This window comes from Streptomyces inhibens (genome assembly GCF_003389455.1).
Lineage (GTDB): Bacteria > Actinomycetota > Actinomycetes > Streptomycetales > Streptomycetaceae > Streptomyces > Streptomyces inhibens.
Genome location: NZ_QUAC01000479.1, coordinates 1 through 42,611, shown reverse-complemented (window position 1 = coordinate 42,611; position 42,611 = coordinate 1). Strand labels below are relative to the sequence as shown.

The following is a 42,611-nucleotide window of genomic DNA, read 5'->3' as shown; positions in this document are numbered from 1 at the left end:
CTCCATGATCACTCAAGGCTCGTGCCTGCCTTGCGTTCGGGCCGTCTGGGCAGCCCTGCCCACCCATTTGCCGGTCGGTCTAAACCTGAAAGAGCGGCGTTTTTGATGGGGGCCATGACGATCCCGTTCCTGCCCCCGCCCTCCGCGCTCGGCGCGATCCAGCGCGTTTTGCTGGTCGCCCTCCTCACCCCGGCCGTCCTGCTGGCCTTGGCCGCCGCGGTTCCGGCGCTGATCGTGCTGCCGTTCCTGCCGGGCGGAACCGACCGCGCCATCGCACTGCTCACCGCGCACACCGCCTACCTCAAGGCGCTGCTCAGAGGCAGCCGCACCCTGTCCCCGGACACGGCACGCCGACCGCGCGGATCGTGATGGCCAGACCGAGCACGGCTTCCCGCATTTGCCGAAGTGCCCGGTCCTCTGGGCGCAGGCTCTCGAGTGAATGCCGCCGCCCTGGAGTGGCGGTGCAGTGGCATCCCCAGCAGGCGACTTCACGGGTGAGCGGCCGCAGGGCGGCCGCAATCCTGCGGGGAAGCGGTCCGAGCCGCGCGGAGGAACTGGTGGCCCAAGACGACTCCCGCATCCGGCGCTGGTGGGTGCACTGGCCGGTGATCGGCGTGCGGGTGCGCCGGGAGGAGCGGTACGCGCGGGCGGCGTCGCGGCGGCCGGCTCTGCGGGCCGTGCTGGAGGACGTCCTGCTGCCGTACTCCTGGCCCGAGTTGGGCTCGTGCGGCTGCTGAGGGGCCTGGTGGAGTTCGGTGCCGGGGAGCGGTGGTTGTCCGGCGGCCTCGCGCCGGTCGACCGTGGTGTTGTGGACGCGAGCCGCGGCAGCGGCGGGGTCGGCGTCGTCGGCCACGCGGCGGGCGCACGCCGGGCAGGGGCGCCCGCACAAGGGACGTTCGAGGTCTTTGGTGCGCACGGGCAGTTGGCCGCAGGCCATCTCCCACCAGCCCGCGCGGCGGGGGCGGACGGTGTGGTCCCGGCTGTCGCCGTGAACGCTTGCCCGGCGCGGCCAGGCATGCTGCCCACCGTCCATCTGTCGCCCGCTCCCTACCTCTGGCGGCAGTAGCCCGGCGGCGGGACCTTCTCGGCGATCTCGTCGGCCATGTTGGTGCCGGTGGATCCCGGCATGAGGCCGGCGAACATGCTGCGGGCTGCCGCCCGCGCCCGCTCGACCGCATCCTGCTGCCACGCCTGGATCGCTTCGCCTGTCCGCTGCGTGGCCAGCAGTGCGTAGGAGGCGGGCACCTCGGCGCAGCTTACCTACCGAGTCCACGCCCGGCTCTGGCCGTGCCCTATGTCCACCTCATGCCGACAGCGGACAGTTGCTCGATGCGTTCGGGGGTGAGGGTTGCGGCTCTGCTTCGTTGGTTGTTGATCCATGCGCCGAGCTTCAGCGGTACGTCCCGCCGCTCTTCCCGCCGCTCTTGGTCTTCGCTGCTGCCGTTGTTCTCCTCGCCGCCGGTGGTGAGTGTCTCGATGTGTTTGCGGGGGACGTTCAGGTGTCCTTCGCGTTCGTAGAATTGTTGGGCGGCGGCGAGGTTGGTGGCCCATTTGTCGGCTTGGCTGGTCCGCGGCTTTGGTTTCTCGTCCCCCGTCGCGGGCTCGATCCCGAGGACCTGCTCACACATCCACTGCTGCACGCCTGTGAGCTTGTCCCAGCCGTGCCGGACCGATGTCACCCACCGCCCCAGATCCTCGCCCTGGCGTACGACATCGCCCGCGGCGGTGGGCAGCGTCCCGCCCTCATCCAGGTGCAGCCGCACTAGGTGGAAGCGCCGTTGCCAGGTCACGGGCCATGCCGGGCACCAGGAGGGGTCGATGTCCTCCAGCTGCTCGCGCCGTTGCTGTGTCATGGCCCCGGCCGAGGACTCCACCGGTAGGCCTTCGGCGCGCCGCTGCTCGATCTCCTGCGCCTTCCGGGCGGCGGCCCGTGCGTTCTTCAGCCAGATGCCCACCCGGTAGCCCTGGTGGGTGGCGTCCAGCGGGGCCAGGAGGTGCCCGTGTGCGGTGGTCCATCCCCGCGCGGCGGCGAGGCCTTCCTCCCACGCGAGGTCGAAGTGGGACCAGACCATGCCGAGCTTCTCGAGCTGTTCGATGCGGTCGGTGTTCATCTCGCCGCGGGCGTAGAGCCGCCGGGCGTCGGCAACCCACTGTCCCAGCGGGAAGCTCCTGAGTGAGGCCGGCCACCCCTCAGCCTCAGTCTCTGCCTCCCGGTCCCCGGCGGGCACGCGGTAGGTGAACGGCACCCGCAAGTTGCCGTGCAGCCGGTTGTAGAGGGCGGCGGCCTCCACGCCGCGGCGCCAGTGTTCGTGCTCGGGGTTGACGACGCGCAGATTGATGAATGCGGCCAGCAGGGCAGGGTCACGGGGGGTGGAGAACTTCAGCAGCGCCCGCGCCGGCGCCGAGAGTCCGCAGCTGCCCCTCCCGCCCCCGACTCCCTCACCGTCTTGGCCCCCCGAGCGGCTCTGTACGCCCTTGGTACGGCTTTGCGCCTGCGGCTCGGCCAATGCCTCCACGATCCTGGCATCGTGCGCCCTGAGCGCCTCCAGCAGCTTCGCGAGCCCGCCGTACGCCTTGGAGGTCAGCATGGTCTCTGCCGTCTCTCCGGGCCCGAGCAGGACCGGCACCACCAGACTGGCGACCTTGCCCTGGCCGGGCTGCATCCGCAGGGCACGCCCCACCGCCTGGACCAGGTCCGGCATCGAACCGCGCACGTCCGCGAAGTACACGGAGTCGCAGTTCTTGGTGTCGACGCCCTCACCCAAGACCTTCGCCGAACTCACATAGCTCTTCTCCACCACCGTGCCGTCCGCGGCGATGCCCTCAGCGAACTCAGCGAGCACGCGACGGCGATGGAGCGGCTTGTGCTCGCCGCACAACCAGTCGGCCCGGATGGCACCCGGATACAGCTCAGGGTCGGCAGCGTGCAGCTGCGCGGCGACATCCGGCAGGCCGGCCGCGAACGCCTCGGCCTCCTTGACGACGTGGTGGAACACCAGCGTGCGCCGGAAATTCCCCTCCGCGGATGCTTTCACCAAAGCCGTCTGCAAAGCGGCGAGCCGGACCCCACGCACCTCATCCGACCGGCCTTCACCCCCCAACACCAGCGCAGCCTGAAACTGCGTATCAGTGATGTCCGCACCCAGTGATCATGTGTGTGTTGTAGCTGTCTGAGCTGGAGTGTTCAGATAGCTGGTTGTCGTGATGGGGCTCCGTGCTGATGGCTGGTTGTGGCAGTGGATGGCAGTGTGTGGGTTTGACGTGGTGTTTTTGATCGCTCGTGATGAATGTTCAGGTCTTTTGGTTGCTGCTCACTTTGGATGGGTCGCTGGTGAGTGCTCGTTCGTGGGGTTGAGGCTGATAGCGGTCAGGAGTGTGCGTTGGTCGGTGTGGAGTGTGTGCCAGTTCGTGTGCTGAGTGGTGAGCCAGCGGCGTTGGCTTGCTGACGGGCGCTGTTCTTCGGTGAGGGTGGAGCGGAGACCGGTGTAGGTGTGTTGCCAGCTGATTCTCCAGGGCGGGTTCCACCAGGGGTCGAGTGCTGCGAGTGCGTGTTCGTGGGGCCAGGGTTGGCCGGTGCGGCGTACGTGGGCGTTGGCGCGTTTGCGTTGCTCGTACAAGTGCCCAGTCGGCGGCGCGAGCGCGATCTCTGAGTCCGGGTGCCTGGGTAAGGATGGTGGCATCGAGGAGTTGTGCCGCGACTCCGGAACGTCCCGAGGGGGGTGCAGTCGGCAGACGGCACAGCCACCGGGCCTGTTCCAGCTCCTGCCATGGTGCTGATCCGGGCCCCATGCGCAGCCCCTTGAGCAGGCCCGTGGGCATCCAGAGTCTCCCCGGACTGTTGGAGCGCAGGGCGCATTGCACAGCCAGCAACCGGGCGGACGCGGTAGTGGGTGGCGGGAGAGCAGCTGCGAGGTAGCTGAGCATCTCCCGGACCCGCACTGCGGACCCAGGTTCCCGAGGTTCTCTCCTTGTCCGGCACCGCCTTGGCAGACGAGGCAGGGGAGGGGACGTCGTCAGCGTCGACTCCGGGACGATGGCGCTGTGTGCGGTGGCGTGTGCGCAGGCGGTGCAGGCGTCGGTCAGGCGCCACAGGCGTCCGCCGTGCTCGCAGGTCAGCACCAGCGAGATGGGGCCTGAGCAGCCGCGGTGGCGTGGATGCCACGGGCAGCCACGCTCGCGGCACCGGCAGGTGCGCAAGTGCGCCGGCAGAGCGTCGCGCCGGGCATGGCCGGCCAGGTGAGTAACCACGGCGGGCCGCAGCGCTGCCGCCGTTGCCAGAGGTAGGGGCCTGATGCCCGCGGGGCATTGCGGGCAGGTCATCAGGGTGCCGCCGTGCTGCGGTCGCAGCTCGACCGTCCAGGTGCGGCGCACGGTCGGTCCGGTCGCGCACAGCCTCATGACTGCAGACCTTTCTGTCTCATCCGCGTCAGAGGAGTTGGTCCTCGATGCGGTGGCGGGGGAGGGGTGGGCGGAACGGTAGTGCAGACCTCTGCCCTCCCTCTCGCTGCCGCCACCTGCAGAAATAGGGCAGAGGTCTGCACTGACAGGGCAGGGGTCTGCACCTTCGGATAAGAAGGTGACGATCTTCCCGCCCGACCCCAACCTCACCGCCCTGCGCCTGGAGCTGGGACGGCTGCGGGGCGAGCGCGGATGGACCTACGACGAACTCGCACACCGCAGTGGCCTGGCCAGACGCACCCTCATCGAGATCGAACAAGGCCGCACCATCGGCACCCTCAAGACCTGGCACGCCCTCGCACACGCCCTCGACGTCTCCATCGAGCACCTCTTCGGCGCCCTCTGCGACGGCCACACACCGCCGGCCGACCCCGCCGAATAGCTTCCTTGCCCCACCCCTGGGCAGATCACCCGATCCGGGCCTTGACCACGAACGTATAGACGTGAATCGAATGAACTCACGCCACGAGTGAGCCATCCGTGGGATGCGGACGGCATGGGCACCGCGATTCCGGCGCGCCGACTGTCACTTTCACGGCCATGCGCTCCACCACCGCCTTGCCAGCCCGCCGATGGGACGGCAGCCCCGTCCGCCCCCGTTACCTTCCGCGCGCCCTGCGCGTCGCTACGGACAGCCCCAGCCGTCTGCCGTGCGCGGCTCAGTCAGCCCGTTGCCGCGACTGCGGCAACCGGATCGACTGGTACACCCGCACCAACCAGCACCCCATCGGCCTCCATCCGCACGAGATGACCGCGGCCGCCGTTCCCGCCCGATGCCGCTGGCATGTCAGCTCCGGCATCGCCCACCCCGCACACGACGGCACACCCTGGTGCCGCGTCCCCCACACCACCCTCTGCCCCGCACTCCCCGCCACCGCGCCACTCATCCCACAGCTCGCCGAACTACGCCGCCACCTCGCCCTGCGCACCCGACGCCTGCTCGACGCCGGCGCCTTCACCCCACACCCCACCGAACCCGCACCAGACCCACTCACCACGCCGTGCCAGCCCGCCCGACCCGTGGTGCAGCTTCTGTACTGCCGCTACCTCGCCCCGCGCCCCCTCGGTGACATCCAGTGCGTCGCACAGACTCGCCTACGCCACCGCTGCACCCACCCCGTCCTCACCCCAGACACACCGACGGGAACCTGGACACTCATGTCAGCCGCGCCTACCCACGGCCAACTCACCCTTCCCGCATCCGAGATGGCCGTCTACGACCTGGGCCAGCTGCCCTACACAGAGCAGCTGCGCTGGCGCACTCAACGCTGCCCCCTCCACGCAGCCGCCTCGCAGGCCGCCGACCTCGCGCTCGCCGAGTGGGAGGTCTTCGACCCGCTGCTCCACCACTCGTACATGCACCCCCGCCTGCCCACCGTCATCCGGCACCGCGGACGCAGCAACTGATACCCGCGGCTCAGCCCACCGCCACACCCCAGCCCCGCGCACCACAACCACGGACCACACGGTCATCCGGTACACCCGCCATCACGCATCCGCTACTCAAGCGCTTCACCAGATCAGCAACGCCCCAAGCTGGCACCCAACCCCGAACTGTCCAGATGGAACCCAAGTGCTGAACCCCACCGACGAACAAGCCGCCGCTGCAGACCACTTCCACGCCGGCGACCACCTCGCCCTTCAAGCCGGCGCCGGCACCGGCAAAACCACCACCCTCGCCCTGCTCGCCCACAACACCAAACGCCTCGGCCGCTACATCGCCTACAACAAAGCCATCGCCCGCGACGCCGCCACCCGCTTCCCTAACACCGTCACCTGCAAGACCGCCCACGCCCTGGCCTTCGCCGCCATCGGCCACCATTACGCCCGCCGCCTCAACGCCCCACGCCGCCCCGCCTGGCAGACCGGACAAGACCTGGGCATCACCAAGTACGTCCGCATCGGCGAACGCGACCTCTCACCCAAAACCCTCTCCTACGCCACCCTGCGCACCGTCACCCGTTTCTGCCACTCCGCGGACCCCACCATCAATCACCACCACGTCCCCCGTCTACGCGGCCTGGAAGACCAGACCCTGCATCGACAACTCGCTCAGCTCATCACGCCGTTCGCCCATAAGGCCTGGGGCGACCTTCAGCACCCCGATGACGGTAAAGTCCGCTTCGACCACGACCATTACCTCAAGATCTGGTCCCTCACGAACCCGAAGATCGACGCGGACTTCCTCCTCCTCGACGAAGCCCAGGACACCAACCCCGTCGTCGAGCAGGTCTTCAACAACCAGCGCAGCCATGCCCAGCTGGTCATGGTCGGCGACTCCGCCCAAGCCATCTACCAATGGCGGGGCGCCAAAGACGTCATGACCGGCTTCAACGGCACCGCCCTGGCCCTGTCGAAGTCCTTCCGCTTCGGCCCCTGCCTGGCCGACGAGGCCAACCGCTGGCTTGCCATCGCTGACGCACCGATCCGCCTACAAGGCAGCGCTCACGTACCCACCGAACTCGGACCCGTCACTCAGCCGGACGTTGTCCTGTGTCGCACCAACGTCGGCGCCATCACCGAAGTCATCCAACTCCTGGACGCTGGCTACCGCGTCGCCCTGGTCGGCGGGGAAGAAAGCCTCCGCGCCCTTGCCCTCGCCGCCCGGGACCTGAAGGAAGGGCGTCGAACCAGCCACCCCGAACTCGTGCTGTTCACCTCCTGGGGCGACCTGCAGGACTACGCCTGCCACGACCCAGCAGGCCGCGACCTGCAGCCTCTGGTCGATCTCGTCGACAAACACGGCACAGGCGCCATTCTCGCCGCAGTCAACCAACTCACCGACGAAAACCAGGCGCAGGTCACCGTCTCGACCGCACACAAGGCCAAAGGTCGAGAATGGCCGACCGTGAGAATCGCCGACGACTTCCAACCTCCACCCGACAGCGATCAGCAGGACGACTCCGGTCGTCCCATTCCCCGTCCCATCGACGACGCCGAAGCCCGCCTTGCCTACGTCGCCGTAACCCGCACCCGCACCCGCCTCGACATCGGTGGTCTCCACTGGATCGACCGACATCCCGATGGGGTGCAGACGGCGAATGCAGATCCCCCGGGCGATGCCTGGTGACCACCGCCGATGGACCTGCCGGCGACCTGGCACTCCCTGCTCGAGGGTCTCCCCGTCCCGTCCGCTCAGGGCAGCGTCGGCGCCTACCTGACGTACTGGTGGAGAACGTCGCCGTCCACCGCGAGAACGCCCGCACCCGTTACTCCGCCTGCGTCAACCTGTACCTCATCCCTGGCCTTGGCAAGACGCAGCTCACCAAACTGGCTCTTCGCAGTTGAGGGTGTTGGCGGGTAGGCGTCGAGGTCTACCATCCGAAAGGCCTCGACATGCTCCACGCTATCTTCGCCGCGCCCTGTCTGACCACGTTCTGCCGTCTCGATGAACTCGGTCTGGAAGCCGTCGGGCAACGCCTTGAGCTGGATCAGGCGGTGATCGAGTGCCGAGTCGCCGAGTCGGATCCGTGGTGCTGGAAGTGCGGGTCGGAGGGCGTGGTGCGCGACACAGTCACGCGGCGGCCGACGTTCTTGCGTTCTTCGACCGCCCCGGTACCAGCAACGGCCCGACCGAAGCGATCAACGGGCGCCTCGAGCACCTCCGCGGCTCCGCCCTGGGCTTCCGGAACCTCACCAACTACATCGCCCGGAGCTTGCTTGAAACCGGTGGATTCAGACCCCACCTACACCCTTAAATGCGATGAGCCACCAAACTGGCGCGGTCCTCTGCGGACGCCCACGCCCGGCTCGGGCGGCAAGGTCAAGCCATCAACTTCCCGGCCGCGGCGCCGCGAGGTGGAGCAAGAAGATCCTCAGAATGAGGGGCGCCGGCGGCCGGTTGCGCTGCTGTCAAGGACGGCCTACGCCACTACCGGAAACGGCAGCACCTTGACCAGGGGGAGAAACGGGGTGAGCATAACCCCTCACCTGGTCTCCGAAGTATCTACCCATTCTTCTGAAGCGCGTTTTGGAGCTGGACTCCGAAGTCCCACCCTTCGGGCCTGGCTTTCGGGTCTTCCCATGCGTATCCGCGTTCACTCCAACGCCTTCGGGCTCTGAACACGCCAGCATCTGTGGCGTCTTCGTATCCAAATTCCGAGCCGCAGCAGGGACAGATATCGAAAGTCGGAGTTTTCCCATCGTCTCCCCACGGAGGGACCCCTTGGGCCAGGCCGCACACGAAGCAGGCGAGCCCCATCCGGCTACTGCGCATCGAAGTAGTCCTGATTCGTTGCATATCCCTCGCTCCCACGGATTCGGAAATCTTCTCGCGGAAGTCGCCGAGGCGGAGTTTGCGGAGGTGGTCAGCCCTGAGCGGACCTGTCTGCGTCCCGCGGGGGCGCAGTGAAATGCCCGCATCCTTGGCCCGGCTCAGCAGCTCGGAAAAGCTGAGTGAGCGGTCCCTGGTGAGCCCCATGTGGCATTTACTCCAGATTATGCCATTCGTGACTGCAGACTCCCCGGCACTCCGTTTCCCTGCGGCGCGTGTCTGCCACGGAGAAAGCAGAGATGAGCACGCGAAATGCCTTCGTGTTCTCCGCCGCTGGAAGATTGATGATGGTCCCCATCCGCTCGACGATGGGTTCTCGGGTGATCAACACCGCAGGGGTCATGGTGGGCTTCACGCCGGATTTGACCACGCCTTCCCGGCCGTCCTGCGTTGTGATGTGGGCCTGCATGGCGTAGCGAACGATTTCATGCAGTACTTCCTTTTTGTCGTCCTCCTCTAGTGAGGAGAACCATTTCACGCCCTCCTCTAGGGAGAAGAGCCCTTGGGCCATTTCGTTGATGATTCGTTCCGAGGGTTTCATGGCGTTACCTTTCTCTGGGCTGGAATATGACGTGGGGGCGCGTCGGATCCAATTCTGAATAGTCCGGACGACTTGGATTGTAGCGCTGAAAGAAATCGCGACCTCTGCCGCTTCCCTCGCCGTCACCACTCCCCCTCGGTAGGGAGTTCTTTACTCGGCTTCTCGCTCTTGATGGGCCGCTCAATATGTAATCCCAGTCTGACGTAGGGTTAGGGCCGCCCTTGGCGCCGACGCGGCTCCCGACCACAATTATTGGGTAACCCATTTTGTCCGCGGCATTTTGGATACGTCGAGCATCGTTCGGGCTGAGCTTGGCCTCTGAGATGGTTCTGAGCCCTGGCCCGCTGGGGATAGCGCGCTGGGGGATTTGCCTGGGCAGCCCTCCAGAACCCCCTGGAACAATAGGCATAACGCCGTATGCCATGTTTTCGCACAGGTCGCCGGGCTGGCAAGTAGGTCCATTCCAGAGGTCGCTGAGGGCGCCGAGCCAGTCACCGCGTTCCGCCTTGCCGGCGATGCTGTCAGCGGGGAACCACTCGGACCGTGGTCTTTCCTGGAAAACCAGTCTTTCAGGCCGCTCGCATCCGCACATGTACTGCGCGGCCGCCTGCTGTCCCGCGTTGCGATAGACCGGTCCGTTGTAGGGGGTGTGGCAGTAGGGCTGGATGCAGGATCCGGGGCCGGGGATGTAGTCCTTGGAGCCGGAGAGGCGCATGCCGCCGTGGCTGTTGTGGACGACTCCGGTTCCGCCGCTGCCGTCGGGGTTGGCGAAGGTTTGGCCGGTGGGGTCGTTGAAGGTGAGCGGGTTGTTGTTGCCGTAGGTGTAGCCGTTGATCTGCTGGGGGTCGATCAGGTCCATGACGGGGTCGACTGCGATGAAGCGCCCGGTCTCCGGGTCGTATTCACGTGCCCCGAGGTGGGTCAGCCCTGTGTCGGCCGTGTCGTCGGTGCCTCCGACGTAGCCCTTGGAGTCTGGCCAGTGGGTGGGTTTGGTGCCGCGGGGGCCGCCGAAGGGGAGGTTGCGGCGTTGGGTGAGGGATTGGTCGGTGGCGTTGATGGCGAGTTGGCTGGTGCCGAGGCGGTCGGCGACGGTGATGGTGTAGGTGCCGTCGTCGGCGAGGACGGCCTGGTTGCCGCTGCCGAGGGGGATGTAGCGGGTGGCTTTGGGTTTGTCGGCGCCCTTGTCGAGGGTGATTTCGGTGTGGTCGCCGAGGTAGAGGGTGGTCCTGTCGTCGGTGTGGGTGATCAGGCGGTTGCCGTCGGCGTCATAGACGTAGGAGGTGTTCTTGGTGCCGCTGTCGCCCGCCGGTTCGGTGACGCTGGAGAGGTGCCCCTCGGCGTCCCAGCGCAGGGACTGCTCATCACCGTGCAGCAGGCGCGTAGTGGTGTTGCCGGTGTTGTCGTAGTGGTAGCTGCTTGCGCGCGTGCCGGTCGGGCTGGTGGTGTCGACGGAGGTGAGGGTGTGGGGCTGGGGCGTGCCGGGCTTGGGGTAGGTGTAGGTGCTCTTGGTGTCCTTGGCCGTGTTACCGGTGGGGTCGTGCTGGGTGAGGGTGGTGCGGTTTCCGGCGGTGTCGTAGCCGTAGGACTGCCAGTAGGGGGCCGGGCCGGCGATCAGGTTGCCGGCGGGCTTGTCGGCGCAGGTCTTTTCGTCCTGGGTCCAGGCTTCGGCGAGCCGGCGTAGGTAGTCGTAGGTGAAGCACTGGGTGTCGGTGCCGGAGCGGGAGACGTCGGAGAGTGAGGTGACGTTGCCGGCGGGGTCGTAGCCGTAGGTGGCGGACTGGTCGACGCCGACGACATCCTGGCGGTCGACGCGGGAATTGGACAGGCGCTGGGTGCCCCACTCGTAGGTGTTGGTGACCTGGGTGGGCTTACCGCTGCCGACGACCCGGTAGGTGAGGGGCTTGCCGGTGAGCGTGTAGGCGGCGTCGGAGCGGATGCCGGTGCCGTAGATAGATGTCACCCGCATCGTGCGGTCGTCGTAGGTGTAGTTCCAGCCCTTGCCGAGGATGTTGCCTGCCTGGGAGACGCTGCGCCCTCGGGGCAGACCGTTCGCGTACAAGCTGGTACTGGCGGTGTAGGTGCCGGCGAGCGCGCCTTCGGAGTCGGGGATGACGGTGGCGGTGCGCTGGGGCCGGTAGACCGGGTCGTACTGGGTGATCTTGTTGGTGTAGGCCTTGCCGTCGAGGTAGCGGGTGGACTCGGCGAGTTGTCCCTTCGCCCCGGCCACGGTGTCGTAGACCCACTTGGCGCGCAGCGGGCCGTCCGGTGTCTTGTCGTGCAGTTCCGTCTTGCGGCCGAGGCCGTCGTAGACGGTGGCCAGCACGGCTCCGTTGGCGTCCTCGGTGGAGGTCTGCTGGCTGCGGTCGTTGAATGTGGCCTTTGTTGTGCCCTTGTCGGGGTCTTTGGACCAGGTCTGGTTGCCGAGCTGGTCGTATTGGTAGGCCCACTTGTTGCCTGCCGGGTCGGTGACGTTTTCGAGTCGGCCCGCCGGGGTGTAGGAGTAGCGGGTGGTTTCGGCCGGAGCGTCGGCGGCGCGGGTGTGGTGTTGCAGGAGCTGGGTCGTCTGGCCGCGGACGTCGGTCACCGTAGTGGTGGCGGTGCCGCCCTGGGGCGGAATGACGGTGGTGCGATCCCCGCCGTAGAGGGTGCTGGTGACGGAGAGGACCTTGCCTCCCTCACCGTTGCCGGCGACGTCGCGTGACTCGATCTCCCGGCCCAGCCCGTCGTACGTCTTCCATGTCTGGGTCTCGACGCTGAGCGCATCGATGGGCTTGAAGAGCTCACGTTCAGGCTTCTTGGCCACGTAGTACGGGGCGAAGGTCTTTGCTGCCAGGCCGCGTTCGTCGTAGAAGGTGTCGCTGATCAGCCATCCGGCGTCGGGCCCCGGTGCCTGGGTCTGGCGTGTACGGAGGTAGCCGTCGTAGAGGGTGTAGGAGACGGCCTGGGTGCCGCCTTCCGGGGTGAGGGTGCGGGTGGCGACGGTGGCCGGTTTGCCCTCTTCGACGTAGTAGTCGAACTGGTAGTTGGGCAGCAGCGAGGTGCTCCGGCGGTCCGCTAGCCACACCTTCACGGAGCGGCCCAGAGCGTCGTACTTCAGGATGGTGCGCTTGCCGTTGGTGTCGACGGTTGCGGCGGGCACGCCACGCAGCGGGTCGAGTTCGGTCGTGGTGGTCTGGGCGGTGGTGCTGTCCTTGGCGTCGGCGGGGGGCGTCGTGGTGACGGTCTTGGTGGGCAGGCCGGTGGCCGGTGTGTAGGCCGTGGTGGTGGTGCGGCCGTCGCTGCGGGCGGTGCGGGTGGGCGCGCTGTCGCCGATGGCGGTGACGTTGGCCGTGAGGTCGGTGACCTTCTCCGGGCGTCCGTAACTGTCGTAGGTGGTGCCGGTCTCCAGGTAGGTGGCCGTGGTGCCATCGTGCTTCTTCAGCCTGGCGACGGCGGTGGCGTCGCCCTTGGTGGGCGCGGCGCCGTAACCGGCCGCGTCGTAGGCGGTGCGGACGTCGGAGATGACGTCCTTGGACCGGTCCGGGCTGCTGCCGCATTCGGTGGCGACGGTCTCGACCCGCGCGGGCAGGGTGAGGATGTTCTTGTCGGTGTTGGTGGCGTAGCTGGTGCGGGTGCACCGGTCGTCGTCGGTAGTGCTGTCGTCGCCGCGGTCGCTGACTTCCTTGACACGCCCGGCGACGGTGTCGAAGGTCGAGGCGGTGGTCGTTGTGCGCCACTTCGCACCGGCTCCGTCATCGAGGGAGGTCCAGGCGCGGGTGCTGGCTGTGCCGGTGAAGTTCGCGGTGACGGTGCCCCAGTCGCGGACCTTCTTGGCCGTCTCGTGGTGCCAGGGCCGGCTGACCGTCTTGGCCAGGACCTTTTTGCCGGGTGCGGAGTAGGAGACGGTCTTGAAGGGGAAGCCGGCCGCGGAGGCGTCGTCGGTGAGAGGCTCGCCCTCACCCTCGTCGAGGGCGACGCTGACGTCCTTGCTGCCGCCACCGGAGGCCTTGCGGTCGCCGTCCATGCCGCGCAGGAAGTAGCTTTCCTCCTGCGTCTTCATGGCGTCCGCGGCAGTGCCCTGACCGCCGGTCTGGACGCGTACGTGCCCGTAGCCGCGCCACTGGGACCAGGTCTTGAACTTCTCCTTGGTCAGCCCGTCGTCATCGTCGTAGTGCCAGGCCGCGTCGCCGAGGTAGCTGTAGCGGGTGACCTGGTCGGGGGCGCCGCCGGTGCGGTCGGTGGTGGTGACGGAGGTGACGACGTATTTGTTGAACCACTCCTTGTCCATGTCGTCGCTGGAGCTTCCGCCGATGAACTGTGGGAAGCACCGCGTGGTGTTGGACTCGGGGGTGGGCAGGCTGTCGAACGAGCAGGCGGCCGAGGAGTAGTTGACGTCGATCTGGCCGCCGTATTCGTCGTCGATGGTTGACAGGCGGTCCTTGACGTACGGGGCGTAGCCGTCCCCGGTCTTGTCGAGCCGGTTGGCGAGCTGGGTGTAGGCGAAGGTGGTCTTCGGCAGGGTGAGAGGTGTGGTGTCGGTGCGACCAGTGTGCTGGATCGATTCCAGCTCCAGCTGGTAGTCGACGTCGGCCTTGCCCCAGCGGTGGTTCAAAGCCCAGGAGTCGACCGGGGTGAGGGCGCCGTCCTTGAGGACCTCGGTGGTGACACCGGTCAGGCGCTTGCGGGTCCAGAAGGTGGGGGAGAGCCGGCCCTGGTCGCAGGCAGTGCCGGCCTTGCAGTTCAGGTCCCAGGGTGTGTCGTACCAGTAGAAGCTCTTGGCGTCGATGGTGTCGGCGGCGCAGGTGACCCCGGTCTGGGGCAGGCAGCGTTCGGAGTTGGTGAAGGACACCTGGGCGAGCGGCTTGCCGGCGTAGAGGTCGGCGGAGGCGCGGCCGTATTCGATGCGCTTGAGGTAGCCGCCGCGGGTGTAGGGGGTGTCGTCGTCCTTGTTCAGGTCGCGGCCGTAGGAGTTGGTCTCTTTGTCGTAGTAGTACGCGATCGCGTTGCTGTGCGGGTCGACGACGTAGTCGAGGTTCCAGCGCCAGGCCTGCTGACACCAGGAGTCCTTGAAGGCGTCCTTGTGGCAGTCCTCGCCGCTGTTGTTGCCGAAGACCGGGACGGTCCAGGTCGAGTCGGTGGTGTCCTTGCCGGCCGCCCAGCCGGGCAGCTTGTGGTAGCCGAAGTAGAAGCGGGTGCCAGAGGGGTCGGTCAGTTCCCAGTATTCGTTGTCGTTGTCACCGTTGTCCCGCGCGGAGGACGCCAGTCGCTTGATCTTCGTGCCGTCGTCGTTCTGGAGTTTCCACTCGTCCTTGCCGGCCGGGACAAGTTCGCCGGCCTTGCCGTTGAAGGAGATGAAGGCGTTGTCGTAACCCCAGCACAGGTCACCGGGCTTGTTCCCGTCGGCGTGCTTCTCCCCGTCGTCGGAGCAGGGCTTGTAGCGGCGCTCGATGTAGCCGGGCCACAGCTCGAAGCCGTCACCGACCCAGGACCCCTGGTTGTTGCTGTTGCCGGTGCGGCCGTCGATGGACCCGGAGGAGTACGACAGGCCCACGCTCGGCTTGAGGCCGCCGGGGACCTCGGGGACGGCCATGTCGTAGGACCAAGTGAAGTCACCGGTGTTGAGATTGGTGTTCCACGTGGCGGAGGGGGCCAGGCTGGTGGCCTTGTAGTCGCCCTTGATGCTCTTGTCGTCACCGACCGCCGCGAGGACGGTGGGCCCGTTCGCCCGCAGCGGCACGGAGGACGCCGTCAGAGTGTGTTTTTCCGTGTTGTTGCTGGTGGCGAGCGGCTTCGCCGTGCGGCAGGCATCCTTTTCCGGCGTGGTTGCCGCACACGCCGGCAGCTCCACGAGGCGCAGCCGGGCGGCGTATCCACCGCCGTACGCACCGGCGAAGTCGCTGTAGTCGACGTTCACCTGCAGCGGACCGGGCTGCTGCCCGGCGGCCGCGGTGGAGCCGCCAGCGGGCTGGAGGGTGAACAGCATTCCCTCGATGCCGGCCCGGCGACTGTGCTGCTGACCGAGGATGTGCGCGGTCACCGCGCCGGGTAACGCTCTTGGGTGCGTGCCTGTGGCCTTCGCCGACCGTCGCGATGCGACTTGGGCGGGAGCGAGAGTCAGGGGGAGCCCCTCGCCCTTGCCGTTGGCCGTCGTTGCCGGCGGTGCGGCGTCGCGCTGTGTGAGGCGGATGGTTGCCGTGGCGGCCTTGGGCCAGACGCTCCTGGGGCGCTCCTCGGGGGTGCGTGGTCCCAAAGGGCGCTTCCGCGGCTTGACCCGCACGCCGTAGGTGCCAGCGACGGCCTTGCCGGCGTCCACACGGTCGCCCGATCCGCTCACTGCAGAGGGGTGCGCCGCTGCGGGCAGGACCGGCAACAGGGAGCCGACGAGCACCGTGGAGATGCCCACGGCGAGTCTGCGTCGCAGTCGTACGCGTCTGACAAGACCAAGCATGCCGTTCATTTCCGTCCCACCCCTTGCCGCTCACCGCATGTGCGCCCATGGCGCAGCGGCGGATACCTACGTCAGGAAAATCTGCTCGGTGTGTGGCATGCGTTCCATGGACCGCACGCCACACCATCAGCCCCCGTCGGGGACGTCGGGCACTTCGGTCGGCAAGCCGTCCAGCTCGCTTGCGACCCGGCTGACCTGCGCGTCACTGAGCGCGCCCTGGAACGTCCACACGTCGTCGATCGCGCCCGGCCAGTAGTCCCCGAAGGAGCCTCGGCCCTTGGCCCGTCCAAGCTGCAGGGACTTCAGAGCCTCGAAGGAGATGACGTTCTCTGCCCAGGGGACTGCCTCCACGCACGCCGCCTCGTCGGCCTGTCCGTCGCCGTTTCCGTCGATGCAGGCGGCCTCGCCCAGTTGTCCGTTGACGTAAATGCGGGCCTGTTTGGCGAGACCGTCGTAGACGATCGCGATGTGATTCCAGTCCGTCACGCTGTTGAAGGACTGCGCATTGCCGGCCCAGTCGATCTCGGCGTCAGCTGTGTCCTCCCGCGGAATGGCCAGTTCCCAGAAGCCCTCTGCGGCGGGGTCCTTCGGGTTGGGCACAAAACCGACGCCGAAGCTGCTGGCATTGGTTCCTTCGGCACTGACCAGTGCGGAAGGACGGGACGGCACCGAAGCAGCCTGCACCCAGGCGGTCACCGTGAAGCTCTCGCTCGTGTCGAATGGCACCGCGCTGGAGGCGTAGTCCTGTTGTTTGCCGTCCAGGACGAGTCCGCCTTCACCCAGGAATCCAGCCCCGGGCACCTGCTTCGCGCTGCCGCCCAGTGTCATGGCCGGGCCCCGCGATACGGAGTTGACCCCAGGATCGACCGCCTGGTCGAACTGCCAGCGGCCGGTCAGGACAGGGCGCCGTTGGACGAGCTGGTGCATCTCACCCTCGGAGACCGAGCGGTCGAAGATACGAACGTCATCGATCTGACCGGCCAAGTAGTCGGTGTAGGCGCCGCGGTAGAGGGCCCGGCCGATCTGCAGGGCGCCGTCGCCGTACCAGGCCTGCGGTGCTGCGCTGCTGCCCTGCAGGATGCCGTTGACATACAGACTCACCGTGTTGTCCACCGTGTCATGCACGGCGGCCAGGTGCGCCCACTTGCCGATGCTCGCCTTCTGCTTCGAGACGACGCGTTGCTGGGTCAGGCCGCCTTCGGTGGCGTCCTTGGTGGCCAGGCGCACGCTCCATACACCGCCGGAGGCCTCATACGACAGGTAGAAGGCGCTGAGGAAGCTGCCGTCCTGCGCGACGACCGTCTGGTTACGGGTGGCGTCGGTGACCCGGGCCCACGCCGTGACCGCATAGGACCGTTCGGTGCTGAAGTGCGCCGCGTCCACCGAGGCGTAGTCGTCCTTGCCGTCCAGCGCCAGCCCGTTGCCCGCCACCCCGGCCTTGCCGGGCTCGGCACCGCCGTGGAAGACGGCCGGCATGACATCGCCGTGGCCGGTCACCTGCTTGGCGCCGGCCAGCTCGTCGAGCGGGAAAACCGCGCGGGCCGGTCGGCCCGGCCCGTGGATGCGCTCCTTGCCGTACAGGCGGGTGACCTCACCAGCGGAGACGGGCCTGTCGAAGATCTGCACCTCGTCCAGGGCTCCAGGGAAGAACGCGCCCGGGTCTCCGCCGTAGGAGCCGGCGCCCAACTGGAGGCCCCGGCGGGCGTTCCAAGCGTCGGCGTACGGCGTCTGCCCGACCAGCTTGCCGTCGACGTACAGCTGCAGCACCTTGGCCGTGCTGTCGTAGACGCCCACGAGGTGGGTCCAGCTGTTCGCGGTGACGCCGCCTGGCTGGGGTGCCATCGCGCGGGCAATGCCGGCGTCGGGGCTGTCGGAGGTGTACTGGTTGAACACCCACCGCTTGAGGTCGGAGGAGTAGTACAGCTCGAAGCCCGGCCGGTTGTTGCCCGGTTGGGTGGCGACGATCGCCGGGTGGTCGGGGATCTGGCTCGGGCGGACCCAGGCCGAGACGGAGAAGCCGCGAGAGGTGTCGACGACGGGGATGTCGGTGGCCGCGTAGCCGTCAGTGCCGTTGAGGGACACGGCGGTGCCTGCCACGCCCTCCGCACCGGGCATGGCACCGCCGTGCAGGCCCGCGCTCCGGGCCGGGGTGGACCCCTTGGCCGCGGTGGCGCCGGTCCGCTCGTCGAACTGCCAGGTGGCGCGCTCGGGTTGGCCGGCCTTCACACGGAACCGGTAGGTGCGTATTTCACTGTTGTTGCCGGCCGTGTCGAAGGCCTGGACGGTCACGAAGTTCAGCCCGGGCTTCTCCGGCTGGAGGGAGATGTTCCGCGCCGCGCCGCCAGCCGTCGTCACTGCGTTCTTACCGGAAGGATCACCATTGATGCCGTACACGTAGCGGTTTACGTCCCGGTGCGTGTCCGCCACCGTGAAGGTGCCGTACTGGCCCACCCCGTCGTACCAGGGGTCGTCCGGGTTTTCCGGGTCGGAGGCTGGATAGTCCCCTGAGCCGATCGTGGGTGCCGCGGGCTGCTGTGTGTCGTAGACGAAGTAGCACGCCTCCGCCGACCCGGCGAACGACCACGGCGAATACTGTGCGCCGTCGTAGGTCCGCACCGCCCAGCTCACCGTCTTGTTCGCCGGAATCGAGGTGGGCAGGCTGACGGCGAAGTCCGAGCCGGACTTCTTCGCCGTCGTCAGCCCCGGCTTCCACCGCGCGATTCCGCCCTTGCCGTCACCGGCGTCCCAGCTGGCCTGGAACTGGACCTGGACGTTGTCCCGGTCCGGGTCGATGACGTTGTTGGCATACACCTTCCCCCGGGTGCGGATACGGGCGGGAGCAGGGGACTTCTTGCAGCTGCCGCCGTACTCCATCAGCAGCTGCGACGGCTTCACCTGCGGCGGCGGCCGGTTGTAGGTCACCCGCAAATACGCCTTGTCCGAGAACCGCTTCCAGGCGTACCCGTCGCTCTCGCTTCCAGCCTTCAGCCCGAAGGTCAGCGTCGGCCACCTGTTGTCCGCCGCCTCCTTCACTGCGGACCTGACGTTGAACTCACCGTCCTTTGCCGCACAGCCCTCGTAGCCGTACGCGAAGCTGTCGGAGGCGAGTTGCTTTTGCCAGAAGCCCGACTCGTTCTGCGAGTTCCAGGTCGTCGACGTGGAGATGGGCCTGGTGCGCCACAGCTCCACTTCCCGCTTGTTGCAGGAAGCGGACCAGGTGTTACGGACCACGAACTCCGCCGACAGGATCGACTTTCCGGCGAGGGCGGACGTCGGCACCTGGTAGAAGAGGCGCTTGGTGTCGTTCGGCTGGCAGTAATTCCAGTCGCAGTAGCCCAATCCGGCGTCGTGGTCGCCGTTGAACTTCCACTGCGGCGAGGACGCCCAGTACTTCGACGCCATCGTCCAGGAGGTCGCCCGCGGCGTGGACCACTGCGGGTCAATGAAGACCGGGTAGACGGTGTCCTTGCCCTTGAGGACATCGGCGTCGGGCTTGAGGACGACCTGGTCCTGGCCTGCCGGGACGTCCACGCCCACGGGCGCGAGCTTGCCCGACTCGCCGGCGGACGGTTCGTCACCCTCGGCGCCGGCGGCGGCCGCCCGCCCGGTGGCCCGGGCGGTCTTCCCGGCGGTCGGGACGGACTTCAGGCCCTTGCGGGCTGCGGCGGCATCCCCGCCCGTACTGGAGTCCCACATCAGTGGGGTGGGCGCCTCGAATACCGGCGACCCGGCGCCCTTGTCGAGCGCCTCCAAGCCGCCGGCAGCCGTCTCCTTCACGTCCATACCGTCGGCCGCCAGCTTGAGTCGCAGCTGCGACAGTTCCGAACTCGCCGCAGCCTGAGCCGACTTGACGATCAGAAGCTGGGTGAAACCGTCGGCCTGCGCACCCATCCGCAAGTCCACGCCGGGCAGCACGTCGCGGTACGTGGCCTCCGCGCCGTCGAGTACCGGAGCTGGCAGCGTTCCCGGCCAGGACAGCGCCAGTTCGCGCCCCACCTTGCGAAGCGTCACCAGCGGCTTGTCGCCACCTCCCGAGAACACCAGGCCTACGGCTGCTGCTTTCGGCGCCACCGTCCCGTCGCTCCGCTTGGCCAGGTCGGTGTCGATGTCCTTCCACTGCCCCGACGCCCGGGTGCGGACCGGACGCAGGTACTGCCGGGCCTGAAGCTTGCCCTCCGGAGTGGCCACGACATCGGCAGCCTCCCCCCGCAAGGAAGTGACTTCGACCTCCCGCCCGGTGCGCTTGGCCTGATCCAGAGCGGTGTCCTCGGTGGGCGCCTGAGGGTCCGACGCGTCTGCCGTGGTGTCTGCCGTGGCGACGGCCGACGGGTGAGGCGCGGCCCAGGCGGACGGTCCGAGGACCGCGGGCAGCAGACCTGCCGTCAGAAGCCCGCTTATCCCCGCCGACAGCACCCGATGAAAGCGTCTTCGACGCACTAAGACAGACATCCCCGTCATCCCCCGACCACAAAAATGAAGATTCCATGAAGAAGTTGTGGGCGGGAACGTATACGCAAGTGGGTTTGTCTGGATACCTCCACGAAACGGTATCCATGGAACGGAACCGGCATTCCGGCTCGTGGAGTTACGTGACACCCATCACCACGCTGTGGGGTTGTACAGCTTCAAGCCGTATTCGCGACGAGAACGCGCCAGTGGAGCATTACCGCAGGGCTTGGCGGCGGTGATCCCATTCAGCTTGTCCGGCCATCGCGAGCGCGCCGACGCCGACCTTCGGTGGCCGCGAGCTGTGCACCACTGCTAACCCCTTGGGGCGTCTGGATGCATGTACAGGGCGTCGCATTGCGGCTGGCGGGCGCGGGGGAGTGTGCGCCTGGCGTGGAGTGGTTGTGTATATGTCCGTGTTTTGTAACACCAAACCGGATTTCTTCCGCCAAGACATGACCGGCAGTCACTGTGTGGGGGCCCGGTCAAACCGGCCGGGTATCCGGTTTCCGGCGCCCACCGTGGCGCCGTATCCAGGGGGTTTTCGTGTCCCGTAACGCTTCACGTATTGCTGCCGCGGTCTTCGGCTCTGCGGCTCTCGCAGCCACCGCTGTCCTCCCGGCCGCCGCGGCCGGCCACGGCCGCCACGCTCCGGCCCCGCACCACTACCGTTCTGCGGTGACTCTCGGAGCGATCCAGTACGACAGTCCCGGGCGCGACGACCGCTCCAACCGGAGCCTGAACGCGGAGTATGTGACGGTCAAGAACACCGGCCACCTCCCGGTCAACCTGCGCGGATGGACCCTGTCCGACCGCTCCGGGCACACCTACCGCTTCGGCAACGTGCGCCTGAACGGCCACAGCCAAGTCCGTGTCCACACCGGCATCGGCCGTGACAACCGCTTCGACCTCTACCAGGACCGCCGCGCCTACGTCTGGGACAACGACGGCGACACCGCCACCCTGCGCAACGACCACCGCCGCATCGTCGACTCCAAGACCTGGGGCCGCCACGGTGGGCACTACGGTCACGGGGGCCACCACCACTAACCCGTCCGTCCCCGGCCGGTAAGGCTTGGTCACTCTGACCGGCTACCCATGGTGCGCCGCAGGATCCTGCCTGCGGCGCACCGCTGCGTCCAGGGCGCGCACAACAGCGAAACCCGACGCCCCCAGCTCCGGTTGTTACACCCGCTCGTACTCCACGTCGGTGTTCCCGCACCCGGCGGCGAGCTGGCGCAGAGTGTCGCGCTCGGCGCGGTCGACGGTAAGCGACCAGCGGAGCTTGGTGGAGACCCAGTCGGAGAGATACGTGCACCGGGCATCGGCGGCCGGCGGCATCCACTGGGCGGGGTCCTGGTCGGCCTTGGAGCGGTTGCTGCGGGCGGTGACGGCGACCAGGGAGCGGTCGGCGCCGAGGTCGTTGGCGTAGGCCTGGCGCCGGGCGGCGGCCCACTGGGAGGCGCCGGAGTCCCAGGCTTCGGCCAAGGGGACCATGTGGTCGATGTCCAGGCCCGAGGGCCCGTTCACGGTGGTGTCGTCGTAGTACGAGCGCCAGGTCCCGCCGGTGAGCTTGCAGCCCGGGCCGACGGTCGGTGGGGTGATGGCTTCGGCGAGGAGGACTTCCGCCCGGGTGTTGCACCCGTCGTTGTCCTCGTCGATCCAGTGCTTGAACTTGGTGCGTTCGTAGCCGTCGCGCACTTCGGCGGCCTGGGGGAGGGCTTCGATGCCGTCGTGGAGGCTGAGCGTCTCAGCCGCATGCGCGGGCGCAGTGAGGGTGGTGAGGGGCAGCAGGGCGAGGGCCACGGCCGCGAAGGCGCGGACAGTCGTCTTGATCATGATCTGTTGATAGCGCCGTAGCGCCACCCTCCGACCGGGAATACGGCGGCAGTCACTCGGGGGAGTGGGAAGTCATACCGCGCAACGAAACATGCCCAGTCGACCGCGTACGGCCACCCGTCCCGCGCGCCGGGGTGACTTCAGCCGCTGGCGGGATCGAAGTCGCCGGCCGCCAGAGGTGCGCAGCGTAGGTCGGCGTAAGCGCGGACGGTGACGCCGGGCTCGCCGGGGGTGCGCCAGGGGGCGGAGGGCCCGGTGGAAAGCCACAACCCGCCGAGCGCCGCCGCGGCCTGGGTGGCGGTCGCTTCGTCGGCCGCAGTGACGTCGATAACGACCAATCCCGGCTCGCTCAGGTGCTCTTCGGGGACCTTCATAGCCGGACAGACGCCCCTCGCCGCCCGGGAGTTCGTCGCGACTGAGGAAGTCACCCGGACGGGGGCCGGCGCCCCGAGGCCGCCCGGTGCGGCGGCGGCGCGAAGGCACGCACCCGAGCTCCGGCTCCTCGGTGACGCCCCCGGGCACGACGCCACCGACTGGGGCGCGGCAAAGCTACGCCGGAAGTTGACCGCCGACCGTGCCGAGGTCAAAGCCCTGTGCGTCGTCGCCGCGGGTTGTAAGAACGCGACGGTGTCGTTCAGGTCGGCACCGTAGGTTTCCACGCACTGGGTCGCTCGTGTGCTGCCTGACCAGCAGTTTCACTCTGTGCGATCATCGACCAGGGGCAGGGGAAATGTGTCCGAGGCGATCTCAGACGATGTGCTTGCGGGGCATGTGCTCGAATGGCGCCGTGAGGAGGGATGGGGTGTCCTTGCCTCCTCGGCCGTGCCGGACGAGGTGTGGGCACACTTCTCAGCTATCCAGGCTGAGGGTTTTCGTGAGCTGACTGCCGGACAGCCTGTCACTTTCACGGTGGAACAGGCCCAGCAGGACCAATTCCACTGGCGAGCCGTGTCCATCTGGCCCGGTTCGGGGCCGCTGTTTGCGCCTGGTAGCGAAGGCGGGCTGGGCTATTCCTCCGGCCTGGACATCACGTTCGACTCCTGACCGGCACCGGCGACTGCCGGTTCGACATCTGTCAGTCAATGTACGGTGGATGGCTGGTCCACCACGAAACGGGATCTCGCAGGTGCAGATTCGGGAGCGTGTGGCTGATGAGCTGGAGTGCTGCCCGACACTTTAGAAATCGGAACCCAGGTTGAGGCGCATGCGAACGTAGCTCGCGTCACACGGACCGGGCCGAGGGTGCCCGTCCGGCTTCCATCCGTGCCGGGTATAGAAGGTTCGCGCCCGGGTGTTGCGCTCCCATACTTCGAGCAGTCCCGTGTCCAGTGACGCATCGCGAAGGAACTGCACGAATGCCGCGTGCAGCTGGCTGCCGATACCTTGCCCCCAGCAGCCGGGGCGGACGTGGATTTGGTATAGCTGGCCGACGGCTGCGGCATCTACTGCAGATTCCAGGGGAGGGCCCATCGCTAAGGTGCCCACAATCTCGCGCTCTAGCACCGCGCACAGCACCGTCGTGGCGTCAGATTGGATGGAACGCATCCAAGCCTCCCGCCGACGAGCGCGCGCATCAGGAGATGTGATCTCCACCTCTGACAGGCCACCCGCCTGGTAATACGTGGCGCGGGCCTGAGTATGCAGATCAGTGATCCCGTCCAGGTCGTCAAGGTTCGCAGTTCGCAAAAAGGCCTGAGAAGTCGTCACGATCATGTGACGCACCCACTGCGATCCATAGTTCCCTCCTCAGCTGCCCCGGGTCAGCAAACAGCTACCGAGATGTTGATGGACCGATGATCAACGCCCTACCTCCCGTAGTCCCCGCCGGCTTAATGAGCCAGAGCAAGCAGCCTGTCTTCCCCCTTCCCAGAGACATGCAGCTGCGCCCCTGGGAAGAGAGCGACGCACCGGCGCTCGCCGAGTCGTGCCTCGACCCGGATATCCAGCACTGGAACCGCCCAGCACAGCTGACCGTCGACGAAGCCCGGCAGAAGATCTCCCAGTGGCAGCACCGCTGGCAGAAGGAGAAGGCCGCGATCTGAGCCATCGCTCCCGGCGACGGAGGGGCAGCCCTTGGGCTGATCGGTCTGGCCGACCTCGACCTGCGAGGCGGCAGTGGCGAGTTCCTGTACTGGCTGCTGCCCGTCGGCCGCAGAGGCGGGACCATGGTCGACGCCACCATCCAGGTAAGTCGCTGGGCTTTCCAAGAGGAGCGGCGCTTGATGCTGCCGCAGCTGGAGAAGGCGTCACGGACGCTGGCTGGGGCGTTGAAGGTGTTGTTCGAGGAGCTGGAGCTGGTCTGGCAGCCGGTGCGGATCTGGACGTGGGCGCGCGGCGGCGGTCGGTGTGAGTGGCGTGTCTGCGGAGGCTGGCTCCCACAGAAGGTAGAGAGCGACGAGGCAGAGCACCCAGAAGAGCAGCCATCCGGCGAGGAACTTGCAAACGAAGGCCTTTTCTGTGTGGCTGTCGTCCCGGTTGGCTTTGTTCGCCAGTTCCGGTTCTGGCACACATTCCGTGAACGATCTTGAGTCAGACCTCACCGGACCCCGGTGACACGTGGTCCGCGCAGCTCACATGACGCGCGCGCCTTCTGCTGGCGAGAGCCAGCAAGATCTTTCACGGAATGTGTGCCAGAACCCAGTTCCGACAGCAGTTATTCACGGCTTCGGGATTCACCCCAGCTCCGCCGTGTTCGATGTTATGAGGAATGACAGCACCCTGGCTAAGGTCCACTCGTCTCGGCATCCCACACCAGTGTGCGGCCGAGGCGGACGGCTGACAGCAGCTCAGTAGGTTTGTGCATCGAGCAAAGGAGCACTGCGCATGAGCTATCGCCTGAAGGCGATCACCCGCGAGGAGCATCTGGCCTTCATCACGGCCTGCCCCTCGGTGAGTCACATGCAGGTTCCCTCGTGGGGGGATGTGAAGCCGGACTGGCGGGCGGAGAGCCTGGGCTGGTTCGATGAGGACGGCCACCTCACCGGTGCCGGGCTGGTGCTGCTGCGGCCGTTGCCGAAGCTGAGGCGGTACCTCGCCTATCTGCCCGAAGGACCGGTCATCGACTGGGCCGCCCCGGATCTGGAGCAGTGGCTGGAGCCCATGCTCGCGTACTTGAAGGAACAGGGAGCCTTCTCAGTGAAGATGGGGCCACCAGTCGTCACCCGCCGCTGGAGTGCCGAGACGGTCAAGGCCGCGATCGCCAACCCGCAGGCCAGGCGGCTGCGGGACGTGGAGGCCACCGCGCACGAGCCGCGGGCCTTCGGCATCGCCGACCGGCTGCGGCGGATGGGCTGGCAGCAGACAGAGCCAGGCGGCGAGGACGGCTTCGCCGCGGGCCAGCCGCGCTACGTGTTCCAGGTCTCCTACGCCGGACGCACGCTGGAGGATGTCCAGCGGGACTTCAACCAGCAGTGGCGCCGCAACATCAAGAAGGCGGAGAAAGCCGGCGTCAAGGTGGACCAGGGCAGCTACGAGGACCTGCCCGTCTTCTACGACATCTACGTCGAGACCGCCGAGCGGGACCGGTTCATCCCCCGGCCTCTGGCCTACTTCCAGCGGATGTGGACCGTGCTGCGGGCCGAGGACGAGAACCGCATGCGCCTGTACCTCGCGCATCACGAGGGAGAGGTCCTCGCGGCCGCCACCATGCTGACCGTCGGCCGGCACGTCTGGTACTCCTACGGCGCCTCCACAAGCCGGAAACGCGAGGTTCAGCCGAACAACGCCATCCAGTGGCGGATGATGTCCGACGCCTACGAACTTGGAGCGGGCGTCTACGACTTCCGGGGCATCACCGACACCCTGGACGAGGGGAATCACCTGCTCGGGCTGCTCCGCTTCAAAGCCGGCACCGGCGGCGAGGCCATCGAATACCTCGGCGAGTGGGACTACCCGCTCAATAAGGTCCTGCACAAGGCCCTGAACCTCTACATGTCCCGCCGCTGAGGGCCCGCGCCCCCCTCGTGCTCATCGTCGACGCCGATGTGGCGCGCCTGGAGCGCCGGCTGCGGCAGAGTGAGCTTGCCTGACCCCTGTGAACCACGCCAGAGACGCTGGTGAGGTCGACCCCGACCTCACCGCCTCACGACCTCGTCCAACTCGTCGGCGGCATCCTGCGCAGCATCCGCCCGCTCAACCGCTCACCCGCAAGGCGTGCCCCAAGAGCGGAAGACGACGCCAAGGCACTGCCGGAACCCGCGAACATTTCGAATTCGCCGTACGGGTCAGTGCCTCCCAAACCGATGGACAATCGCCGCCCCCCGAAGTCGTGATCAGAGCCATCCCGGTAGTTGGTCCCGCGTTCCGATGGGTTGTCGGCGTCGGGCCGCTCGCCTGCCTCGTGGCGGGCTCCGTAGTGCCCGTTGTGGTGGACCGTGTGGTGTCCGCCATGGTGGCTGCCGCCGGCGTGTCCGCTGTGTGCCCCACCGTGGCCGCCTCCACCCCCGTGGCCAGCGTTCATGCGCGCCCCGTTTCGCCGTGTCCAGAGTGGTACCGCTGGTGGGCACAAGGAGGGCGGCCGCCGCGGGGCACCGGTGCGGCGGAGGTCGAATGGAGCTGTGTCGGCGCACTACTGGCTGCGGCGGCGCGCTACCGCCTCACCCGTGCCCGCGCGCTGCGGCAATACAGGGGGCGGAGGGAAAAGCGGACCAGACCGGCGCGCCGCACCAACGGCGGCGACTGCGCACACACCGGCAGCCGCCAAAGGCAGCATCGGAAATAGTGCGGCTGTCACCCATTGAACAACGCTGGCTTTCACCACCAGGTCGCCGCCTGGAGTCTCGGTGACCGTCACCGTTTCGCCCGGACTGCCCTTGTATTGCAGCACCACTGCGTTACCTGCACCGCTGACCCGGTGCGCGGTGCACTCGGCTGAGGTACCTCCGCGTCCTTCCGACTTCCACTGGCACGATGTGATACGGACGCGGTCCTGGCGGCCCGGCGGGTTAAGAGCGAAGACTTCGGCAGTGACTGCGCCGACCGTCACCAAGAAGAACACCAGCGCCACCACTGCCCACGACAAGACAGCTACGACCTTCCCTGCTCCCCAGTGCCTTTCAGGCTTCTGGTTGGCCACTGCACCACCTCTCTTGAGGGCTTCTTCGCCCGAGCAGGTCCCTGGCTACTTCGGGGCGGGTGGCGAGCGGCCGAGAGCTGAGGCGGGAAAGGCTCGTGGCTCCACCGGTTCAGTGTGTGGCCTCTTTCCGGTCGCGTACCGTCACCCCCACCGTCAGCGCGGTCCCTACGAGGATCGGCACGATCATCGCGGCGAATAGCAACCCCGGCACCTCTTGCTCCGGCGCGGAGCGCCACAGGGTTCCGCAGCCGACCAGGAGTGAGATGCCCACACATGCATTGAGCAACAGCAACGCCCGGGCGGTGCGGCGTGCCGAGGTGCGGCTGGCAGGCCGCTTAAGCGCCGAAGGGGGCACCAGCCCACCGGCGAACGGTGTCGCGCCTCCGCCTGGTAGCTCGGCGCGCGGGGTCACCCGCAGAGTCAGTTCCGCGCAGGCGGTCACCAGCGCTGTCACCCCCGCGTACACGAACACCAGCATGAACGCGCTACCAATCGACCGGTTCGTCCAAGCGTCTACCCCGTCGATGCCGATGTGTTTCGGTATCCGGTCTGGCAGGTGCGGGTAGCGGAGCGTGCCCCAGATGGCCAGTGTGCCGAGCAGGACAGCGCTGGGGAGCAGCCACAGTCGAATGGGAGAGGAGAAAACCATACGACCGATTGTCTCGCAAAAGCGCGGAGTCCGAGAGGCCGTTTTTTGCTGCTTATTTCTGACTTGGCCTCCAGCATTTGCCGGCTGAGGGTCAGCCGTGGAAGCAGCAGTGGAAACCGTCACCCGAGGGGGCAAAGGATGGCGCACGGCCAGCCCCGGAGCCCCCAATGGTGAATCAACCCCGTTCACACGGCGCCTTCGAGGACCGGATCCTGCTCACGACTGTCCATGACGGACTGCACCGCCCGCGGCAAACCCCCTTCCACTGCCGGCAACGGCACCGGCCCGAATCTCACCTGCCAGAGCCCTGAAAGCGCCCAGATGAAGATCGCGCTGTATGTAGTGGTCATGACGGCGCTGTCGCCGTCGTACTGCGATATCCGCCTGATCCGCCGCCTCTATGAATAGCGGTCTTGGATTGACTGACATGACACAGGTCTGGCGCTATGACACTCGAACAGTCCGGCGATCACACATGTCGGCAGTCGCCGGTTTCCCAAGTCCACACCGATGCGGGGAACTCGGCGACGACGTCGGCCATCGCTTCCGCGAGGCCGATGACCCTCTCGTACGGCTTCCGCTCCTTGATCCACCCGATCATGTGGTTCCCGTGCAGACGCCACCCCATCTTGGCCTCCGCGGTCATCCGGACCACCCGCTCGGTGATGACCAGCTCGGCGAAGGCGCGATCCACACAGCACTTGACCATGCGAGGTCTGCGGCCGGGAGGCAGGTGGAGGGGGGTACCCGCGCGGGGCGGGAAGGGGTCCATCCGAAGCCTGTAGACCAACGTGCCGACGGAGACCGACGTGTCGGGAAGGCTGCCCGGCAGTGTCAGGACCGCCACCGAATACATATTGACGATGGTGCCGTAGCGGCCGCCTTTGCGTACTCCGGCCAGATGGAACATCGTCGTCGGATATCCTCGTACCCGCCCTTCCAGTACATGCTGGACATGATTTCCGAATGTGCCGAAAGGATGGCCGGGGACCCCGAACTGGCCTGTCCAGTCAGCCGATTCCCTTTTCCGGTAGTGATGCCATTCTGGATCCCCGCGATATTTGCGAACGCTCTTCCTGATCCGCCACATTCCTACGGTCTACCCTCACTTCCCATACGCACCGTCCGGGTCGGTCAGCGCGGAACCAGGCTCGTCGAACGGGCTCTTCGGGTGGTCGGCGGTGATATCGGACTCGTTGGCGTTGGCATCTCCATACACCACGCCATTAGCAGCGGCCTGCCGGCCCGGGCCGAAGGTCGGGCCGGTGTCGGGGTCGCGGTGCCGTCCCCCTCCGCCGTGCTCGTACCGGGCCTCGCCGCCGTGCACCGCAGCACCGCCCGCTGCACCGCCGATGGCGCTGGTGGCCAGGTCGGGGAGGATGCTGGCGCCCGTCTTGCCGCCCTGCTCGAAGTGGATATCGACACCGTCGGCAGCCATCTGGCCGCCCGCGCTGGTGACCGCACCCGTGGCTGTCTTCCCCCAGAAGCCATCACCTTCGAAGACCTTGCCGAGCGCGCCGGACATCTTTCCCCCCACCGCCCGGCCCCCCGCTCCGAGCGCGGTGCCGACGCCGCCGGCCACCGCGGCGTCCTGGAGGTCCTGGCCCCAGGTGACCTCCTGGCCGGTGAACACCTGGCCCAGCACGTTCCCTGTGAAGTTGCCCGCGACGTTCGTGCCGAACTCCACGCCGAACTTCATGAACTTGCTGCTCTGCATGAGGCCGCGGACGAACTCCAGGGTTTCCTCGACCTTCTTGAGGAGACTGGCGAGGCGTGCGACGACGGTTCCGGCCTCGGCGACTTCGGCCGCCGCGGCGCCAGCGGCCACCGCATCGGAGAAGCCCGCGGTGATGACGGTCAGTCCCAGGCCCACGGCGGCGGTGACCGCCAGTTCCTCAAGGACGTGCTGGACCCGTTGGTTGGTGTCCTCGATGTGGTCGGCGGCCTGCTCCAGTTCCTTGGCCACTCGTTCGAAGTTCGGCAGCCCATGGTCGATCTGCTGCTTGGTGTGCCTCCAGTGCTCACGGAACCCGGTGGCGGCCCGGCCGCCCCAGTCCGCATCATCCAGATCTCCGACCTGCTGGTCGAGATCCCGGCCCGCAGCCTGAAGGTCATGGGCCATCTCGCGCCATGCCTCGGCGCACTTGCGCAACACGTCGGGGTTGCCGCCGGGCTTGAGGATGTTGAAGCTCTTCTCGATGTCCTGCTGCTGCTCGGCCATGGTCACTCCCCCTTAAATTCCACGGCGTGCTGCGCGTCGGTGTGCTCGTAGTTCGCGGCGGTGTGGTCCAGCCCGGCCGCGTACCCGGCCAGTTGTTTGTGTAGCTGCTGCAGGCTCTTGACGGTGGCCTGCGTCATCTCCACGTATTTGGCCAGCGCCTCGGTAGATTCACTGAGAACGCCGAACGCGTCATCGACGTTTTCTGCCTTATCGGCGAACCGGTTTATCTGTCCCTCCAGCCGGCTTTCCACATGCTTGAAGTCACGGGATAAGGCACAGAGTTTATTCGGATGGACAGTGAAGTGTTCGTGCGCCATAGCTGGCTCCCCGTTACGCTCGCGATCTTCCAGCGAACACGGTATCGGGCGGCAGGGCGGAGCTGAGGGGCTACCGCATTAAGGAGGTGACAAAGCGTCAAAACCTTGGAATGCAAAGACCAATGGGGCGGTAAAGCCCCGACGGCGGTCGATACGTCCACGTTGATGCCGCGGTCACTGGTGTCGCCTACGCAGCGGCCGCCCAACGCCTTCTCCCGGGTGTGCACGTCACGCCGCGCGATTCAGCTGGTCGATCCCCCGCTTACCGCTATCACTTCGCAGAAGTGGCTGTGAGGAGAAGGGCAGCGCGAGCAGCTCCCGCGCTGCTCACGGACATGTTCGGTGGTGTCGTCTGGCCGTTCGACGGCGCGGGTGACGTGCACGAGTTGACCCTTGCCGCCGCCACGGGCCGGCACGGGTACGCCGTCCAGTTCGGCCGCGCGGGAGCGTGCGAAAGGCTCTTCCTCCCGCCCCGGATGAGGCCTGGGGCGGGAGGAGACTGCTCAGCGTTGGCTTGCGTGTATCCGGGGTAGGGCATGGGCTGTTGCGGCGATGGTGACTTGGTCGGCTCCTTCCGCGGCTGCTGCTGGTGGTAGTGGCCGGCGGTCGTCGGCAGCTTCATCGGTCAGTAGGAGGGCCATAAGCAGTCCTGCGGAGCGTTCGCTTAGGGCGCGGGCGGCGGGCAGGAGCCGGTGGCGCTGTCCGGCGGGCAGGGACAGGGCCACGCAGGTGGCCTGTCCAGGGATGCCGAGCGGAAAGGCGGCGCAGACTTCGAGGGGGGAGTACTCCAGCAGATCGAACTGGGCGGCATGGGGACCATGGCCGTCGAGGGTTTCGAAGAGCGCGCGGGGGTTGGTGATGGTGCGGTCGGTGAGCTTGATCGGCCGGTAGCGGGCGAGGTGGTTCATGCGACCGTCGAAGTCGAGTTGGGCCAGCAGGCTCTTGCCGACGGCGCTGGCGTGTGCTGCGTCGCGAAAGTTGACCCACTCCTCCACCGCAGGCGCCTCGGGTCCGTACGCGGACTGGAGGACCTCGACGTCTCCGTGGGCGTAGCCACTGACATAGACGGCTGCACCGAGCTGGTCACGCAGGCCGGCGAGGGTCTGTTGGAGGAGCCGGTCGCGCTGTTCAGGGTCGCGCGTCATTTCCATGAGCGGGCCGGGGAAGTGAGCGCCGGCGACCGTGGAGATGAGGTGCTGGCCGCGCAGCCAGTGCAGCAGCCAAGCCACTGCTGCAAGCGGAAGCCCACTTCGGCGGGCCAGGGCACGGGTGGTGATCCCGCCTGCCGCGTCGACGAGGTAGAGGATGTCCAGGGCTCTGACTGCGGCCTTCCACTGCTGAGGTGTGTCGGTGTGCGCGGGTGTCCTGCGGGCCATGTCGGTCAGCACCGCTGGCCGCAGCGCATTGGCAGACCAGGGCTCGTGGCCCTCGTTCTCATCTGCTGGGGCGCTGGGCATGAACCCTGGCTGCTCAGGGGGGAGCGGCAGCAGCAGCCCGTCAACGGGGCGTGCGGCGCCGGAATGGGCAGAGAGCTGGGGTCGGTCGTCCGCGGGGGAGCCGGTTTCCGGCCGGGACATCTCCCGCTGCACCCAACCCGGGCCACGCACCTGACCCAGCCTGGGTGCCGGTACCCGGACGAGCCGGGGAGGAGCTGCTGCCTCCTGTCCGCCCAGAGGAGTGTGTTCAGCTGACGCGAAGGCTCTGCCTCGGTTGGTGCCCGCGGGCAGTTGCGGCACCCGGGGAAGACCCAGGCCATTGCGGACTTCGTCAATGAACTGCGGATCCTCGATCACCGGGCATGCAGGGCGGTCGGTCAACCTGTCGCCCGCCGTCGCCTCCAGCAACGCACGGGCGTCGCCGTGTCCGTGCCGGGCCGCCTCCGCGACGAGGAACCGCACGCTCTCACGCCCTTCGTCCCCCGCACGCGTTGTGAGGGCGGCCATCCGAAACAGAGCCCCGGGGTGGCCGGCCTCGGCGGCCGCGCCCAGCCAGTTGGCGGCCGGCAGCAGCTCGTCACGGCCCAAGGCTTTCGAACCCAGCCGGTATAGCGAGTTGGCGTGCGCCCGCTCCTCCGCAGTCAGCGCATACATCTCGGCCAGGGGGCCGAAGTGCCCGTCAGGCCGGTCCCAGAAGTCGGGTGGGCCGGTGAGCTGGGCCAGCAGTTCCGCGAGCCCGGCCGGGACCACCGGCTCCGGGCACCCCGCCCCGCCGCGGTGGTCGTCGTACCTGCTCACATCCGTCACCTGTCCTTCTTTCCGTGCTGCGTCTTCTTCCGATGCCCGTCCCGAATATGCCCAGCGAGATTGCGTCTTAGATGCGCAACCGCCTTGTTCCGCAGGTTGTGGAGGCGATGTACGGGTATATCGAGCGCGGCCGCGATCTCCTCATCGCTCAGCCCCCTGCTCTGCAGGTCCACCACCTGCCGCCGCCGGCTCTCCGGCATCTCCTCGATCGCCGGGATCACCAGCTCCTGCAGGACCACCCGGTCCTCATCCGCCAACACTTGCGGCTCCGGCACGGCATCCAGTGCGTCGCCGCCCATCAGCACCAGCCGCTTGCCCCGCTGCTGCTCGCGGCGGCACCGGTCGATGGCGAGATTGCGGGCCGCTTGCCGCAGATACGCCATCACATTTGTCTCTGGCGCCAGATCCCCGTCGGCCGCTTTCAACCCCACCCGCAGATAGGCCTCCTGCGCGACGTCCTGGCACGAGGCCAGCGACAGAGCCGGAAACGCCTGCCGCAGCCTGGACGGCTGCGCCTCCATGAAGGCCGGGTAGCACTCCAGCAGCCGCTGCGCTACGTCTCCGCCCAGCGCCACCGCCTCTCCAGACAGGCCGTCGCCTACCACGGGCCCGGCTCCCCACCTGCCGTCGCGCCGCTCCCGGCGGGACCGACGGCGACCGCGATGCGCACCATTACTGGTACCTCAGCGGCGACATCCACCCGCACGACCGGAACGCCGGCGACACACCAGCAACGGCCCTCGCAGTCCCACGGGCCCTCGGCCGCGCGGGACCGACGAGTCTTCCCTCCGACCGGGCTGCGCTCCCAGCACAGGCGCACCAGGGACCCCAGCGCGTGCACCGCGCTCACGGCGGCCGGGAGATACCCGGTCCACTCCAACGACGGCGTCATGTAAGTGGCTCTCCATCTATCGGACACGGACGCGGTGCGCGTCCTCGCCCCCCTGACGAACCCTGAGGCTCACTTCTCCCCCCACTTTCCCCACGTTCACCCGAGCGAGTGAATCCGCGGCCTTTTCGCCGACCTGGCACAGGCCACGGCAGCCACTCCAGGCATGTGCGCCCCCGAGCGCAGCGGCGAGCCGAACCGGCACGAGGCCGGGGGCTTCGGTGCCGGCTTGTTGCCGGCGGCTCGAGGGCAGGTGCATCGGAGGGCGGAGGGTTTCCGGGGGACACTCCCTTGAATGACCGAGCTCGGCGAGATAAGAGACAGCACCTGCCCGACAACGCCCTCGTCGTGCCCCGTTGGGCGCGCCAACGCCCCCGAGATCCCGACCGCCCCAGGCAACGCGGTGCCGAACTGCTCAACCGCGTCGACGACGTCACGCGGGTAGGTCCGCCCCGCAACTGGCCCGCGCACGAAGCCCCTCAGCCCGGGAGATGACCGTGCCGGCGAAGGAGACGGTGGAAGTGCCGGCCTGCCCGTCAGTGCCTAAAGTGCTGGCGTCTGTCGACCTCGATGACCGCTCGGGCACGGTGGTTCATCAGCAGCAGGAAGGCCGTGCGCTGGCGCAGCAGATCGCTTGCGCTCCATGGTGGAGTGGCACTGTGATCATTGCGCAGGGCCGACGGGAGACAAGCCGCGCTTGGGGCCTGTCAGGCGGCCTGAGGCTGCGTGAGGCCGAGAGCGCGGAAGCTGGCGCGCTGGTCGAACCACAGCAGTGCCACCGTGGCGCCGGCCATCGCCACGCTGACCGCTACGTGCCCGGCCGCCGTGGTGATCGGAGCGGGCGAAGAATGACACTGGTAGCTGCTTCACCCTGGCCAGGCCCCTCAGACTGCTTCGGCTCGACGGCGGTCTTGGTTTGCTGCTCGATGATGGTGCCGCTTATGTCCGCCCCTTTGATCCGTGGCTTGTGCTGCTTTCGACATCACCGATCCTTCCGGCTGGCGAGCGGGGCGGGCAGAGCCGGCCGTACCGCATCGGCGATGACAAATGTCACCGGCACCGAACGGGAACTCAGCCCTGCACGGCCTGCCGGAGCCCGGAGTGGGGGATATCGACCGCCAGCGACGAAAGCAGACACTGCGGGGCCGCATGGCCGCTCCCCGTGCCGCTCTCGATTCCGGACGTCCTGCGGTCGTCGGTTGGCCTGCCAGGGAACGGTGGGTAGACCCATGGAGCTGATGTCACTTCACCTGATCTGGGACTCTATGTATTCGGCGCGCCGCCTGGCCGTCCTGGCCTGCCCGCTGCTGATGGTGTCCGCAGCCGCGTGCACTCCCGGCGCGTCCCACCAGGACGCGAAGTAGTCGTCGACCCCGAGCGCGTCGTTGTCGGACGGCAAGAACGGCGGACTACGACTGGTGGACGCGATAGGCGGGCTGAAGTTGGCCCGCGAATCCCGGACCGGGTGTCAGCGGGACAAGTTCCACTTGTGGACCGGCGCGGACCATGATGGTTGCGATACCCGCATTATCTGCACGCTGGGTTCGGTGTGGGCGCGCAGAGCCATTGGTGTACCGGAACCGCAGCGTCTTGGTAGGTTCCGAGGCATGTGAGGCACAGGCAATACCCACGTACGGTGGCCTGTCATCCTCGGAGCCAGGACAGCAGACGTAGTCGAGAGAACAGCGGTTTGTCGGCTGCGGTAGCCCAGCTGCTCTTCCGCGCTTTCTGGGCAAGTTGGTATTCGTCGGCCTGGCGGATGAGTTCCTGATAGCGGAACGGGGGCATCTGGAAGTGCATGCCACGATGCTGCGACCTTCCCCAAGGTGAAGGTCAATCAGCGAAGTTGCTCTCCCTCGCAAGCTCAGGCGGCGATGCTTCCCGTGGTTCTGCATCGTCGGGACGCGTGGAACAGCGCTCCGTGTGCCTCACATTCCCGCTGCCGTTCTGAGAAACGGCAGCGCGGCACCTGTGGCACACGGTGGCTCACGCCGTTGGTAGCGATGCAGATAACTCGCAAGGAAGTCCTCCTGGCCGAGGCAATGGTCAAGCCTCGCCAGGGCAAGAACTGCAGCCTCACGGGCGGGAAGTGGCGCTCCGCCTACGACGGCAAGATGCACCTAAGCCACCGATTGGGTCGCGGTCGAGCTCCGCTGGAAGCTGACCGGGCCGAGGCGAAGGCGCTGCGGTCGATCGTGGTGGGCTGCAAGAGCGCGACGGGGAGGTTCACGCCGGCACTGTAGCGACGTGGTGGGTAGGGTCGGCCTGGAGCCAAACGAGTTGGGGAGGCGTCGTGGCGCGGTTAGTGCGGCAGCAGGAGCTGCAGGTGAGGGTGGCGTACCACAGTTTCGCGTTGCAGGAGTCGGATGATGCTTCGCTTGCTGTTCCGTACCCGGACGAGAGCGAGTTCGGAAAGTACCTGAACGTCTTCCCGGGCCGTCTCGACTTCTACAGTGCTGGACACACCCACACCGCCACCGTCGCAGTGCAGGTGTGGGATGGGCCGCCGCCTGCTGCAGATGCCGACGAGAAGTGGGAAGAGTCCGAGGAGGCGGTGGTCGATACGGCCAGCGGTGAGCTGGCGGTTTGGGGGATGCAGCGCGCGGACGACGTCGTGGTTCTCGGTGACGCGGGGGGACGCTGGGGGGTCCGGGTGGGCTCGGCTGGTCGATCCGAAGTACAGCGGGTGACCGAGGACGTTGGCGTTGCCCACGGGGTGGAGCGGTGGCTAATGCAGTTCTGGCCGGAAGCGGAGTGAGGTGTGAGGGGCCGCCTGACCGCGGCCCCGCACACCTGCCGTTAGTCGATCTGGACGACGAAGCCGTCCTCCATCCCGTCGATGATCCGGTTCTTGGCGTAGAAGCTCTTGAGCAGGGTGCCCGCGTCGCCGTTCTGTTTCTTGTTGACCGGCAGCACTGAGTAGTTGTTCTTCATGACGTCGCCGGTGTACTCGAACTCCGCCGCGCCTTCATAGGTGGAGGCGAAGGGAAACTCGTCGCAGTCCTTGGTGTTGTTCTCGGAGTACCTGGGGCCGAAGTAGCGCTTGCAGTCCGCAACAGCCAGTTGTCTGTTGCGGTCGTGGCGCGCTGCGTCGGCGACGATGCGGTGCAGCGGGTATTTCGGCTCTTGACCGGCAACCTTCTTGGCCGGGTTGGTGGGCTTGGTCCGGGACGGGTTGGTGAAGACGCTCTTGATGTGCTGGGCCACCCCACGCTCGGGTGCGGTGACCTTCGTGCTGTAGTGCAGGAAGCCCAGGTAGGCAAAGGAAGCGGCTCCACGCTTGGCCGGGGTGCCGCCGCCGGTGGAGTTCTTCAGGTAGGGGGCGGCGTCCCAGCGCGGTGCCATCATGAACGGTTTGCCACCTTGGCTGTCGCCCAGCCATCCGGGCGGCAGCTTCCCGCTGATAGTCGGCTCGTAGATGGCCTCGACCAGGTCGGTGCGCCCGGAATTGCCTTGGCCGGGGGCTACGGTGACAGTGTGGGTGAAGTGGGCCGGTCTCATCCTGGCGAGCTGGTCGTAGCTCTTGGCATTGGGTGTGGTGCCGCCGTAGTTCACCCTGACCCTTGCAGGCCAGGTTTTCGGCAGGTCGGACTTGACCGTGTACGTCAGACCGCTGGTCGGTGGATTGCCCACCTTGACGAAGTCGGTGACGTCCCAGTCGAAGTTGATGGTGCGGCTGGTTTCCTTGGGCACCGAACCACGGATGTAGAACGTCAGGCTGCTGGTACCCGCCCTACCCCTGCTGCTGATCCACACCTGGGTGATCTGCAGCGCCGTACACACGGAGAACCGGGACTTGAGGTAGTACTTCGCGTCCCCGCCCATGTGGTCCTTGCACTCCTGCAGCGACATAGACCGCGGCGGATCCGGATACGCCAGCCCCGCTGGAGCCGCCGCCGTCTTGCCTGAAGCTGCGGGCAGCGCGGCACCAACAGCTGATGGCTTCGCAGACTTGGCGGCATAGCCGGCGGCCGACCCGACGGTCTCAAGCGCGTTGCGCGGCCCGCCGGCCTCCGAGGCCGCCCGCTCCAACTGCTGCAGTCCCTCACCCGACTCCAACTCCGTAGGCGTGGGCGTCGGCGTCCCAACGGGCAGCACGAACGTCTCGACCCGCGGCCCCACAGACGGATCGGCCGACGACACCGCCGGCATAGCCCCCACCCCCAGAGCGGCTGCGGTCAGCAGCGACGCAACCTTTAACGGTCTCCAGCGGTCGCCGGATCGCTTGAATCTCACGAAATTTCCCCCTGAACACGTATCAGGCATCCCCAACCGGCATGCCACGTGATCTATACCTATCGTGCGCCCCAGAAGGGTCGAAAGTTCATTCCCACCCCGTGGCCGAAAGTGACCGTGACGCTCGCTCAGTACGGCTGTAAATACCGCTCCAGCTCACTGATCAGTAATTGGGTCCGGCGTGCAGGCGGGGAGTCGATGAATGCGGTGAGTTCGGCGCGGTAGGCGGTGCCGTCCCGCCCGGTCCCGTGGTGGATGCCGTACAGGGTCGGCTTCCGCACCCCGGGGAAGGCGGCAGCTGCGTCCTTGGCGCCCTCCCACAGTTTGCCGCTCGCGTGCCGCGCGGGCGTGGAGATCAGCCGCAGCCAGCACGCACCGTGAACCGGGTGCTGTGCCCTCTGCCCGAGAGTGCGCCCCCGGTATCCCCATCGCCGAGGTCCCGTACTGACCGTTTCGGAATGAGACCTCGCGTCTGCAGGCGGTGTCTGTGGCGGGTGGTAGGCATAGGGGGTGATCAGCCGCCTTCCTCTCGACGAGCAAAGCGCCGCTCTGCAAGCGGTGCTATCCCGCAACGACGTGTTGTTGGAGGTATTGTCCCGGACCGCGGCGATGGGCCTGCCGGACTGGTACTTGACCGCCGGGTGCCTGTTCCAGACCGTATGGAACGTCGTCACGGACAGGTCGCCGACCAGCGGGATCAAGGACTATGACGTCTTCTACTTCGACGACAGCGACCTGTCATGGGAGGCCGAGGATGCGGTGATCAGGGCAGGTCAGGAAGCCTTTGGAGGGCTCCCTGCCCAGGTCGAGATCCGAAACGAGGCGCGCGTCCACCTTTGGTACGAGCAGAAGTTCGGTGTGCCCTGTGACCCGCACACGTCCACGGAGTCGGCCATTGACTGCTTCGCCGCGACGACCTGTTGTGTGGGAGTCCGCCTGGAGCCTGACGGGCGGTGGCGTGTCTATGCGCCGCACGGTCTGGCTGATGTGTTCAATCTGGTCGTGCGTCCGAATCCGGTGCTTGCCCCGCAGGAGGTCTACGAGACCAAGGCGGCCCGCTGGAGGCAGCAATGGCCCGAACTCACTGTGCTGGACTGGCCAGCAGTCCCGGGGCCACTGACGGGCCCATCATCCTGAGATGCGCAGGCGGCGGAGGCCGATGATGTTGCAGGCCGGCTCTAGTAGGGCTTGGTCAGGTTCGTTCGGTGGTGGCGTGTCTGTTTGATCGGTTGTGCTGGGTGGGGAGTTGGCCGCGGTCCGGTGTGATCTGGAGGACTTCGCGGCGGAGATGTTCGAGCCGTTCGCGCGGGCGGATCAGCGCCGGTGGGGCGGGGTCTATCTGCGGGGACTGCTGCTGGAGGGGCACCGCAAGTCGGTGGAGCCGATGGCCGCGCGGCTGGGCGAGGACGGCAACCGACAGGCCCTGGCCCACTTCATCACGTCCAGCCCGTGGGACGCGGCGCATGTGCGGGCCCGTCTGGCTTGGCGGATGCAGCCGGTTATCAGGCCTACGGCACTGATCGTGGATGACACCGGGTGCCTCAAGGACGGGGAGGCATCGGCGTGTGTGACCAGGCAGTACACCGGCACTGCGGGCAAGGTCACCGACTGTCAGGCCGGAGTCTCGCAGCACCTGGCCGCATGCGGCGCCTCGGCGGCGGTGGACTGGCGGTTGTTCTTGCCCGAGAGCTGGGATCCGGCGTCGCCGAAGGCCGATCCGGCCAAGGTGGCCCGCCGGGAGAAGTGCGGCATCCCCGCCGAGGTGAGGCATGTCGAAGGTGGCAGCTGGCCCTCGACATGATCGACGAGATGCGCTCCTGGGGCATCGAGGTGCCCCTGGCCATCGCCGACGGGGGCTACGGAGATACCGCCGCCTTCCGGCTCGGCCTGGAAGACCGCGGCCTTGAATACGTGGTGGGCATCTCCACCACAACCACTGCCCAGCCCGAGGAGGCACGGCCCCGCACTCCGGCCTACACCGGCCGGGGGCGACGGCCGGTGCCGGCCTACCCCGAGCCGGCACAGACCATCAAGAGCCTGGTCATCGCGGCCGGCAAGCACGCCGCCCGGCCGGTGCAGTGGCGGAAGGGCTCGCGGCCGGGCAGCGGCCGCAGCGGGCTGAAGCGCATGTACTCCCGCTTCGTGGCCCTGCGGATTAGGCCCGCCGGACGCGAGGTCCGCAAAGCCGCCCCCGGTGCCGAGCTTCCGGCGCGATGGCTGCTGGCCGAATGGCCCGCCGCCGAGGACGAACCCGTGCAGTTCTGGCTGTCCAACCTGCCCGAGAACACCCCGCTGGCCATCCTCGTCCGCAACGCGAAGCTCAGGTGGCGCATCGAGAACGACTACCGCGAGATGAAACAGGCCCTGGGCCTGGCCCACTTCGAGGGCCGCACCTGGCCCGGCTGGCACCACCACGTCACCCTCGTCTCGGTCGCCCACGCCTTCTGCACCCTGCAACGGCTGACCCGATCCCCAAAAGAGACGGCGTCGGCCTGAGCCTCTACCGGGTCATCCGCGAAGTGCAGTTCCTCATCGCACTCTGGACCGGCGCCTGCCCCACCTGTCACCGCGACATCCCCGACCCCGCACCAACCTGACCAAGCCCTACTAGTGCTTTGACCGGGAAGGTTCGCCGGAACAGCATGGTTGCACCGAGCGGTCACCTGGGAGGATGCCGGGCATGATGACAGCCGAGGAGCAGGAGAAATACCGTCAGGCGGGCTCGTTCGGAGCCGCAGCGGACGCCTATGAGCGTGGTCGCCCGTCCTACCCGCCGGAGGCGGTGGCCTGGCTGGTGTCCGAGGACGCACGGACCGTGGTTGATCTCGGCGCAGGCACTGGCAAGCTGGCCCGTGCGCTGCGGGTCCCGGGCCGGGAGGTCGTCGCGGTGGAGCCCTCGGTCGGGATGCGTGAGCAGTTCTCCCAAGTGCTCCCTGATGTGCGTGTTCTGGAAGGGACAGGGGAGTCGATCCCACTACCGGACTCGAGCGTGGACACCCTGGTCTGCGCGCAGGCTTGGCACTGGGTGGACCCGGAGCGGGCGGTCCCGGAAGCTGCCCGGGTGCTGCGCTCAGGCGGGCGGCTGGGCCTGGTGTGGAACTGCCGTGATGTGTCGGTGCCCTGGGTTGCAGAGCTGGACCGGATCCTGCGCGACTGCGCGGCAGCGCCGACGGAAGACCGTCAAGTGGAGCGCGTGGGCGTGCCGTTTGGGCCCGTTGAGCGTCAGGACTTCCGCTGGAGCCATTCGATGACGGCTGGAGAGGTCATGGACATGGTCGCCTCCCGCAGCTACGTGATCACTCTGGAGCCCGCAACGCGGGAGGAACTGCTGGGGCGGGTCCGCGCTCTGCTGGACGCAAAGCGTCCGATGGAGATGCCCTATGTGACTGAGTGTTATCGAGCTGAGCTCGGATTGCTTTGACCGGGAAGTCCGTCAACATTGGTCAGCCTGTGGCGGAGAGGCCCAGCGGCGGATGTCAGCGCCGGTCCGGGAGCCGGTTGGGTTTGCGCTGCTCGGCCCAGCAGGATCCTTGGGTGGGCTTGATCCCCAGCGGCTCGAATTCGTCGAAGGCGAAGACCCGGTCCGGGAAGCATTGCAGCACCTGCTCGATACGGTCGAGCTTGGCATCGCGTTCGGGGTCGGGCGACTCCTTCCAGGTTTTGGTGCGCTGGAAGGTGATGCCGCGGCGCAGGAGCAGGCACCGTAAGGCTTCACGGCTGATCCGGATGCTGCGCCCGTGCACGTGGTGCAGGTAGGCGGCGAGTTTGCGGATCGACCAGCGGGTGAAGGGCTGGCTGAGCTTGGTGGGGCGGGTGGTAGCCGTCTGGATGACGAAGGTCTCGTCGTCATCGCTGAGCAGGCGGGGACGGCCTCCGCCCGTTGAGGGTCCAGGCAGGCCAGGCCGATCTCGTTGAACCGGTGGATCACCTCCCGCACCGTGTCCTCGTCGGCCTGGACCAGCTGGGCGATTACCGGGACCCGGTATCCGCCGGCGGACGCCAGCAGCATCATCGCCCAGCGGTAGCGCACCGAGCTGGTACTGCCCCGGCGCACGATCTGCTGAAGCTTCTGCCCTTCCTGATCGGTCAGTCTGCGCACCCGCACAGGCTCGGCCACCAAGCCTCCCAGCGGTCGAAACGGACGTCACCACACTTCCAACCGCTCCGACCGCCACCCCCGTGAACCTTCCCAGTCAAGGCACTAGTTCAGAGAATTCGGAGTGCTGGGGCAGCCTCTCGTAGTCGCGGGCGTGCCTTCGGCCACCATGAGGCCGTCCACCTGGCGCTTTCCACCGTCTTGTAGGCCAGTCCGATGTCTTTGGCGGGGCGGAACAGCGACTCGCGGACCGTGAACAACTCCTGCCCCGGCGCGGCCTGCTGGCCGCCCCGCTCACGGGCGACGCGATCGGGCACTACGGGCGGATCGCCAAGACCCTGCACATCCTGCGCCTGGCCGACGAGCCGGATACCGCAGGCAGATCAAGGTGCAGGCCAACCTCCAGGAGGGCCGCCACGCACTTGCTCGGAAGATCTTCCACGGCCGGGCCGGGCAGCTCTACCAGCGCTACCAGGACGGCATGGAGGACCAGATCGGCGCCCTCGGCCTGGTCCTCCATGCCCTGGTGCTCTTCAACACGCGCTACATGGACGCCGCCGTCACCCAACTGCGGGCCGAAGGCTTCGACGTCAGGGACGAGGACCTGGCCCGCCTTTCCCCGTTCGTGCGGCACCACATCAACATGCTCGGCCGGTACTCCTTCCAACTTCCCGACCTGCCCGGAGGACTGCGACCTCTGCGCTCCCCGTCCGAAGAATGACCGCGTGGACATCGCCGCTCCTCTGCTAGCGTTGCCGGCATGAAGCGCGCTGCTATGACGACGACGCCGGAGAGTGTCCCGGCGCGCTGACAGATGTCTTAGACCGACCGGCAAATGGGTGGGCAGGGCTGCCCAGACGGCCCGAACGCAAGGCAGGCACGAGCCTTGAGTGATCATGGAG

32 protein-coding genes and 5 pseudogenes are annotated in these 42,611 nt (G+C 67.3%); 18 read left to right on the top strand and 19 right to left on the bottom strand.

The genetic code is table 11. The features are described from left to right. Positions 1 to 114: 114 nt before the first annotated feature. Together DY245_RS42080 and DY245_RS42075 are read left to right on the top strand one after the other, a co-directional pair. Positions 115 to 369, top strand: a complete 255-nt coding sequence (locus DY245_RS42080; protein ID WP_244943603.1) for a dTMP kinase — start codon at positions 115 to 117, stop codon at positions 367 to 369. Between the two features lie 188 nt (positions 370 to 557). After that, positions 558 to 737, top strand: coding sequence for a hypothetical protein (locus DY245_RS42075; protein ID WP_128512388.1), 180 nt, complete (start codon positions 558 to 560; stop codon positions 735 to 737). Positions 738 to 1,047: 310 nt separating this feature from the next. On the opposite strand, the gene DY245_RS42070 is transcribed toward DY245_RS42075, so the two are convergent. Together DY245_RS42070 and DY245_RS42065 are read right to left on the bottom strand one after the other, a co-directional pair. Beyond that, entirely contained in the window at positions 1,048 to 1,245 is a 198-nt protein-coding gene (locus tag DY245_RS42070) for a hypothetical protein (protein WP_128512387.1), read from the bottom strand. A 47-nt stretch (positions 1,246 to 1,292) separates the two neighbouring features. After that, complete coding sequence (locus DY245_RS42065; RefSeq protein ID WP_244943602.1) at positions 1,293 to 3,035, bottom strand: helicase associated domain-containing protein; 1,743 nt, start codon at positions 3,033 to 3,035, stop codon at positions 1,293 to 1,295. Positions 3,036 to 4,576: 1,541 nt separating this feature from the next. Between DY245_RS42065 and DY245_RS42060 the strand changes: the two genes are divergently transcribed. The 5 genes and pseudogenes from DY245_RS42060 to DY245_RS42040 form a co-directional block, all read left to right on the top strand. Continuing rightward, positions 4,577 to 4,840 carry a helix-turn-helix transcriptional regulator gene (locus tag DY245_RS42060; protein WP_128512385.1) on the top strand — a complete coding sequence of 88 codons (264 nt, stop codon included), beginning with the start codon at positions 4,577 to 4,579 and terminating at the stop codon, positions 4,838 to 4,840. A gap of 158 nt (positions 4,841 to 4,998) precedes the next feature. Next, positions 4,999 to 5,865, top strand: coding sequence for a DUF6083 domain-containing protein (locus DY245_RS42055; RefSeq protein WP_128512384.1), 867 nt, complete (start codon positions 4,999 to 5,001; stop codon positions 5,863 to 5,865). Between the two features lie 169 nt (positions 5,866 to 6,034). After that, complete coding sequence (locus tag DY245_RS42050) at positions 6,035 to 7,528, top strand: UvrD-helicase domain-containing protein (protein ID WP_128512394.1); 1,494 nt, start codon at positions 6,035 to 6,037, stop codon at positions 7,526 to 7,528. Between the two features lie 45 nt (positions 7,529 to 7,573). Further along, a pseudogene (locus tag DY245_RS48665) lies at positions 7,574 to 7,740 on the top strand (site-specific integrase); the annotation flags it as partial. 239 nt (positions 7,741 to 7,979) lie between these two features. Beyond that, a pseudogene (locus DY245_RS42040) lies at positions 7,980 to 8,156 on the top strand (transposase); the annotation flags it as partial. A 729-nt stretch (positions 8,157 to 8,885) separates the two neighbouring features. Here DY245_RS42040 and DY245_RS42030 read toward each other — a convergent pair. From DY245_RS42030 to DY245_RS42020, 3 genes are all read right to left on the bottom strand, one after another. Next, complete coding sequence (locus DY245_RS42030; protein WP_128512383.1) at positions 8,886 to 9,272, bottom strand: DUF5958 family protein; 387 nt, start codon at positions 9,270 to 9,272, stop codon at positions 8,886 to 8,888. Positions 9,273 to 9,276: 4 nt separating this feature from the next. Continuing rightward, the gene (locus DY245_RS42025) at positions 9,277 to 15,708 is read right to left on the bottom strand and encodes an RHS repeat domain-containing protein (protein WP_425329520.1); all 6,432 of its coding nucleotides are present in this window, start codon (positions 15,706 to 15,708) and stop codon (positions 9,277 to 9,279) included. Positions 15,709 to 15,825: 117 nt separating this feature from the next. After that, positions 15,826 to 20,148, bottom strand: coding sequence for a LamG-like jellyroll fold domain-containing protein (locus DY245_RS42020; RefSeq protein ID WP_128512382.1), 4,323 nt, complete (start codon positions 20,146 to 20,148; stop codon positions 15,826 to 15,828). A gap of 543 nt (positions 20,149 to 20,691) precedes the next feature. Here DY245_RS42020 and DY245_RS42015 point away from each other — a divergent pair. Next, positions 20,692 to 21,195, top strand: a complete 504-nt coding sequence (locus tag DY245_RS42015; protein WP_128512381.1) for a lamin tail domain-containing protein — start codon at positions 20,692 to 20,694, stop codon at positions 21,193 to 21,195. A 135-nt stretch (positions 21,196 to 21,330) separates the two neighbouring features. Here DY245_RS42015 and DY245_RS42010 read toward each other — a convergent pair whose 3' ends face one another. Both DY245_RS42010 and DY245_RS42005 read right to left on the bottom strand, forming a co-directional pair. Next, positions 21,331 to 21,984: an HNH endonuclease family protein gene (locus tag DY245_RS42010; RefSeq protein WP_128512380.1), complete on the bottom strand. Its 654-nt coding sequence runs from the start codon at positions 21,982 to 21,984 to the stop codon at positions 21,331 to 21,333. Between the two features lie 140 nt (positions 21,985 to 22,124). Next, on the bottom strand, positions 22,125 to 22,358 hold the full coding sequence (locus tag DY245_RS42005; RefSeq protein WP_220377999.1) for a DUF6207 family protein: 234 nt from the start codon (positions 22,356 to 22,358) through the stop codon (positions 22,125 to 22,127). A gap of 358 nt (positions 22,359 to 22,716) precedes the next feature. Here DY245_RS42005 and DY245_RS42000 point away from each other — a divergent pair, with 358 nt between their 5' ends. Then, the gene (locus tag DY245_RS42000; protein WP_244943601.1) at positions 22,717 to 23,028 is read left to right on the top strand and encodes a cold-shock protein; all 312 of its coding nucleotides are present in this window, start codon (positions 22,717 to 22,719) and stop codon (positions 23,026 to 23,028) included. 132 nt (positions 23,029 to 23,160) lie between these two features. On the opposite strand, the gene DY245_RS41995 is transcribed toward DY245_RS42000, so the two are convergent. Then, the gene (locus DY245_RS41995) at positions 23,161 to 23,697 is read right to left on the bottom strand and encodes a GNAT family N-acetyltransferase (RefSeq protein WP_128512379.1); all 537 of its coding nucleotides are present in this window, start codon (positions 23,695 to 23,697) and stop codon (positions 23,161 to 23,163) included. Positions 23,698 to 23,858: 161 nt separating this feature from the next. Here DY245_RS41995 and DY245_RS41990 point away from each other — a divergent pair, with 161 nt between their 5' ends. The 3 genes from DY245_RS41990 to DY245_RS41980 all read left to right on the top strand — a co-directional run bounded on the left by DY245_RS41990 (position 23,859) and on the right by DY245_RS41980 (position 25,929). Continuing rightward, the gene (locus DY245_RS41990; RefSeq protein ID WP_128512378.1) at positions 23,859 to 24,026 is read left to right on the top strand and encodes a GNAT family N-acetyltransferase; all 168 of its coding nucleotides are present in this window, start codon (positions 23,859 to 23,861) and stop codon (positions 24,024 to 24,026) included. 123 nt (positions 24,027 to 24,149) lie between these two features. After that, complete coding sequence (locus DY245_RS41985; protein ID WP_128512377.1) at positions 24,150 to 24,512, top strand: hypothetical protein; 363 nt, start codon at positions 24,150 to 24,152, stop codon at positions 24,510 to 24,512. Positions 24,513 to 24,807: 295 nt separating this feature from the next. Further along, on the top strand, positions 24,808 to 25,929 hold the full coding sequence (locus DY245_RS41980; protein ID WP_128512376.1) for a lipid II:glycine glycyltransferase FemX: 1,122 nt from the start codon (positions 24,808 to 24,810) through the stop codon (positions 25,927 to 25,929). 622 nt (positions 25,930 to 26,551) lie between these two features. Here DY245_RS41980 and DY245_RS41975 read toward each other — a convergent pair. Continuing rightward, positions 26,552 to 27,058, bottom strand: coding sequence for a hypothetical protein (locus tag DY245_RS41975; RefSeq protein WP_128512375.1), 507 nt, complete (start codon positions 27,056 to 27,058; stop codon positions 26,552 to 26,554). A gap of 109 nt (positions 27,059 to 27,167) precedes the next feature. Then, positions 27,168 to 27,707, bottom strand: a complete 540-nt coding sequence (locus tag DY245_RS41970; RefSeq protein ID WP_128512374.1) for a DUF1648 domain-containing protein — start codon at positions 27,705 to 27,707, stop codon at positions 27,168 to 27,170. 228 nt (positions 27,708 to 27,935) lie between these two features. Between DY245_RS41970 and DY245_RS41965 the strand changes: the two genes are divergently transcribed. Continuing rightward, positions 27,936 to 28,115 (top strand): hypothetical protein, encoded by a 180-nt coding sequence (locus tag DY245_RS41965; protein WP_128512373.1) that lies wholly within the window; start codon positions 27,936 to 27,938, stop codon positions 28,113 to 28,115. Between the two features lie 61 nt (positions 28,116 to 28,176). Here the strand turns inward: DY245_RS41965 and DY245_RS41960 are convergent, their stop codons facing one another. The 6 genes from DY245_RS41960 to DY245_RS45035 all read right to left on the bottom strand — a co-directional run bounded on the left by DY245_RS41960 (position 28,177) and on the right by DY245_RS45035 (position 34,776). After that, on the bottom strand, positions 28,177 to 28,617 hold the full coding sequence (locus DY245_RS41960; RefSeq protein WP_128512372.1) for a hypothetical protein: 441 nt from the start codon (positions 28,615 to 28,617) through the stop codon (positions 28,177 to 28,179). Positions 28,618 to 28,812: 195 nt separating this feature from the next. After that, a complete protein-coding gene (locus tag DY245_RS41955; RefSeq protein WP_128512371.1) occupies positions 28,813 to 29,928 on the bottom strand; it encodes a WXG100 family type VII secretion target in 1,116 nt (371 codons plus the stop codon). Between the two features lie 2 nt (positions 29,929 to 29,930). Beyond that, on the bottom strand, positions 29,931 to 30,245 hold the full coding sequence (locus DY245_RS41950; RefSeq protein ID WP_128512370.1) for a type VII secretion target: 315 nt from the start codon (positions 30,243 to 30,245) through the stop codon (positions 29,931 to 29,933). A 503-nt stretch (positions 30,246 to 30,748) separates the two neighbouring features. Further along, positions 30,749 to 32,479 (bottom strand): IclR family transcriptional regulator domain-containing protein, encoded by a 1,731-nt coding sequence (locus tag DY245_RS41945; RefSeq protein ID WP_128512369.1) that lies wholly within the window; start codon positions 32,477 to 32,479, stop codon positions 30,749 to 30,751. A 5-nt stretch (positions 32,480 to 32,484) separates the two neighbouring features. Continuing rightward, complete coding sequence (locus tag DY245_RS41940; protein ID WP_128512368.1) at positions 32,485 to 33,093, bottom strand: RNA polymerase sigma factor; 609 nt, start codon at positions 33,091 to 33,093, stop codon at positions 32,485 to 32,487. Positions 33,094 to 34,623: 1,530 nt separating this feature from the next. Continuing rightward, the gene (locus tag DY245_RS45035; RefSeq protein WP_181924095.1) at positions 34,624 to 34,776 is read right to left on the bottom strand and encodes a hypothetical protein; all 153 of its coding nucleotides are present in this window, start codon (positions 34,774 to 34,776) and stop codon (positions 34,624 to 34,626) included. An 894-nt stretch (positions 34,777 to 35,670) separates the two neighbouring features. Between DY245_RS45035 and DY245_RS41935 the strand changes: the two genes are divergently transcribed. Then, positions 35,671 to 36,135 (top strand): hypothetical protein, encoded by a 465-nt coding sequence (locus DY245_RS41935; protein ID WP_128512367.1) that lies wholly within the window; start codon positions 35,671 to 35,673, stop codon positions 36,133 to 36,135. Positions 36,136 to 36,176: 41 nt separating this feature from the next. Here DY245_RS41935 and DY245_RS47335 read toward each other — a convergent pair whose 3' ends face one another. Both DY245_RS47335 and DY245_RS45030 read right to left on the bottom strand, forming a co-directional pair. Then, complete coding sequence (locus DY245_RS47335; protein WP_244943600.1) at positions 36,177 to 37,529, bottom strand: NucA/NucB deoxyribonuclease domain-containing protein; 1,353 nt, start codon at positions 37,527 to 37,529, stop codon at positions 36,177 to 36,179. Between the two features lie 212 nt (positions 37,530 to 37,741). Beyond that, on the bottom strand, positions 37,742 to 37,894 hold the full coding sequence (locus tag DY245_RS45030; protein WP_181924094.1) for a hypothetical protein: 153 nt from the start codon (positions 37,892 to 37,894) through the stop codon (positions 37,742 to 37,744). A gap of 229 nt (positions 37,895 to 38,123) precedes the next feature. On the opposite strand from DY245_RS45030, the gene DY245_RS41925 reads away from it, so the two are divergent. From DY245_RS41925 to DY245_RS41915, 3 genes and pseudogenes are all read left to right on the top strand, one after another. Continuing rightward, positions 38,124 to 38,750 (top strand): nucleotidyltransferase family protein, encoded by a 627-nt coding sequence (locus DY245_RS41925; RefSeq protein ID WP_128512366.1) that lies wholly within the window; start codon positions 38,124 to 38,126, stop codon positions 38,748 to 38,750. Between the two features lie 151 nt (positions 38,751 to 38,901). Further along, positions 38,902 to 40,109 (top strand): annotated as a pseudogene (locus DY245_RS41920) (IS701 family transposase). A 184-nt stretch (positions 40,110 to 40,293) separates the two neighbouring features. Next, positions 40,294 to 41,034 (top strand): class I SAM-dependent methyltransferase, encoded by a 741-nt coding sequence (locus DY245_RS41915; protein ID WP_244943599.1) that lies wholly within the window; start codon positions 40,294 to 40,296, stop codon positions 41,032 to 41,034. Between the two features lie 67 nt (positions 41,035 to 41,101). Here DY245_RS41915 and DY245_RS41910 read toward each other — a convergent pair. Continuing rightward, a pseudogene (locus tag DY245_RS41910) lies at positions 41,102 to 41,730 on the bottom strand (helix-turn-helix domain-containing protein); the annotation flags it as partial. 278 nt (positions 41,731 to 42,008) lie between these two features. On the opposite strand from DY245_RS41910, the pseudogene DY245_RS41900 reads away from it, so the two are divergent. Continuing rightward, a pseudogene (locus tag DY245_RS41900) lies at positions 42,009 to 42,430 on the top strand (Tn3 family transposase); the annotation flags it as partial. Between the last annotated feature and the right edge of the window lie 181 nt (positions 42,431 to 42,611).

Coding starts and splice junctions, on each gene's coding strand:
- DY245_RS42080 (WP_244943603.1), top strand. CDS start 115: ATGACGATCCCGTTCCTGCCCCCGCCCTCCGCGCTCGGCGCGATCCAG.
- DY245_RS42055 (WP_128512384.1), top strand. CDS start 4,999: ATGCGCTCCACCACCGCCTTGCCAGCCCGCCGATGGGACGGCAGCCCC.
- DY245_RS42030 (WP_128512383.1), bottom strand. CDS start 9,272: ATGAAACCCTCGGAACGAATCATCAACGAAATGGCCCAAGGGCTCTTC.
- DY245_RS42025 (WP_425329520.1), bottom strand. CDS start 15,708: ATGAACGGCATGCTTGGTCTTGTCAGACGCGTACGACTGCGACGCAGA.
- DY245_RS42020 (WP_128512382.1), bottom strand. CDS start 20,148: ATGTCTGTCTTAGTGCGTCGAAGACGCTTTCATCGGGTGCTGTCGGCG.
- DY245_RS42010 (WP_128512380.1), bottom strand. CDS start 21,984: ATGATCAAGACGACTGTCCGCGCCTTCGCGGCCGTGGCCCTCGCCCTG.
- DY245_RS42005 (WP_220377999.1), bottom strand. CDS start 22,358: ATGAAGGTCCCCGAAGAGCACCTGAGCGAGCCGGGATTGGTCGTTATC.
- DY245_RS41995 (WP_128512379.1), bottom strand. CDS start 23,697: ATGATCGTGACGACTTCTCAGGCCTTTTTGCGAACTGCGAACCTTGAC.
- DY245_RS41990 (WP_128512378.1), top strand. CDS start 23,859: ATGCAGCTGCGCCCCTGGGAAGAGAGCGACGCACCGGCGCTCGCCGAG.
- DY245_RS41985 (WP_128512377.1), top strand. CDS start 24,150: ATGGTCGACGCCACCATCCAGGTAAGTCGCTGGGCTTTCCAAGAGGAG.
- DY245_RS41980 (WP_128512376.1), top strand. CDS start 24,808: ATGAGCTATCGCCTGAAGGCGATCACCCGCGAGGAGCATCTGGCCTTC.
- DY245_RS41970 (WP_128512374.1), bottom strand. CDS start 27,707: ATGGTTTTCTCCTCTCCCATTCGACTGTGGCTGCTCCCCAGCGCTGTC.
- DY245_RS41965 (WP_128512373.1), top strand. CDS start 27,936: ATGACGGACTGCACCGCCCGCGGCAAACCCCCTTCCACTGCCGGCAAC.
- DY245_RS41960 (WP_128512372.1), bottom strand. CDS start 28,617: ATGTTCCATCTGGCCGGAGTACGCAAAGGCGGCCGCTACGGCACCATC.
- DY245_RS41955 (WP_128512371.1), bottom strand. CDS start 29,928: ATGGCCGAGCAGCAGCAGGACATCGAGAAGAGCTTCAACATCCTCAAG.
- DY245_RS41950 (WP_128512370.1), bottom strand. CDS start 30,245: ATGGCGCACGAACACTTCACTGTCCATCCGAATAAACTCTGTGCCTTA.
- DY245_RS47335 (WP_244943600.1), bottom strand. CDS start 37,529: ATGCCGGCGGTGTCGTCGGCCGATCCGTCTGTGGGGCCGCGGGTCGAG.
- DY245_RS41915 (WP_244943599.1), top strand. CDS start 40,294: ATGATGACAGCCGAGGAGCAGGAGAAATACCGTCAGGCGGGCTCGTTC.